At 35.6% G+C, this 57,671-nt stretch carries 56 protein-coding genes and 2 tRNA genes (1 of these 58 running past the window's edge); 34 read left to right on the forward strand and 24 right to left on the reverse strand.

The window, feature by feature from the left end; translation table 11 throughout:
* The coding region (locus tag ACB104_RS09050) for a hypothetical protein (protein ID WP_370478084.1) at positions 1–209 on the reverse strand (209 nt) is incomplete at its 3' end.
* A 242-nt stretch (positions 210–451) separates the two neighbouring features.
* Here ACB104_RS09050 and thrS point away from each other — a divergent pair.
* From thrS to rplT, 4 genes are all read left to right on the forward strand, one after another.
* Positions 452–2,386 (forward strand): threonine--tRNA ligase, encoded by a 1,935-nt coding sequence (thrS, locus tag ACB104_RS09055; protein ID WP_370478085.1) that lies wholly within the window; start codon positions 452–454, stop codon positions 2,384–2,386.
* A gap of 47 nt (positions 2,387–2,433) precedes the next feature.
* A complete protein-coding gene (gene infC, locus ACB104_RS09060; RefSeq protein WP_370479076.1) occupies positions 2,434–2,973 on the forward strand; it encodes a translation initiation factor IF-3 in 540 nt (179 codons plus the stop codon).
* A gap of 74 nt (positions 2,974–3,047) precedes the next feature.
* On the forward strand, positions 3,048–3,245 hold the full coding sequence (gene rpmI, locus ACB104_RS09065) for a 50S ribosomal protein L35 (RefSeq protein WP_370478086.1): 198 nt from the start codon (positions 3,048–3,050) through the stop codon (positions 3,243–3,245).
* Between the two features lie 96 nt (positions 3,246–3,341).
* Positions 3,342–3,686: a 50S ribosomal protein L20 gene (rplT, locus tag ACB104_RS09070; RefSeq protein ID WP_109308747.1), complete on the forward strand. Its 345-nt coding sequence runs from the start codon at positions 3,342–3,344 to the stop codon at positions 3,684–3,686.
* Positions 3,687–3,755: 69 nt separating this feature from the next.
* Here rplT and ACB104_RS09075 read toward each other — a convergent pair whose 3' ends face one another.
* Positions 3,756–4,178 (reverse strand): secondary thiamine-phosphate synthase enzyme YjbQ, encoded by a 423-nt coding sequence (locus tag ACB104_RS09075; RefSeq protein ID WP_370478088.1) that lies wholly within the window; start codon positions 4,176–4,178, stop codon positions 3,756–3,758.
* Between the two features lie 97 nt (positions 4,179–4,275).
* Between ACB104_RS09075 and ACB104_RS09080 the strand changes: the two genes are divergently transcribed.
* Positions 4,276–4,719: a hypothetical protein gene (locus ACB104_RS09080; RefSeq protein ID WP_370478090.1), complete on the forward strand. Its 444-nt coding sequence runs from the start codon at positions 4,276–4,278 to the stop codon at positions 4,717–4,719.
* On the opposite strand, the gene ACB104_RS09085 is transcribed toward ACB104_RS09080, so the two are convergent.
* From ACB104_RS09085 to tgt, 6 genes are all read right to left on the reverse strand, one after another.
* Entirely contained in the window at positions 4,716–5,900 is a 1,185-nt protein-coding gene (locus ACB104_RS09085) for an asparagine synthetase B (protein WP_370478092.1), read from the reverse strand. The genes ACB104_RS09080 and ACB104_RS09085 overlap by 4 nt on opposite strands.
* 199 nt (positions 5,901–6,099) lie before the next feature.
* Positions 6,100–7,641 carry a replicative DNA helicase gene (gene dnaB / locus ACB104_RS09090; RefSeq protein ID WP_370478093.1) on the reverse strand — a complete coding sequence of 514 codons (1,542 nt, stop codon included), beginning with the start codon at positions 7,639–7,641 and terminating at the stop codon, positions 6,100–6,102.
* A gap of 168 nt (positions 7,642–7,809) precedes the next feature.
* Positions 7,810–8,763 carry an acetyl-CoA carboxylase carboxyltransferase subunit alpha gene (locus ACB104_RS09095; protein ID WP_370478095.1) on the reverse strand — a complete coding sequence of 318 codons (954 nt, stop codon included), beginning with the start codon at positions 8,761–8,763 and terminating at the stop codon, positions 7,810–7,812.
* A 139-nt stretch (positions 8,764–8,902) separates the two neighbouring features.
* On the reverse strand, positions 8,903–9,799 hold the full coding sequence (locus tag ACB104_RS09100) for a DMT family transporter (RefSeq protein ID WP_370478097.1): 897 nt from the start codon (positions 9,797–9,799) through the stop codon (positions 8,903–8,905).
* Positions 9,786–10,862 carry an LptF/LptG family permease gene (locus tag ACB104_RS09105; RefSeq protein ID WP_370478098.1) on the reverse strand — a complete coding sequence of 359 codons (1,077 nt, stop codon included), beginning with the start codon at positions 10,860–10,862 and terminating at the stop codon, positions 9,786–9,788. The genes ACB104_RS09100 and ACB104_RS09105 overlap by 14 nt, the downstream gene beginning before the upstream one ends.
* Complete coding sequence (gene tgt, locus ACB104_RS09110; protein ID WP_370478100.1) at positions 10,862–11,992, reverse strand: tRNA guanosine(34) transglycosylase Tgt; 1,131 nt, start codon at positions 11,990–11,992, stop codon at positions 10,862–10,864. The genes ACB104_RS09105 and tgt overlap by 1 nt, the downstream gene beginning before the upstream one ends.
* Before the next feature lie 171 nt (positions 11,993–12,163).
* Between tgt and ACB104_RS09115 the strand changes: the two genes are divergently transcribed.
* On the forward strand, positions 12,164–12,751 hold the full coding sequence (locus ACB104_RS09115) for an outer membrane beta-barrel protein (RefSeq protein ID WP_440871015.1): 588 nt from the start codon (positions 12,164–12,166) through the stop codon (positions 12,749–12,751).
* A 63-nt stretch (positions 12,752–12,814) separates the two neighbouring features.
* On the opposite strand, the gene ACB104_RS09120 is transcribed toward ACB104_RS09115, so the two are convergent.
* Entirely contained in the window at positions 12,815–13,762 is a 948-nt protein-coding gene (locus tag ACB104_RS09120) for an FKBP-type peptidyl-prolyl cis-trans isomerase (RefSeq protein ID WP_370478104.1), read from the reverse strand.
* Positions 13,763–13,930: 168 nt separating this feature from the next.
* Here ACB104_RS09120 and ACB104_RS09125 point away from each other — a divergent pair, with 168 nt between their 5' ends.
* Positions 13,931–14,302 (forward strand): RNA-binding S4 domain-containing protein, encoded by a 372-nt coding sequence (locus tag ACB104_RS09125; RefSeq protein ID WP_370478106.1) that lies wholly within the window; start codon positions 13,931–13,933, stop codon positions 14,300–14,302.
* Between the two features lie 29 nt (positions 14,303–14,331).
* Positions 14,332–14,835 carry a phosphoribosyltransferase domain-containing protein gene (locus ACB104_RS09130; protein ID WP_370478107.1) on the forward strand — a complete coding sequence of 168 codons (504 nt, stop codon included), beginning with the start codon at positions 14,332–14,334 and terminating at the stop codon, positions 14,833–14,835.
* On the opposite strand, the gene ACB104_RS09135 is transcribed toward ACB104_RS09130, so the two are convergent.
* A complete protein-coding gene (locus ACB104_RS09135; protein ID WP_370478109.1) occupies positions 14,827–15,348 on the reverse strand; it encodes a shikimate kinase in 522 nt (173 codons plus the stop codon). The two genes, ACB104_RS09130 and ACB104_RS09135, sit on opposite strands and share 9 nt — an antisense overlap.
* Before the next feature lie 141 nt (positions 15,349–15,489).
* Here ACB104_RS09135 and ACB104_RS09140 point away from each other — a divergent pair.
* The 7 genes from ACB104_RS09140 to ACB104_RS09170 all read left to right on the forward strand — a co-directional run bounded on the left by ACB104_RS09140 (position 15,490) and on the right by ACB104_RS09170 (position 20,700).
* Positions 15,490–15,562 (forward strand) — tRNA-Lys (locus tag ACB104_RS09140).
* A gap of 54 nt (positions 15,563–15,616) precedes the next feature.
* Positions 15,617–15,701, forward strand: a tRNA-Leu gene (locus ACB104_RS09145).
* Positions 15,702–15,835: 134 nt separating this feature from the next.
* Positions 15,836–16,735, forward strand: coding sequence for a MerR family transcriptional regulator (locus tag ACB104_RS09150; protein ID WP_370478110.1), 900 nt, complete (start codon positions 15,836–15,838; stop codon positions 16,733–16,735).
* A gap of 43 nt (positions 16,736–16,778) precedes the next feature.
* Positions 16,779–18,251: a bifunctional phytoene desaturase/3,4-desaturase gene (gene crtID, locus ACB104_RS09155; RefSeq protein ID WP_370478112.1), complete on the forward strand. Its 1,473-nt coding sequence runs from the start codon at positions 16,779–16,781 to the stop codon at positions 18,249–18,251.
* A complete protein-coding gene (locus ACB104_RS09160; protein WP_370478114.1) occupies positions 18,248–19,087 on the forward strand; it encodes a phytoene/squalene synthase family protein in 840 nt (279 codons plus the stop codon). Before crtID ends, ACB104_RS09160 begins: the two co-directional genes overlap by 4 nt.
* A 9-nt stretch (positions 19,088–19,096) precedes the next feature.
* Complete coding sequence (locus tag ACB104_RS09165; RefSeq protein ID WP_370478115.1) at positions 19,097–19,546, forward strand: sterol desaturase family protein; 450 nt, start codon at positions 19,097–19,099, stop codon at positions 19,544–19,546.
* Positions 19,547–19,551: 5 nt separating this feature from the next.
* The gene (locus tag ACB104_RS09170; protein ID WP_370478116.1) at positions 19,552–20,700 is read left to right on the forward strand and encodes a lycopene cyclase family protein; all 1,149 of its coding nucleotides are present in this window, start codon (positions 19,552–19,554) and stop codon (positions 20,698–20,700) included.
* Between the two features lie 63 nt (positions 20,701–20,763).
* On the opposite strand, the gene ACB104_RS09175 is transcribed toward ACB104_RS09170, so the two are convergent.
* From ACB104_RS09175 to ACB104_RS09210, 8 genes are all read right to left on the reverse strand, one after another.
* A complete protein-coding gene (locus ACB104_RS09175; RefSeq protein ID WP_370478117.1) occupies positions 20,764–20,952 on the reverse strand; it encodes a hypothetical protein in 189 nt (62 codons plus the stop codon).
* A gap of 27 nt (positions 20,953–20,979) precedes the next feature.
* On the reverse strand, positions 20,980–21,234 hold the full coding sequence (locus tag ACB104_RS09180) for a hypothetical protein (protein WP_370478119.1): 255 nt from the start codon (positions 21,232–21,234) through the stop codon (positions 20,980–20,982).
* 203 nt (positions 21,235–21,437) lie between these two features.
* A complete protein-coding gene (locus ACB104_RS09185; protein ID WP_370478120.1) occupies positions 21,438–21,632 on the reverse strand; it encodes an anti-sigma factor in 195 nt (64 codons plus the stop codon).
* A 75-nt stretch (positions 21,633–21,707) separates the two neighbouring features.
* Entirely contained in the window at positions 21,708–22,379 is a 672-nt protein-coding gene (locus tag ACB104_RS09190; RefSeq protein ID WP_370478122.1) for a Crp/Fnr family transcriptional regulator, read from the reverse strand.
* Positions 22,380–22,504: 125 nt separating this feature from the next.
* Positions 22,505–22,930: a DUF5606 family protein gene (locus ACB104_RS09195; RefSeq protein ID WP_370478124.1), complete on the reverse strand. Its 426-nt coding sequence runs from the start codon at positions 22,928–22,930 to the stop codon at positions 22,505–22,507.
* A 56-nt stretch (positions 22,931–22,986) separates the two neighbouring features.
* Entirely contained in the window at positions 22,987–23,577 is a 591-nt protein-coding gene (def, locus tag ACB104_RS09200; protein ID WP_370478125.1) for a peptide deformylase, read from the reverse strand.
* Between the two features lie 86 nt (positions 23,578–23,663).
* Positions 23,664–24,074, reverse strand: coding sequence for a Holliday junction resolvase RuvX (gene ruvX, locus ACB104_RS09205; RefSeq protein WP_370478126.1), 411 nt, complete (start codon positions 24,072–24,074; stop codon positions 23,664–23,666).
* 120 nt (positions 24,075–24,194) lie between these two features.
* Entirely contained in the window at positions 24,195–24,497 is a 303-nt protein-coding gene (locus tag ACB104_RS09210) for a hypothetical protein (RefSeq protein WP_370478128.1), read from the reverse strand.
* A 328-nt stretch (positions 24,498–24,825) separates the two neighbouring features.
* Between ACB104_RS09210 and ACB104_RS09215 the strand changes: the two genes are divergently transcribed.
* Both ACB104_RS09215 and ACB104_RS09220 read left to right on the forward strand, forming a co-directional pair.
* Positions 24,826–25,641 carry a 2,3,4,5-tetrahydropyridine-2,6-dicarboxylate N-succinyltransferase gene (locus ACB104_RS09215; RefSeq protein ID WP_370478129.1) on the forward strand — a complete coding sequence of 272 codons (816 nt, stop codon included), beginning with the start codon at positions 24,826–24,828 and terminating at the stop codon, positions 25,639–25,641.
* 92 nt (positions 25,642–25,733) lie between these two features.
* Entirely contained in the window at positions 25,734–26,789 is a 1,056-nt protein-coding gene (locus ACB104_RS09220) for a glycosyltransferase family 9 protein (RefSeq protein ID WP_370478131.1), read from the forward strand.
* Here the strand turns inward: ACB104_RS09220 and ACB104_RS09225 are convergent.
* Complete coding sequence (locus ACB104_RS09225; protein WP_370478133.1) at positions 26,779–27,609, reverse strand: glycosyltransferase family 2 protein; 831 nt, start codon at positions 27,607–27,609, stop codon at positions 26,779–26,781. The two genes, ACB104_RS09220 and ACB104_RS09225, sit on opposite strands and share 11 nt — an antisense overlap.
* A 42-nt stretch (positions 27,610–27,651) precedes the next feature.
* On the opposite strand from ACB104_RS09225, the gene ACB104_RS09230 reads away from it, so the two are divergent.
* Positions 27,652–28,413 (forward strand): glycosyltransferase family 2 protein, encoded by a 762-nt coding sequence (locus tag ACB104_RS09230; RefSeq protein ID WP_370478134.1) that lies wholly within the window; start codon positions 27,652–27,654, stop codon positions 28,411–28,413.
* Here ACB104_RS09230 and ACB104_RS09235 read toward each other — a convergent pair.
* Positions 28,410–29,423 carry a glycosyltransferase family 4 protein gene (locus ACB104_RS09235; RefSeq protein WP_370478136.1) on the reverse strand — a complete coding sequence of 338 codons (1,014 nt, stop codon included), beginning with the start codon at positions 29,421–29,423 and terminating at the stop codon, positions 28,410–28,412. The two genes, ACB104_RS09230 and ACB104_RS09235, sit on opposite strands and share 4 nt — an antisense overlap.
* 13 nt (positions 29,424–29,436) lie before the next feature.
* On the reverse strand, positions 29,437–30,348 hold the full coding sequence (locus ACB104_RS09240; RefSeq protein WP_370479078.1) for a Kdo domain containing protein: 912 nt from the start codon (positions 30,346–30,348) through the stop codon (positions 29,437–29,439).
* Positions 30,349–30,356: 8 nt separating this feature from the next.
* On the opposite strand from ACB104_RS09240, the gene ACB104_RS09245 reads away from it, so the two are divergent.
* From ACB104_RS09245 to ACB104_RS09270, 6 genes are all read left to right on the forward strand, one after another.
* Complete coding sequence (locus tag ACB104_RS09245; RefSeq protein ID WP_370478137.1) at positions 30,357–31,283, forward strand: glycosyltransferase family 2 protein; 927 nt, start codon at positions 30,357–30,359, stop codon at positions 31,281–31,283.
* Positions 31,273–32,397, forward strand: a complete 1,125-nt coding sequence (locus tag ACB104_RS09250) for a glycosyltransferase family 4 protein (protein WP_370478139.1) — start codon at positions 31,273–31,275, stop codon at positions 32,395–32,397. Before ACB104_RS09245 ends, ACB104_RS09250 begins: the two co-directional genes overlap by 11 nt.
* Entirely contained in the window at positions 32,390–32,959 is a 570-nt protein-coding gene (locus tag ACB104_RS09255) for an L-threonylcarbamoyladenylate synthase (RefSeq protein ID WP_370478140.1), read from the forward strand. The genes ACB104_RS09250 and ACB104_RS09255 overlap by 8 nt, the downstream gene beginning before the upstream one ends.
* Positions 32,960–33,024: 65 nt before the next feature.
* Positions 33,025–34,443, forward strand: a complete 1,419-nt coding sequence (locus ACB104_RS09260; RefSeq protein ID WP_370478142.1) for a CCA tRNA nucleotidyltransferase — start codon at positions 33,025–33,027, stop codon at positions 34,441–34,443.
* Between the two features lie 36 nt (positions 34,444–34,479).
* Positions 34,480–35,496, forward strand: a complete 1,017-nt coding sequence (locus ACB104_RS09265; protein WP_370479080.1) for a COX15/CtaA family protein — start codon at positions 34,480–34,482, stop codon at positions 35,494–35,496.
* Positions 35,497–35,535: 39 nt separating this feature from the next.
* Positions 35,536–36,048 carry an IS1096 element passenger TnpR family protein gene (locus ACB104_RS09270; RefSeq protein ID WP_370478144.1) on the forward strand — a complete coding sequence of 171 codons (513 nt, stop codon included), beginning with the start codon at positions 35,536–35,538 and terminating at the stop codon, positions 36,046–36,048.
* A gap of 8 nt (positions 36,049–36,056) precedes the next feature.
* On the opposite strand, the gene ACB104_RS09275 is transcribed toward ACB104_RS09270, so the two are convergent.
* Complete coding sequence (locus ACB104_RS09275; RefSeq protein ID WP_370478145.1) at positions 36,057–37,118, reverse strand: hypothetical protein; 1,062 nt, start codon at positions 37,116–37,118, stop codon at positions 36,057–36,059.
* A gap of 123 nt (positions 37,119–37,241) precedes the next feature.
* On the opposite strand from ACB104_RS09275, the gene ACB104_RS09280 reads away from it, so the two are divergent.
* From ACB104_RS09280 to uvrB, 6 genes are all read left to right on the forward strand, one after another.
* Positions 37,242–38,138, forward strand: coding sequence for an ABC transporter ATP-binding protein (locus ACB104_RS09280; protein ID WP_370478147.1), 897 nt, complete (start codon positions 37,242–37,244; stop codon positions 38,136–38,138).
* Positions 38,139–38,158: 20 nt separating this feature from the next.
* Positions 38,159–38,983, forward strand: a complete 825-nt coding sequence (locus tag ACB104_RS09285; protein ID WP_370478148.1) for an ABC transporter permease — start codon at positions 38,159–38,161, stop codon at positions 38,981–38,983.
* A 29-nt stretch (positions 38,984–39,012) separates the two neighbouring features.
* A complete protein-coding gene (locus tag ACB104_RS09290; protein WP_370478150.1) occupies positions 39,013–41,772 on the forward strand; it encodes a T9SS type B sorting domain-containing protein in 2,760 nt (919 codons plus the stop codon).
* A gap of 60 nt (positions 41,773–41,832) precedes the next feature.
* Positions 41,833–44,565, forward strand: a complete 2,733-nt coding sequence (locus ACB104_RS09295) for a T9SS type B sorting domain-containing protein (RefSeq protein ID WP_370478152.1) — start codon at positions 41,833–41,835, stop codon at positions 44,563–44,565.
* A 149-nt stretch (positions 44,566–44,714) separates the two neighbouring features.
* Complete coding sequence (locus tag ACB104_RS09300; protein WP_370478153.1) at positions 44,715–49,616, forward strand: T9SS type B sorting domain-containing protein; 4,902 nt, start codon at positions 44,715–44,717, stop codon at positions 49,614–49,616.
* A 27-nt stretch (positions 49,617–49,643) separates the two neighbouring features.
* Complete coding sequence (gene uvrB / locus ACB104_RS09305; protein ID WP_370478155.1) at positions 49,644–51,647, forward strand: excinuclease ABC subunit UvrB; 2,004 nt, start codon at positions 49,644–49,646, stop codon at positions 51,645–51,647.
* Between the two features lie 85 nt (positions 51,648–51,732).
* Here the strand turns inward: uvrB and ACB104_RS09310 are convergent, their stop codons facing one another.
* A complete protein-coding gene (locus tag ACB104_RS09310) occupies positions 51,733–52,152 on the reverse strand; it encodes a TerB family tellurite resistance protein (RefSeq protein WP_370478157.1) in 420 nt (139 codons plus the stop codon).
* A gap of 369 nt (positions 52,153–52,521) precedes the next feature.
* On the opposite strand from ACB104_RS09310, the gene ACB104_RS09315 reads away from it, so the two are divergent.
* Positions 52,522–52,776 carry a DUF1456 family protein gene (locus ACB104_RS09315; RefSeq protein ID WP_370478158.1) on the forward strand — a complete coding sequence of 85 codons (255 nt, stop codon included), beginning with the start codon at positions 52,522–52,524 and terminating at the stop codon, positions 52,774–52,776.
* A gap of 36 nt (positions 52,777–52,812) precedes the next feature.
* On the opposite strand, the gene sucC is transcribed toward ACB104_RS09315, so the two are convergent.
* Positions 52,813–54,003: an ADP-forming succinate--CoA ligase subunit beta gene (gene sucC, locus ACB104_RS09320; protein ID WP_370478160.1), complete on the reverse strand. Its 1,191-nt coding sequence runs from the start codon at positions 54,001–54,003 to the stop codon at positions 52,813–52,815.
* 200 nt (positions 54,004–54,203) lie between these two features.
* Here sucC and lysA point away from each other — a divergent pair, with 200 nt between their 5' ends.
* From lysA to ACB104_RS09335, 3 genes are all read left to right on the forward strand, one after another.
* A complete protein-coding gene (gene lysA, locus ACB104_RS09325; protein ID WP_370478162.1) occupies positions 54,204–55,436 on the forward strand; it encodes a diaminopimelate decarboxylase in 1,233 nt (410 codons plus the stop codon).
* A 324-nt stretch (positions 55,437–55,760) separates the two neighbouring features.
* Positions 55,761–56,642 carry an ester cyclase gene (locus tag ACB104_RS09330; protein WP_370478164.1) on the forward strand — a complete coding sequence of 294 codons (882 nt, stop codon included), beginning with the start codon at positions 55,761–55,763 and terminating at the stop codon, positions 56,640–56,642.
* 275 nt (positions 56,643–56,917) lie between these two features.
* On the forward strand, positions 56,918–57,671 hold the 5' portion of the coding sequence (locus tag ACB104_RS09335; protein ID WP_370478165.1) for a DUF418 domain-containing protein. It continues 542 nt past the right edge of the window; only the first 754 of its 1,296 coding nucleotides appear in the window; the start codon lies at positions 56,918–56,920; the stop codon falls past the right edge of the window.

The following is a 57,671-nucleotide window of genomic DNA, read 5'->3' on the forward strand; positions in this document are numbered from 1 at the left end:
ATACCTGAAAAAACACCCGGACAATGAACTTGGCGCCCAACGGACTTGCCGTTTTTTGCGGGTGCAAACATAACACCCTTTTTCAATACCGCAATGGATTTTTTAATCTTTTTTTTAAATGTTTTTTTTAACCGGCGCAATAGATTGGTTGCCAGTGGTTTTTGCTTAAAAAACACTAAAACCAACCCGAACACTATTCTATTTTTCATTGCAGGGGGAATCTGTAAGATACAAAAAACCGACGAATATTCAAGCCTTAACATTTAAAATATTTAACCTAGCCCAAATTGCGTTAGGGATCGAAGTGGATAGCCCACAGCGAGGTACGAGCGAGGACTTGTAACGGAAAGCCCGCCCCGTGCGGGAACGCCAAAAAGAAAATTATACCTATTTATATATTGTATGTGTTTGTTTATACTATTATCTTTGCAGCCGAATTTCAATTTATAAAATGATACATATTACTTTACCGGATGGGAGTGTTAAAACGTTTGACAACGGCGTTACACCAATGGATGTTGCAAAAAGCATTAGCGAGGGGTTTGCCAGAAATGTAATTTCGGCAAATTATAATGGTACAACTGTGGAAACCGTAACTCCTTTGAACACCGACGGTAAATTGATATTATATACATGGCAGGACGATGCAGGCAAAACGGCTTTTTGGCACAGTTCTGCTCACGTTTTGGCACAGGCAATTGAAGAGTTGTATCCTGGTGCGAAACTTACTATTGGCCCAGCTATTGAAAATGGTTTTTATTATGATGTAGATTTTGGGGAACATTCTGTTTCTGAAAAGGATTTTAAGACGATTGAAAACAAAATGCTGGAAATTGCAAGAGGAAAGCATGACTTTAAAATGCGCTCAGCAAGTAAAGCTGAAGCTTTGTCCCTCTATAAAGACAATCCTTTTAAAACCGAATTGATTGAAAATTTAGAGGATGGCAGCATTACATTTTGCGACCATGCAACTTTTACAGACTTATGTCGAGGGGGGCACATTCCCAATACAGGCATAATAAAGGCAGTTAAAATACTTAGTGTAGCTGGAGCTTATTGGCGTGGTGATGAAAATAAATCTCAACTTACTCGTGTTTACGGCATATCGTTCCCAAAGCAAAAAGAACTTACTGAATATTTAGAATTACTGGAGGAGGCGAAAAAACGCGACCACAGAAAACTAGGTAAAGAATTGGAGCTTTTTACGTTTTCTCAAAAAGTAGGTCAAGGTTTACCTCTTTGGTTGCCTAAAGGCGCAGCCTTAAGGGAGCGTTTGGAAAACTTTTTAAAAGCAGCCCAGAAGAAAGCAGGATATGAAATGGTGGTCACACCGCATATTGGGCAAAAAGAACTTTATGTTACATCTGGTCATTATGCCAAATACGGTGAAGATAGTTTCCAACCAATTCATACGCCTAAAGAGGACGAAGAGTTTTTGCTGAAGCCAATGAACTGCCCACACCATTGCGAAATATATAAAAACAGCCAATGGAGCTATAAAGATTTACCAAAGCGTTTTGCTGAATTTGGCACCGTTTACAGATATGAACAAAGTGGAGAATTACACGGCTTAACCAGAGTTAGAGGTTTTACCCAGGATGATGCCCATTTATTTTGCACACCAGAACAGTTGGACAAAGAGTTTAAAGATGTTATTGATTTGGTTCTATACGTTTTTGGCTCGCTTGGTTTTGAAAACTTTACCGCACAAGTTTCCTTAAGGGATCCCGAGAATCCCGACAAATATATTGGCGACGTGAGCAATTGGGAAAAAGCCGAGCAAGCCATTATTAATGCTGCCAACGACAAAGGTTTGGATTATGTTATTGAAACTGGTGAAGCGGCATTTTATGGCCCTAAATTGGATTTTATGGTTAAAGACGCTTTGGGCAGACGTTGGCAATTGGGAACAATTCAAGTAGATTATAATTTACCCGAACGCTTTGACCTTACCTATAAAGGAAGTGATAATGAGTTACATAGACCTGTAATGATTCACCGTGCCCCTTTTGGAAGCATGGAGCGTTTTGTTGCATTGCTGTTGGAACATACTGGAGGCAACTTCCCGTTATGGTTAATGCCGACCCAAGCTATTATCCTGTCAATTAGCGAGAAATATGAAAAATACTCACAAAAAGTTTTAAATTTGCTAGAAAATGACGAAATTCGCGCCCTTGTTGACCACAGAAATGAGACTATAGGGAAGAAAATTCGGGAAGCCGAAATGCAAAAATATCCTTATATGATTATTATTGGTGAGCAGGAAGAGCAAGAAGACAAAATCACTGTGCGTAAACATGGTGGAGCAGATTTAGGCATGATTTCAATTGAAGAATTCAGCCAAAGAATTAACGATGACATTAGAAAAACATTGAAATCGTTTTAGAAAATAAATAATAATTAAGTTTAACTTAAAACAATAACGCCATAGCAATTAGAAGAAGACAAGACCCTAGAAGGGTTTCACAAGAGGATAAGCACAAGATTAACTCTAAAATTACGGCACAAAAACTGCGTCTTGTAGGAGACAATGTTGAAGTTGGTATTTATACCAAAGGAGACGCTATGAGAATAGCCAACGAGTTGGAATTAGATTTAGTAGAGATTTCTCCAAATGCAGATCCTCCTGTTTGTAAAGTTATGGATTATAAAAAGTTTCTTTATGAGCAAAAGAAACGCGAGAAAGCTTTAAAGGCAAAAGCCAGTAAAGTAACTATCAAAGAAATTCGTTTTGGACCTCAAACAGATGACCATGATTACGAATTTAAAAAGAAACATGCAGAAAAGTTCTTAAAAGAAGGTGCCAAGTTAAAAGCCTTTGTATTCTTTAAAGGGCGTTCCATCATTTTCAAAGAACAAGGGCAAATCTTGTTGTTAAGATTGGCACAAGATCTTGAAGAATTTGGAAAAGTTGAGCAGATGCCTCAATTAGAAGGTAAACGAATGACCATGTTTATTGCTCCGAAAAAATAAAATTATAAGATGCTGAAAGTAAGTTCAGCATAACAACAATAATTAAGCGATAATTAATAAACTAGGAGAAGAAAATGCCTAAAATGAAAACGAAATCTAGTGCCAAAAAACGTTTCAAGTTAACTGGTACTGGTAAGATTAAAAGAAAGCACGCTTTTAAAAGCCACATCTTGACAAAGAAGTCTAAAAAGCGAAAACTTTCTTTGACTCATGACACCTTAGTGGATAAGTCAGATGAGGACAATGTTAAAACCATGTTACGTTTAAAGTAACAACGTTTTAACCGGTTAAAACAATTTATAAACCCTGGAGTTAGGCTCAATTAAAGCGTCAATTTTGGCCGCCTACTACAAAAAACAATTAAAATTATGCCAAGATCAGTAAATTCTGTAGCGAAAAGAGCCAGAAGAAAAAAGGTTCTTAAACAAGCAAAAGGTTACTTTGGACGTCGTAAAAACGTTTGGACTGTAGCCAAAAATGCGGTTGACAAAGCGATGCAATACTCGTACAGAGACCGCAGAAACAAAAAGAGAACATTCCGTGCCTTATGGATTACGCGTATTAACGCAGGAGCCAGAGAACATGGGTTATCTTATTCTCAATTCATGGGAAAACTAAAAGCTAATGACATTGAACTAAACCGTAAGGTTTTAGCAGATTTAGCGATGAACAACCCTGAGGCCTTTAAAGCCGTAATAGAGAAAGTAAAATAAGGCGTATCGCCTATTGTATAACATATTATTCGCTTAATAAAGAATCCGATTCGAAAGAGTCGGATTTTTTTATACCCCAAAACAAGTAACAATCAATTTTCTTGAACCTCCATAATCTCTATGCTCACATAAATAAATGCCTTGCCAAATACCTAAATTAAGCTCACCATTTGTGATTGGGATTTGCACCGAAGCACCAAGCAATGAGCTTTTAATGTGAGCGGGCATATCGTCCGAGCCTTCATAGGTGTGTTTGTAATAGGGAGCATTTTCGGGAACCATTTTATTAAAATGGCTTTCAAAATCGGTTCTAACTGTATAATCGGCATTTTCATTTATTGTTAAACTGGCTGAAGTATGCTTGATAAAAACCTGCATTTGCCCTACTTTAATTTGATTAAATTCAGGAATAGCCCCAATAATCTCATCTGTAATGAGATGAAATCCTCTTGAAAAGGACTTTAACTTAATTTCTTTTTGAAAAAATAACATTCTAATTTTTATTCAAAAATAATCAAAGTTATTTTTTAACTCCATTACGCAACCATTTTCAATCTGCATCATCTAGTACATAAATGCAAATACTACTATGAAACATCGTTTAATTAAAATAATTCTTTGTTTTTTCTTGCTAACCAATTGTTCCATAGATAATGGCACAAGCAGTACTAGTGGAACAATAACCATAGTTTTTTGGCATTTAACAAATATAAGCGGTGGTCTGGCAGGTGTTGATGACCAATTTGATTTAGATACTGTTATTTGGTCATTTAATGAAGTGAACGGTACTCTAACCATTGAAAACGGCAACACAGACAACACTAAACAAGATGGTTTATCTTCCGGAACCTATTCCTTTTCAGTTTCCTATTTTAACGAAAACTATTTTCTTTACATTGATGGAGCTGAATTTGGTGCTTATTCATTTTCTGATACAGAATTAGTAATTGACCAAAATATAACCACAAGCGGCTCTGCAGCTGATGGGTTTATCTATACGTTCAAAAAAGTAACAGAACAAGAAGAAATTTAAGTTTTTTGCTTTTTCTTTCTCGCCGCAGGAAACAGAACATTATTCAAAATTAATCGATATCCTGGAGAGGTGGGATGTAAATCAAGTTCTGTTTTAGAATCCCCTACACGATGTTGATAGTCCTCTGGATCGTGCCCACCATAGAATGTGAAGAAGCCTTTTCCTTTAATACTGTGAATGTATTTTGCCTCACCATTTGCTTTTGTCTCACCCATTATCAAAACATTTGATTTTATTTCATCTCTGGTAAATGATGTTGTTTGCCCCATAAACCCCTTAACCAACGCCGTATGGTTTTGGCACAACATAGTTGGAACAGGATCCCATTTTGCTGAAAATTCCATAAGTGAAAAATAATCTGCTGTCCTGGGAATCATTCTTTTTCTAGTCGTATCAATAGAAGAAAACTCATAAACCATGGGGCTACGTTCCAAAATAAAATTGGTAAAAGCGAAGGTTTTATTGTAATTAATCTTGTTTTGATAGGCAGGATCGCTGCCATCGCCATCAAACATAGGCTCACAAATATCTACATTTTCCGCTGAGAGGGCAATATCAAAGCTGTCGGTTGCACTACACATGGCAAACATAAAACCACCTCCAATCACATAATCACGAATTTTAATTGCAACAGCCAATTTTTCTTCAGAAACCTTACTGTAACCAAGTTTTTGCGCCAATTCTTCTGCTTCCTTCTTCTCTTGGATATACCAAGAAGCTGCCCTATATTGCGCATAAAATTTACCAAACTGTCCCGTAAAATCCTCATGGTGCAAATGCAACCAATCAAAAACCAAAAGTCCGTCGTTTAACACTTCTTCGTCGTAAATAGTTTCATAAGGTATTTCGGCGTATTGCAAAACCATTGTTACCGCATCATCCCACGGTAATTTTCCACTAGGCGTGTATACAGCTATCTTTGGTGCTTTTTCCAAAACAACGGCCTCCATATTTTGACTTGGACTGCTTATTTCTTGAAGGATATATTCTGCTTTATCATTTGAGATCACTTCAAAAGAGACACCTCTAATTTGGCATTCACGTTGAATAGCTTCAGTATCTGGGAGCAAGAATGAGCCTCCTCGGTAATTTAGAAGCCATTTTACCTTGAGTTGTTTACTTAGTGTCCAATAGGTTATTCCGTAAGCTTTCAGGTGGTTCTTTTGGCTCTCTGCATCCATTGGCAACAGAATGTAGGACGCAAAGGATCTAAATCCTAACAAAGCAAATAGAAATATGATCAGTATTCTTTTCAATTGAGGCTAATTTAAAGAGTTTCTTGTCTGTTCTTTTATTAAAGAGGGACAAAGAAAACTTAATTCAGCGAAAGATACTCAAAAAATAATTTAACAGAATATGGTTTAACAGGAGTTTAATTTTTTAAAAAGGTACGTCATTATCATCTTCGTCATTAAATGAGCTTCCAAAAGCTTGGTCTGGACTAGCCTTAAAATCATCTGATTTGAACGTATCATCGTTTGCAGCAGCATTCATTTTAGAATGGAATTCAAAAGGTGAATCAAAATCATCCAAATTATCAAACTTACCTAAATGCCCAATAAATTTCAAACGAATATTATCCAACCCTCCGTTACGGTGCTTAGCAACGATAAACTCAGCTTGACCCTCAGTTGGTGAGCGTTCTTCGTCATCCCACTCATCAATTTTATAGTATTCTGGTCTGTAAATAAAGCTCACAATATCGGCATCTTGTTCAATAGCACCAGATTCACGCAAATCAGATAACAATGGACGTTTACTACCACCGCGAGTTTCTACCGCACGCGATAACTGGGAAAGCGCAATTACAGGAACATTAAGCTCCTTGGCCAATGCTTTTAAGTTTCTTGAAATCATAGAAATTTCTTGCTCACGATTTCCTCCATGGCTACTGCCACCGGTCATCAATTGCAAGTAATCAATCATAATTAACTTAATACCATGTTGCGACGACAAACGACGCGCTTTTGCTCTTAAATCGAAAATGGAAAGTGACGGCGTATCATCTATAAACAAAGGTGCCCGTTCAAGACCTTTAACTTTTACATTAAGCTGTTCCCATTCATGCTTTTCAAGTTTTCCTGTCCTTAATTTTTCAGAAGACAACCCTGTTTCACTTGAAATCAAACGGGTAATTAATTGTACCGAAGCCATCTCCAAAGAAAAGAAAGCTACCGGTATATTTTGATCTACGGCTATATTTCGTGCCATTGAAAGCGTCAAAGCAGTTTTACCCATACCGGGACGTGCCGCAACAATAATTAAATCGGATGGTTGCCAACCTGAAGTTAATTTATCCAGTTTGTTAAATCCTGTTGGAATACCACTAAGTCCTTCTTTATTTGAGATTTCCTCAATTTTCTTTTTGGCCTGAATTACTAAATCCTGTGCAGTTTCGCTAGACTTTTTTATGTTTCCTTGGGTAACTTCATAGAGCTTTGCCTCTGCTTTGTCTAACAAATCGAAAACATCCTTGGTTTCGTCGTACGAGTCTTCAATTATTTCATTTGAAATTTTAATCAAACTTCGTTGAATAAATTTTTGAAGAATGATGCGGGCATGAAATTCTATATGCGCTGAAGAAGATACTTTTTGTGTAAGCGAAATAAGGTAAAAATCGCCTCCAACAAGTTCTAATTTGGCATTCTTTTTCAACTGCGCCGAAACGGTTAACAAATCTACGGGCTCACTATTTTCAAATAATTGGAAAATTGCCTCAAATATATGCTGATGTGCTTCTTTATAGAAAGCATCTGGGCTTAAAATGTCAATTACTTCATCAACACCTTTCTTATCAATCATCATAGCTCCCAACACAACCTCTTCTAAATCAAGAGCTTGTGGCGGAATCTTTCCTTTTTCTAGACTAATTAGGGTACTTTTATCGACTTTATATCCTTGGAGCTGGTTGGGTTGTTTCATAACTACGAAAGTAAATAAAAAGAAACGTTTTTGGAGATTTCTCGTGGTTTTGATTGTTCACAAACAGTTAACAAATTAACTGTTAATAACTTAAAAATATTGTGAATAGGCATAAAAAAACCGAAGCCTAAAACTTCGGATTTATCAATTGCTATGATTTTCAAAAAATTAGTCTTTAAAAACGCCCATATTCGCATATTTTTCCATGCGTTGGCCTACTAAATCTTTTGGTGATAAGTTTTTAAGTTCCTCATAATTTTTCACAATGGCATCGCTCACTAACTTAAAAGTCTTTTCCCTATCCCTGTGTGCCCCACCAAGCGGCTCTCTTATAATTCCGTCAACCAATTTAAGCTTTTTCATATCAGCTGCGGTTAATTTTAAAGCTTCCGCTGCCTGTTCCTTATATTCCCAACTACGCCATAAAATTGATGAGCAAGACTCTGGGGAAATTACAGAATACCAAGTGTTTTCCAGCATTAAAACCCGATCACCAACACCAATTCCTAAAGCACCACCGGAAGCACCTTCACCTATAACTATAGTAATAATCGGCACTTTCAACTTTGTCATTTCCAGAATATTTCTAGCAATAGCTTCTCCTTGGCCCCTTTCTTCGGCCTCTAAACCTGGATATGCACCTGGAGTGTCAAGGAGGGTTACGATTGGAATCCCGAACTTTTCAGCTGACTTCATCAATCGAAGCGCTTTTCTATACCCTTCAGGATTTGCCATACCGAAATTTCTATATTGTCTGGTCTTAGTGTTATAGCCTTTTTGCTGCCCTATAAACATAAAACTTTGGTCGCCTATTTTACCTAAACCTCCAATCATGGCTTTATCGTCTTTAAAACTTCTGTCGCCGTGCAATTCCAAAAAAGTGCCTCCACAAATGGCCCGAATATGGTCCATTGTATAAGGCCTATCTGGGTGTCTTGATAACTGAACACGCTGCCATGCCGTTAAATTCTTGTAGATATCCTTTTGTGCCGTTGCTAATTTTTTTTCTATCTGTTTGCAAGTTTCTGTAACATCAACTTCACTTTCTTCTCCAATAATTTTACACTTTTGAAGCTGCTCTTCAAGTTCTTTTATGGGAAGTTCAAATTCTAAATATTCCATAAGAATTTTGTTTTGGCTTTTAAAATTAGTTAGTTCACAAAATTACATATTTTATTTTGTTTTGAAATTAGAAACAATCCTAAATAAAGAATTTATTGCAACACAGTTTCTGAAATAGAAACAATAAATATCATATCCTTTATAAACGATTGGCTTTAAACCTTGCTCTGTTTTTCAAGTATGCATTTAACAATACTACACTTAAAATTATAGCTGCTCCATAATAGAATGTTGTGCTCATTCTTTCTTTTTCTGGGAACAATAAAACAGCCAAAATTATACCGTAAAGTGGCTCTAAATTATAGGTTAGAACAACCGTGTAGGGACTAATAACCTTCATAACGTAAACCGATGCAATAAATGCATAAGCCGTACAAACCGAAGCTAAAATGAATAAATATGTGAAATCTGACCAAGAAAGATTAAAATAATTGCTTGAGAACCCATCACCAAAACACAAAATGTAAAGCGAAATGAACCCAACACCACTCAAAAATTCGTAGAATGAAATTACAGTTGCCGAATGTCTTTTTGAAAAGCTTCCGTTTAAAACGGCAAACAACGATGAAAAAAATGCAGATGAAACCCCTAAAATGATACCGGTTAAATACTGAATTTCACCTTGGGTTATTATAAAAACACCCATTATAATAAGAATGCCAAATAGGATTTCGTACCAGACAATGCGCCGTTTATAAATCATGGGTTCAATTATTGAAGCAAAAAAAGCACCTGTTGAAAACATGGCAAGCGTTATGGAAACATTAGATTCATCTATAGCTCCAAAAAAAGTAATCCAATGCAACGCTATAATGACGCCGGCAATTGCAAACCTTAAAATTGATTTTGGGCTAATCTTCAATTTAACTTTGATGACCTTTATGAAAATAAACATCAATATGGCCGCAATAACCATTCTGTACCAGACCAAAGACACCGCTTTAATGGTTATCAATTCGCCCAAAATTGCCGTAAAGCCAGCTATAAAAACTAAAAAATGAAGGTGTAGATAATTTTTAAACTTAACGCTTGGCATTATACAAGAGATAAGCCGCTAAAATACCAAAAATGAAGTTAGGAAACCACACCGCAACTATAGGGGAAAAATCAGATTGCTCTGCCATAACACCAAAAATCTTGTCGAAAAAAACGAAAACCATGGCGATACAAATTCCAACGGCCAGATTTACCCCCATCCCACCTCTTCTTTTTATTGAAGAAACAGCAACTGCAATAATTGTTAGAATGAAAACCGAAACAGGCAAACTCCATTTTCTGTACAAAACCAACTTAAACCGACCAACATTTGAAGAACCACGGGCTTCTTCCTTGGCAATAAATTGCTTTAAATCTCCGTACATTTTGGTTTCTGCTGCGTAAATAACCGGGATTAAATCATCTACATCAAATTCAAATAGGGTGTCTTTTTGTCGAATAATTTCCAGTTCATCTTCATTGGCGCCAACATTCCTTTTTACGTAGTTTGTTAGCCTGTACAAAGTATCTTCCTCAATATATTTTATGCTGCTTGCTGATATTTTATACTCGAGTTTGTTTCCATCAAAATGCTCTAAGGTGAAGTTGCTACCAGTATTATTTTTTACATCGAACCTGCTGACGTAAATAATTTCATTGTCGTTAATTTGCCTGAACACATCTGTATTTTCAATGGCACTCCTTCCGCTCTTAAAGTACTTGTATGTAAAATCATTGAAACCCTCACTGGCCTTCGGCGCCAAATACAGGCCCAAAACAATAGCCAAAACACCCACTATTGAAGCCCCTATCAAATATGGTCTTAAAAACCGAGTAAAAGATACACCTGAGCTTAAGAATGCAATAACCTCAGTATTGTTGGCTAATTTTGAAGTGAACCAAATAACTGATAAAAACAAAAACAATGGAAACAATAAATGTGCAAAGTATATTGTGAAATCCAAAAAATAGAGGAGCACTTCATTAATTGGCACTTCATTTTCAAGGATTTTACCAATTTTTTCCGCAAGATGTACTGTAATCCCAATAGGAACAAAAAGCAGTAACATCATAAAAAATGTAAACAAATAGCGCTTTAGTATATACCAATCTAAAATTTTCACTATAACCTATTGCTCATTTGTTTTACCATTTTTTCTTTCCACGGTCTGAAATCTCCAGCTAATATATGTTTTCTTGCCTCGCGAACCAACCACAAATAAAATCCTAAATTGTGTATGGTGGCTATTTGTGCACCTAAGCGTTCATTTACCGTAAATAAATGACGTAAATATGCTTTGGAATAATCAGTATCAACAAAAGTAATGCCCATTTCATCTACCGGTGAAAAATCTTTTGCCCACTTTAAATTTTTAATATTCATAGTACCATTTGCCGTAAACAACATGCCGTTTCTGGCATTTCTAGTTGGCATAACGCAATCAAACATATCTACTCCTAACGCAATATTTTCTAAAATATTGATTGGTGTACCCACACCCATTAAATATCTGGGCTTATCTTCGGGTAAAATAGAACATACCACATCGGTCATGGCGTACATTTCTTCTGCAGGTTCCCCAACTGACAAACCACCTATAGCATTGCCAACTGCTCCAGAATTTGCAATATATTCAGCCGATTGAATGCGTAAATCTTTGTAGGTACTGCCCTGAACAATTGGGAAAAAAGCCTGATTGTAATCGTATTTCAATGGTGTTTTTTCTAAGTGATTGATGCACCTATCCAACCACCGGTGCGTCATGTGCATGGAACGCTTGGCATAATTATAATCGCAAGGGTAAGGTGTACACTCATCGAAAGCCATGATGATATCCGCTCCTATGGAACGCTGAATTTCCATTACATTTTCTGGAGTGAATACATGGTAGCTTCCATCTATATGCGATTTAAATTTAACACCTTCTTCCTTAATTTTTCTGTTTGCCGAAAGTGAATATACTTGATAGCCGCCAGAATCTGTTAAAATATTTCTATCCCAATTCATGAATTTATGCAGCCCCCCAGCCTTTTCAATAATATCGGTTTGTGGACGTAAATACAAGTGATAAGTATTCCCTAAAATGATATCAGGATTTATATCGTTTTTTAGTTCTCGCTGATGGACTCCCTTAACCGAAGCTACAGTACCAACCGGCATAAAAATGGGCGTTTCAATAGCCCCATGGTCTGTGATTATTGTTCCCGCTCTGGCTTTACTTTGGGCGTCTTTTGCGTGTAATTCAAATTTCATATCTCATACAACTTGGAGGGCAAAGATAAATAACTGAAAAATGATAGCTACTGTAATGAAAAGAAAATAATAAACGTTTGGCAACGTTTTTGATATTATAATCCAAATCTTAAAATGAACATTATGAGAAATTCAAAAAACTTAAATGGCAATGGAAAATCTAAAGTTGCCTTGGTTAAAAATTTATTCTTTTTTTTGGTGCTGGTTGCCTTAATTCCAGCCACGATTTCCGCACAAACAGCTCAGGGCATTGGCTTTAAAGGTGGTTTAAATTACAATGCCAATGGCGATTATTTTGAATCTATAAGCGCAAATTCCAAAAACCCAGACCGTAACGTTGGTTATCATTTGGGGCTTTTCGGAAAAATTGGAAAAGATCTCTATTTGAGGCCAGAATTGGTTTATACAAGCACTAAAAGCGATTATGACAACGACACTTTTAAAATGCAAAAATTAGATGCTCCCGTACTTGTTGGCGCTAAGATTTTGGGACCATTAAGTTTTTTTGGAGGACCTGCCTTTCAATACATATTAGATACAGAGTTTGATGGTATTGCCATTCATAATGTAAAAAATGATTTTACAGTAGGCTTAAATTTTGGTATTGGATTGAACTTCAACAAATTGGGCATTGACTTGAGGTATGAGCGGGGCTTTAATGACAATGAAGCCACTTTCATAAACAGTAATTTAAACGTCAATGACAGATTGGATACTCGGCCAGATCAATTAATTTTGAGCCTGTCGATTATCCTATAATTTAGACAGAAACAAAAAACCTCGCAGATGCGAGGTTTTTTGTTTTGTTAAACTGTTCTTTTCTTATTTTGAAGAAGTTTCCTCAGGATCTAAATAATTGGGAATACCATTTTTACCAATATCGTTGGTTGGGTCGCCGTCACCATTTATATCCTCATCTATAGTTGGCACACCATCTCCATCATCGTCATCGTCTAAATAATTTGGCAGGCCATCTCCATCTGTATCGTCATCAGCGGTGGTAAAATCATCTGAAAGTAATTCTCCATTTTTATTTAAATCTTCTAAATATGAAGGAACACCATCTTCATCATGGTCGTTTACACTTGATTGAAGTACTTCAAACTTAAAAATTAATGGAGAATATGCCGGTATACCCGTTCTGGAATTATAGAAATATGACAAGCCTGACGGCAAAAACATGACGCCTAAACCAGAATTGTAATAATTGATTGTACCATCGTTGTTAATTGCATAGCTCTCAGCAGTGTTAAAATTTGGGATAACTTTTCTCCAACCAGAGATAACATTCGTTAAATCCAACGGACTATTATCCGGAATAAATTTAAAATCGAAAACTGAGCCATCTCTCAAAGATCCTTCATACAAAATCTGAACTGTATCTGCAAAAGTTGGAGAATTAGAACCACCTCCTATATTTATTTCTAATACAAAGTACTCATAATCTGTATCCGCATAAACTGTCTTTTTCGAATCACCAACAGCATCCATCAACAACGTGTGCCCATCAGGAACAACTTCACCATCCCCAAGTTTTGTAATTACTATATCTTGAATACCAGCATCTAAACCAATATTTGCCAAATCCTCAGAATTATAGTAATGGCTCCCTAAGTATATAGCTAAAGAATCCATATCTGCATCTTGCTGTTCATCACGATCCCTTATCTCAATTTCAACAACATCAAAACCACCATCATCATTCTTTTTGCAGCTTATAAAGCCAAGAGTCAAACCGATAAAAAGGAGACAAAATTTATTTATTTTCATTTTTAAGCAATTAATTTTCAAACCGTAGATTTTGCTGAAATGTGTTTCAAAATTCCAAAACACCTTTTCATTTTAGGAATCTTTATTATTCCTTATTTTTGAGGTCGCAAGATACAATTTAAAAACAATCTTGCGCAAAAACATTAACGTAGTTTTATTAATAATTGTATGCGAATAGACAAGTATTTATGGTGCACTAGATATTACAAAACCAGAAATATTGCCACAATGGCTTGTAAAAAAGGGCAGGTTAAAGTAAATGGTGATGTTGTAAAGCCCAGCCGTGAGGTTTACCCGAAAGATGTTATTGAATTACGAAAAGACCAAATTAATTATAAACTAACAATAAATGATATTCCCGAAAGCAGAGTTGGGGCCAAACTTGTTGATATTTATAGAACAGATAAAACACCAAAAGAACAATTTGAAGCTAGAGAACTTTTAAAATATTCAAAGGATTATTACCGAAAGAAAGGTACTGGCAGGCCTACCAAAAAAGATAGACGCGATATTGATGATTATACTGAGGAAAATTGGTAAATTTAGAACTTAATTTTTAGACAAAACATATGACCGTAAGTAACAACGTTATTCTAAATCATACAGAAATTAATAATAAAATTAGACGGATTGCTTTTCAAATATACGAGACCAACGTAAATGAAAAAGAAGTAATACTTGCTGGCATTGACAAAAACGGCTTCGTATTTGCACAAAAATTGAAAACAGTGCTTCAAAAAATATCAGATATAAACCCAATACTTTGTAAGGTGAGCATCGACAAAAAGAATCCTTGGCATGATGTAAAAACTTCAATACCGGAAGAAGACTACAAAAATCAATCTGTGGTATTAGTTGATGATGTATTGAGTTCTGGAACTACGTTGATTTATGGAGTGAAGCATTTCTTAAACGTGCCTTTAAAGCAATTCAAAACAGCTGTTTTGGTGAATAGAAATCACAAAAAATATCCGGTAAAAGCCGATTTTAAAGGCATTTCTTTATCGACTTCCTTACACGAACATGTAGATGTAATACTAGAAGGAAAAGATTATAAAGCCATTTTAAAATAGCTTTAAGATAATGTCTTCCACAACTTCATCTTTTGATTTGTTATCAATATTTATGTGTATTTGAGCCCTGTTATAAAACTGTATGCGCTCAAATAAATGTTTCCCAATGAACTCGGTCATTTCTTCTTCAGTCTCAATATGGGCAATTAGAGGACGAGTTGCCTTCTTTAACATCAACTTATCAACCAACGTTTTTAAAGATGCTTTAAGGTATATGCTTTTAACATGCTCGGTATCCAATATCAAATTCATATTACCACTGTAGCAAGGTGTGCCTCCACCAACTGCCAATATGATATTTGCATTGGAATTTAGCAACTTCTTTAAATATAAAGCCTCTTGTTTTCTAAAATAGACTTCACCTTTTCTCTTAAAAACTTCACTCACCGTTCCATTTTCCTTTTCTTCAATAAAATGGTCTAAATCAACAAAACGATAATCCAATTTGTTGGCCAACATTTCCCCTATGGTAGACTTGCCAGAAGCCATGTACCCGATTAGTATAATGATCATTTAATTGTTAGGAATTGATTATTAAAAACATACCCATTTACTGGGGCAAAAAAACGAAAATTTATTCAAAAAAAGCCTTGTTTAATTAAAAATAGGTTTTATATTTGCACCCGCTAACGAGAGTACGGTAGCACAATTAATGACCTGGTAGCTCAGTTGGTAGAGCATCTCCCTTTTAAGGAGAGGGTCCTGGGTTCGAGCCCCAGCCCGGTCACAAAAAAGTTAAGCAAAATTGCTTAACTTTTTTTATTTTAGAGCATAATTTAAAGCGCACGTGGCGGAATTGGTAGACGCGCTGGCTTGAGGGGCCAGTATCCGTTTAGGATGTGGAAGTTCGAATCTTCTCGTGCGCACTTTACCTCAATCATTTCTACTTCTTTTTGTGAGAAAACTTTCTGAATAAAGAACCTCAAAAATCTTTATTCTCTAAATTCTATTGATTTTCCGAGAATTATATTTACTTTTGTTTAACTTAAAGTCAATATTGATGAACAATATTAAGGTTAATTTTAGTATTAAAGATTTAGAAAATCTTACCGGCATTAAAGCCCATACCATTCGCATTTGGGAAAAGCGTTACAATCTTCTTGAGCCCAACAGAACAGACACAAACATTAGAAGCTACAATTTAAATAGCTTTCAGAAGCTATTGAACATATCATATCTAAACAATAACGGGCTGAAAATTTCTAAAATTGCTGATTTAAAAGAAGATGAAATTCCCATTAAGGTTAGAGAAATTGCCTCTAGAGCCAAAGTTGAAGACCACGCCATTAACGCACTGAAAATGGCCATGATAAATTTCGACCAAGTTTTGTTCTACAGTACATACAATAATCTTTTAGAGAATAAAACATTTAGTGAAATTTTCTATTCGGTTTTTCTTCCTTTGCTTAATGAAATTGGCCTCTTATGGCAAACGGGTACAATTACACCGGCCCATGAGCACTTTCTGTCTGTTCATATCAAACAAAAAATTCTTCTAAATATAGAGCGACTTCAAATTTTAGAGCCTAGGCCAGCCTCCAAGACATTCGTTTTGTTTTTACCCGAAAATGAAATACACGATATAGGCCTATTGTTCATTAATTACCAGTTGCGTAGTAGGGGCTATCATACTATTTTCTTGGGAGAAAGTGTACCTATGCAAAGTTTAACCGATTTACATGACTTTTTTAACGACATCACCTTCATATCCTACTTTACGGTTTATCCTGAAACAAATGACGTCCAAGATTATATTGATGAGTTTAGTGAATTACTACTCAAAAAGGACAATACCAACTTTTTTGTTTTAGGCAAAAAGCTTGCTGATATTAACTTTACCGATGTCCCAAAAAACGTCCAAATGTTTAATTCCATTGAAAATCTGGTAAAAACGATTTGATTGTTTTATTTTGTTTGACTTTTTATTATATTTGTTAAACATTATGAAAACAACAGTCAATATAATCGGATCAGGTTTTTCTTCTTTGGCAGCTTCGTGCTATTTGGCCCAAGCAGGTTTCAACGTTACCATTTTTGAAAAAAACAAAACCATAGGAGGGCGTGCAAGACAACTAAAAAAAGAAGGTTTTACTTTTGACATAGGACCCACATGGTATTGGATGCCTGATGTATTTGAACGTTTTTTTTCTGACTTTGGAAAAAAACCTTCTGATTATTACACCCTTGAAAAGCTTAATCCGGCTTATAGTGTTTACTTCGGGAAAAATGATTACATAATCATTGAAGACACCTTAGATAAGATTGAAAGAGCCTTTGAAAGGGAAGAGCAGGGTAGTTCTAAAAAACTGAGAAAATTCATCAATGAAGCCAAAAGTAATTACAATATTGCCATAAAAGACTTGGTCTACAACCCTGGTGTTTCACCTTTGGAGCTGATAACACCGACCACAATAAAGAAAATAAATCAATTTTTTAGTACCATCAAACAGGATGTTCGCAAGGCATTCAAAAACGAAAGGTTGATTCAAATACTAGAATTCCCAGTATTATTTCTTGGTGCAAAACCAAGCGACACGCCTTCCTTTTACAGCTTTATGAACTATGCCGATTTCGGTTTGGGAACCTTCCACCCCGTGAAAGGTATGTACCAAGTCATATTAGCTCTGGAAAAATTGGCCAAAGAACTTGGAGTAACTATTAAAACAGAAGCCGATATTGAAAAAATTATTGTTGAAAATGGTGAAGCAAAAGGGTTAGTTTCAAATGGTAAAATGTTTTTAGCCGATATCATCGTCAGCGGTGCCGATTACCACCATACAGAAAGTCTTCTTGAGAAACCCTACAGGCAGTATTCAGAAAGTTATTGGACAAAAAAAACCTTTGCACCTAGCTCATTGCTATTTTATGTTGGTTTTGATAATAAACTGATAAATGTAAATCACCACACCTTATTTTTCGATGTGGATTTTGATGTACATGCTGAAGCCATCTACGACGACCCTAAATGGCCTAAAAACCCCTTATTTTATGGTAGTTTCCCAAGTATTACGGATAATAGTTCAGCACCAAATGGCAAGGAAGCTGGAATTTTTCTTATCCCACTTGCTCCTGGCTTAGAGGACACCAATGAATTGAGGGAAAAGTATTTTGAAAAAATTATAACACGTTTTGAAGACCTAACATCTCAAAATGTAAGAGACCATATCATTTTTAAAGAAAGCTTTTGCATCAACGACTTTATTAAAGATTACAACTCTTACCGCGGTAATGCTTACGGAATGGCCAACACGCTAATGCAAACGGCCTTTTTACGTCCGAAGTTGAAAAGCAAAAAAGTTGAAAATTTATTTTTCACTGGGCAATTAACGGTACCTGGCCCAGGCGTACCACCATCTTTAATTTCAGGAAAATTAGTAGCCGATTTAGTAATTAAACATCATCCCATTTTAGTATGAAGGCATTATTCGACACAGTATCATACAACAGCAGCAAGTTGGTGACCAAAACATACAGCACGTCCTTTACATTGGCCACAAAAATGCTTTATAAATCCATCAGAAATGACATTTACAACATTTATGGCTTTGTGCGTTTCGCCGATGAAATTGTGGACTCATTTCACGATTACGACAAAGAATTCCTTTTCAACAGGTTTTCAGATGATTTAGAGTTAGCCCTAAAAAATAAAATAAGCCTCAACCCCATTTTGAATGCTTTTCAGTATACTTTTCACCAATACAACATCGATAAATCTTTGGTTGATGCATTTATGGCCAGCATGCGATTGGATTTACATAAAACAAAATACCTAAATGAAAAAGAGTTTAAGGCGTATATATACGGTTCAGCTGATGTTGTGGGGCTTATGTGCTTAAAAGTGTTTGTAAAAGGAGATATAAAAAAATATTATGAACTCAAAGAAACGGCCATGGCTTTGGGTTCCGCTTTTCAAAAAGTGAATTTCCTTCGCGATTTAAAAGCTGATTTTGAAGGATTGGACCGAACATATTTTCCCAATACTGATTTGAAAAACTTAGATGAATCTTCAAAACAAGACATTATAAATGATATTGAAGCTGATTTTGAAAAAGGTTTGAGCGGTATAAAAAAACTACCCATTGAAGCCAAGTTTGGAGTTTTTATGGCATACAGATATTATAGGCAGCTATTGAAAAAACTCAAAAAAACACCGGCTCTAAAGATTAAAGATTCCAGAATACGTGTTTCAAACCCAAAAAAAGTAGAGCTTTTAATGCGCAGTTATGTAAAATATCAATTAAATTTAATGTAAATTATTAGCATGCATACTTTATTCTGGATATTTATATTTTTAGGCACCTATTGCTTTATGGAGTTTATGGCTTGGTTTACACATAAATACATCATGCATGGTTTTCTGTGGAATTTGCATAAAGACCACCACCATAAAGATCACAATAGTTGGTTTGAGCGAAACGATGCCTTTTTTATCTTTTATGCTGTGGTAAGCATTGGCTTTTTTCTACTTTGGAAATACACCTCTTTTTGGGCAGGTCTTCCTATTGGGTTGGGCATTTTCGCCTATGGTGTTTCTTATTTTATTGTGCACGATATTTTTATCCACCAACGTTTTAAAATGTTCAGAAATGCGAATAATTGGTACGCTAAGGGTGTACGGCGTGCCCATAAAATTCACCACAAACACTTAGGCAAAGAAGACGGCGAGTGCTTTGGAATGCTTTTCGTTCCCTTTAAATATTTTAAACATTAATTTTAATGGCTCCTAACCCCCATTTCGATTATATCATTATTGGAAATGGATTGGCAGGTTTGCAATTGGCTCTTAAAATGAGTGAAGACCAGTTTTTCAATGACAAACAAATTGCCTTAATTGACCTATCCGAAAAAAAAGAAAATGATAAAACATGGAGCTTTTGGGAAACAGAGCCCTCTCAATGGAATCACTTGGTTTACAAATCTTGGGAAAAAGCTGCTGTAATCACCTCCAAAAAAGAGTTTTCTTTAGAACTTTATCCGTATAACTACAAAACTGTTCGTGCGATTGATTTTTATTCCCACGCAAAAACCCGATTAAAAAAATACGAAAACTTTCATTTTTTTATTGACATAGTTGAACATTTAGAAGAAGAAAAAACGTTTGTTGTGTTAAAAACACAAAATAACACCTATTCTGCCTCACATGTTTTTGATAGTCGTATTCCTGAAGAGTTTTCTTTTAAATCAAATGCCCACATTTCAATAAGCCAGCATTTCAAGGGTTGGATCATACAAACAAAAAATGATTTTTTTGATGACACGGCATTCACCATGATGGATTATAGGTTGAAAGATAAAAACCAAACCACATTTACTTATTTCTTGCCATTTTCAAAAACTGAAGCTTTAGTGGAATTTACCTATTTTACTGAACAAATTGTACCAGATGAAACTTATGATTCATTCATAAAAACTTACATTAGTGAGTATTTAAAAATTGAAAACTATTCCGTTATTGAAACTGAAGTTGGCAATATTCCCATGACGAGTTTTCCTTTTGAAAAGTCAAACTCAAAAAACATTACAAAAATTGGCACCGCAGGAGGATGGGTAAAAGGTTCTACAGGGTATTCATTTAAACACACCGAAAAGAAAGTGGCCAAAATTGTTGAAAATTTGAAACATAACAGGCTACCTTCTAAAGACTTATTTAAAAAGCGTTTTAAATTTTACGACAAAGTTTTTCTAAAAGTTTTAAGGGACGAAAACCATAAAGGCGAATGGCTATTTCAACAGTTTTATCAAAAGAATTTTATTCAAAGTATATTTCGATTTTTGGATGAAGAATCCACTTTTATGGAAGAACTTAAAATTATGCAGTCCCTTTTCTCGTGGAGTTTTATAAAGGCATTTTTTAAAACACTCTAAATGTATTAAGGCAAAACCTCCAAATAGAAAATCCCGCCTAAATAAGCTAATAAAAATCAGCGTTTACCTTGTTACAGTTCCGGACAAGCTTGGCACGGGACCAGTCCCCATATCAATGGCACTGTGGTCTGTTGCGCTTGCATGGACCATATGGGCTAAAGGTTTTAATGTAAATGGCGCGGGACTATTGTCTGGGTCTGGCTCTACCGAAATAACTACGGTTGCTCCTCTTAAATCGGTTGGAAAAGACAAGCCGCTTGGTGCGTTTTGCAAATAATCCTATCCCGGAAAAGGAGGACCATCACCCATATTTCCTTTAAACGGAGTGGTTGTAGCCTTATCGTCAAAATCGGCAACATTAGTGAATGTACCTGAGCTAACAGGAACACCATCAATTATGGCCCAACCTTCGTATTTCCATCCTGCCATTAAAACTGGTGAATCTAAGCCAACAGCAGGCGAGCCACTTGAAAGGTCTAAAAACCAAACGCCGCTAAATTCGTTGTTATTATCCCCATCTGTAGGTGTTGCCAAAATATAATTTCCAGAGGATGTGGCAAAATCGCAACAATTCCATTTGAGTTTATATTGGCTGAATTTCCTGAAAAATCACCAGCCAAAATTTTAGTGTTTGCCGGTGCAGGGTCAGTGTCGTTTGCAGGCTCTATGGATAAAACAAAAGTAGTGGTATTTGCAAGCTGGCTAGCATCAACGTTAAACGACTTCGGAAAGGTAACCTACGAAAACGTTCCTATTGAAACCGGTATCCCATTTACAATTATCCAACCCTCATAAACGTAATCGGCACCCAATTCCTCAAGTCCATTGAGGTTTAAAGTTATACGCGCTGTGGTTTGTCCTTCATCCTCATTACTGCAGGACGAAACCAATATCCCTATGGCGAATATTGAAGCTAAAAATTTCTTGATCATAGTATTTTGCTTTTAAAGTTTTAAGTACTTCAAAATTATACCATGATATTTTTAAAAAATGTTAGCTGCCTAACATTAAGCACTGTTTTTATGTATTCTTATTTCCTTTCTTTTAAATTTTATGATGTTTTCCGCCTTAAGTTCGTTTAAAAGAACGTTCAGTGTCGATCGTGAAGTACCAATTAAACTGGCAATATCTTTTTGGGTGTATGGGTGGTGAATAACTTTATCTCCAGTTTTTTGACAATCATAGCCATAATCTGTACACAACTCATCAAGAAATTCCAAAAGGCGTGTTTTGGCATCCTTGAACAGTAGCAACTGCAAGCGTCTTTCAAGTTTCCTTAGCCTAAAACCAATGACCTTGTAAATTTTAAAGCTAAATGTTTTGTTGTTTTGCATCAAATCGTGCATAGTTTCAACACCCACCGGACAGATACTGGTATTGTTATCTATAGATTGTGCAAACTCTTCTCGTTTTGTTTCACCCAAAATAGCAGTTTCACCAAAAAGTTCACCACGTATTAGTATGGCTTTTACTACCTCATCGCCAGCCTCGCTGTAATAACCTATTTTTACCTTTCCCTTTTCTATAAGATATACTTTGTTGGCAGCATCTTCTTGAAAGTAGATATAGTCTTTCTTTTTATAAGCATCAAAATCGTGATTAGATTTGTAGGCTTTGAATTTATGCGGACAAAGGATTTTAAAAAGGTTTACATCATCAAAAAACCAAAGCGATTTCATAATGTTATACAGTTTTAGTTTGAACTATTACTGTCGTTAATTATGGCTTAAACTAACAATAACCCATAAAAAAACCTCCAATAAAAAGGAGGCTTTTGCTATTCTTTTGACTTTATGTAATCTGACTATTCTTCTTCGTCGGCAGGACTCTTTGTTCCTTCGTCCAATGTATTCAGCATATCGTGTTGTTGCAGCAAATTGTACCATTGCAAGACCTTCTTAATATCACTGGCATATACTCTATCCTCATCGTATTCCGGCAACACTTCAAAAAAGTATTCTTCCAACTTATCTTTACTGTCCTTAGGTTTTACACTGGTTGGTTGCCCATTTTCTTTTTCCTTAATTTTTCCTAAAACTTGCCTAAGGGGTACTTCTTCCGTTAAGGTGTAAATAGCAATTTCACTTAAAACACTAACATTGTTTTGAACACTTACAGATATACGCTTGCCATCAATTAGTGATTCAGCAACAAATCCGCCACGTGTTTGTGTTATTAACTTAAATAAACCTGGTTTCCCTGAAATTGAAATTACTCGATCTAAACTCATAAATTATTTTTTTAAAAAGCGGCAAATATCACCTGTTTCATGGTGTTCTGCAAATATTATCGTTTCTTTTTTTGGGCTGGAAAACGCATTCTGTAGTCCACGTTAATTTTTCCTTTTGAGATATTGCTGAGCCTTCCCTTTATCAAACGCTTTTTAAAACTTGAAAGCTTATCCGTAAACAAAATTCCTTCAATATGGTCATATTCATGCTGAACTACCCGAGCTATTAAACCAGTAAACGTTTCTTTTTGCTGATTAAAATTTTCATCAAGATATTCAATAGTAACAATCGGTTTTCTAAAAACATCCTCTCTAACATCCGGAATACTCAAACAGCCTTCGTTAAACGCCCACTCGTACCCTTCTTCTTCAACTATTTTAGCGTTTATAAAAACCCTTTTAAAATCCTTTAAAGCTTCCTGGACTTCTTTGCTTAAATCTTCATCTTCCGAAAAAGGTGCAGTATCAACCAAAAACAACCTGATTGGCAAACCTATTTGCGGTGCAGCCAAACCAACACCAAGGGCATTGTACATGGTTTCGAACATGTTTTCAATAAGTTCATCTAGGTTTGGGTAATCATTGTGAATATCTTCACCGACCTTTTTTAAAACAGGGTCTCCGTAGGCTACTATGGGTAAAATCATTGTTTATTTCTTAGAAATGCAAAAATACAACTCTTATTATTTATGAATCGTATTTAACAAAAATTTATTCTATCGGAATTGAATTGCTATTTAGCGTACAAGTAGCTTTGCAATATTAGGGTTGCACTAATCTCATCAACAAGCGCCTTGTTTTTGCGTTGGTTCTTTTTCAGCCCGCTATCAATCATGGTCTGAAATGCCATTTTTGATGTAAAACGTTCATCAACCCGCTTTGTTGGAATGTTTGGAAATTCCCTTTCCAACTTTAAAATAAAAGATTTTATGTAAGGCTCACTTTCTGAAGCTGTATTGTCCATTTGTTTTGGCTCCCCAATCAAAAACAACTCAACAACTTCCTTTCCTATATATTCCTTTAAAAAGCCTAAAAGTTCATCGGTGTTAACCGTTGTTAAACCTGATGCTATTATTTGCAATTCATCTGTTACAGCTATACCTGTTCTTTTTGTACCAAAATCTAATGCTAAAATGCGGGCCATATCTTGTTTTTGCAAAAGTAAGACTATATATCAAACAAAAAAAAGGTTGTCTTTAAAGACAGCCTTTTTAACAAAAAATTTAACCTTAAATATTAATATATTTGAATTTGAACTTTGATTTTAAGCTTTAACAGCTTTATTCATTTTAGGGAATAAAAGATCAATATTACCCTCTTTTCTTTTTAGGTTTAAATAGATTCTAATATCACTGTTAGCACGAGCAATTTCTTCTTTCATCTCAGCTGGACTTACCAATAAAGAATCACTTTCTTTAACAGGAGCAACTTCTACATTAACCTTCTCAGTATTGTTAACTGAAATTGTATTAGTAGTTTCAGAAGTAACAGCTTTTTCAATAGTTTGAGCACTAGCAAAAGAAACTGTTAGTAAGAAAGCTAATAATATGTAGAAATTTGTTTTCATCTGTTTATCGTTGTTTGATGATTCAAAGATATATCCAGGTGAAGGCTATCACACAAAAAATTAGTTGTAAGCCTAGTATTTTCGATTATAAGAGAAGCTACTTATTTTCATCGATAAATAGTTTAAAAGCATATTTAATCGACGAAAAACATCCTTTTAAGCATTTCATCCCAATCTCCTCTAGACAAAAAGACAAAATGCATCATTCTACCCCTAAAAAACAACCTTCAAAAATCGATATTCGTGATTTAATTCGTGGATATTATTATGGCTATTTCATTCCCTTTTTAAATGATACCTATTATATTTGCGAAAAAATTAAATATCAATGACAGAATTACAGGAAATTATAGAGAGAGCTTGGGATAACAGAGACCTGCTAAAAGAAGAAACCACAACCACGGCCATTAGAAAATTAATAGATTTATTGGATAAGGGCGAATTGAGGGTTGCCGAACCTACTAAAGACGGTTGGCAGGTTAACGAATGGATAAAAAAAGGTGTTGTATTATACTTTCCAATCCAAAAAATGGAAACCATTGAAGCCGGCCCTTTAGAATTCCATGATAAAATTCCATTAAAAAGAGGATATGCTGAAAAAGGTATTCGTGTGGTGCCACATGCGGTTGCCAGACACGGTGCATACATTTCACCAGGTACCATTTTAATGCCAAGTTATGTGAATATTGGTGCATATGTAGATGAAGGGACCATGGTTGATACTTGGGCCACAGTTGGAAGCTGTGCACAGGTAGGCAAAAATGTACACCTTTCTGGAGGTGTTGGCATTGGTGGAGTTTTAGAGCCATTGCAAGCTGCTCCTGTAATTATTGAAGACAATTGCTTTATTGGAAGCCGTTGTATCGTAGTTGAAGGTGTTCGAGTTGAGACTGAAGCTGTTTTGGGTGCCGGTGTTGTATTGACTATGAGTACTAAAATAATAGATGTAACTGGTGATAAACCTGTGGAGTATAGAGGTATAGTTCCTGCGCGTTCAGTGGTTATTCCTGGTAGTTACACCAAAAAATTCGGGGCTGGAGATTATCAAGTGCCTTGCGCCTTAATTATTGGTAAACGTAAAGAAAGTACCAATAAAAAAACATCACTTAACGATGCGCTTCGTGAGCATGATGTGGCTGTGTAACGCTATCTTTTAGATTTCAAAAAATTAAATTCCAAGCTCCAAATAATTTACTTTGGAATTTGGAATTTTTTTATTGTAGTTTTAAGAACCTTATGAAGATATTAGTTATACAACAAAAAATGATTGGGGATGTACTTACAAGCAGTATCCTGTTTGAGTCACTTCGCAAAAAATTCCCCAAAGCTCAATTAGATTATCTAATTAATGAGCACACGTTTCCCGTTGTAAAAAACAATCCATTTATTGACAATTTTATCTTTTTCACCAAAGAAGCCGAAGCTAGCAAAAAACAGCTTTTGAAGTTAGCCAAATCGATAAAAAAGCAAAAATATGATGTTGTTATCGATGTATATTCGAAACTTTCTAGCAATATTTTAACTTATTTTTCCAAAGCAAAAATCAGAATTTCATATCATAAATCCTATTCAGCATCCTTTTACACCCATAATATAAAAAGAAAAACAGTTACAGATAATTTAAATGGATTGGCCATAGAGAACAGGTTACAATTACTGAAACCTCTTGGAATTGAAGCTTTAAATTTAAAACCTAAGATTTACCTATCTGACGATGAAATTAAGGAAAGCAAACAATTTTTAATTCATAATGGCTTAAACTTTAAGAAACCTATTTTAATGATTAGTGTTCTAGGAAGTGGTGACAACAAAACGTATCCGCTTCCATATATGGCTAGAGTCATTGACACCATTTATAGCCTAACCAACGGGCAGATTTTATTCAATTATATACCAAAGCAGAAAAATCAAGCAACAGAAATATTCAACCTTTGTAACGAAAAAACCAAACCGGCCATTTTCTTAGATGTTTTCGGTAAAAATTTAAGAGAGTTTATTGCCATTACACATCATTGTAATGCTGTGATTGGAAATGAAGGCGGAGCTATAAACATGGCCAAAGCACTTAACGTGCATACTTTTGCTATTTTCTCACCATGGATAGATAAAGCCACTTGGAATCTATATGAAGATAAAAACAACACTGGCGTACATTTAAAAGATTATAAACCTGAAATTTACACCAAACCCGAAAAGACGTATAAAAAAGAAACTCGAAAACTCTATAATCTTTTTAAACCAGAACTATTTCAAGATAAATTAATTGAATTTTTAAAGAACTTTAATTTTTAGTCACTTTTTCAATTCCAAAAGGTGTAAAAACCGATTTGTTCCTTTTGGTCCTTTTCCTTATTTCATTATTCAGTGTCCGGGCCTCCTCATTTTTATAAGGACGTTTGTGATGTAAATGCAAACAAATGGCACTGTATCTAATTTGAATGAACTTGGCGCCATAGTTCATGAGTCGTTCTCCCAATTCCCTATCCTCACCTCCATATTGCATGCGCTCATCAAAACCATTAACCGCAATAATATCCGACTTCCATCCAGAGACATTCATGCCGTCAAAAGTTGCTTTGGTGGGGGTAAATGTGTTCAAAAACCAAGCTTTCAAACCATAAGCCGTTAATTTTTTGGTCTTGAATGTTTTTTTCAATCCTAGCCCAAGAAGCCAATCTAATTTAAAACATTGCTGGTTTTCAATATCTTCCTTTGAAATAATTTCTGAAATACGCTTTGGAAGTTTAAAATATCCACCTGAGAGAAAGCAATTTTGCATGTTTAACTTTAAATGTGTTTCAACAAAATCATTCCTTGGAATACAATCTCCGTCTGTAAAAATCAAATACTCAGATTTTGCTTGTTGAATTGCTTTGTTTAAAATTCTTGTCTTTCTAAAGCCATCATCCTTTTGCCAAACATGTTCAATTTTTAATGATGAAGTGGCAATAAACTTATCGATAACCATTTTAGTGGTTTCTGCGGAGCCATCATCTGCAATTAAAATTGCAAAATTTGTTTCTGTTTGAACACTATAGCCCCAAAGAACTTTTTCTAACCATTTCGGTTGATTATAGGTGCTTATAATTACAGATGCTTTATATGTATCCATTGTAACAAAAATAGCTATTTTTGCCTAACCCTTAAATGCAATATGATTAAACTATCTGGCGTCATAATTACCTATAATGAAGAACGAAACATTGAAAAATGTTTAAAATCTCTAACCTCTGTAGTTGACGAAATTGTGGTAGTAGATTCATTTTCAACCGATAACACCAAAGCCATTTGTGAAAAATTCAATATTAAGTTTGTGGAACAAGAATTCTTGGGTTACATCGAACAGAAGAACTTTGCCTTAAAACAAGCATCTCACGACTATATTGTTTCCCTTGATGGAGATGAAGCCCTATCTCGAGAACTACAGGAATCCATTATCAAATTAAAAAGCAACTGGACAGTTGATGGTTATTACTGTAATAGGTTCAACAATTTTTGTGGGCAATGGATTAAACATTCGCATTGGTATCCTGACAGAAAGTTAAGGGTTTTTAATAGGCAAAAAGCCAAATGGAAGGGAATTAACCCTCACGACCGCGTGGTCATGAATTCTTTCAATATAAAAACTAACCGCTTAAAAGGAGATATCCTGCATTGGTCATATCAAACGTATTCTGAGTACAATTTAAAAATTGAACATTTCTCTTCAATTTCGGCAAAGTCCTATCATGATTTGGGCAGAAAAGCACCTATTTGGCGAATACTTTTAAACCCAACGTGGGCATTCTTTAGATCCTATTTTTTAAAATTGGGGTTTCTTGATGGTTTAAATGGCTTAATAATTTGTATACAAACGGCCAATATTACATTTTTAAAGTACATAAAACTTCGGGAATTATATCGTAACAAAACCTAGCTTAAAAACAACCCATCAATAGTTTTGGCACAGTTTTCCCATGTGTAGGGCATTACTGTTTCCCTAATATTTGCTTTTAAAGAAAATGCTTTTTCAAACAGCGGGATAACATCTTCGTAGCCAGCATCAACATCAAATAAGAATCCATTTACTCCATGGTTAATCAAATCTGTACAATAACCTGTTTTTGATGCCACGGGCACACAATTAGACATCATAGCCTCCAAAACAGGCACTGGCCCACCTTCCAACAAAGATGGAGAAACAAAAACATCTATTTTACTGTACATCTCTGGATAAGACTCATAAGGAACTTCCTTATGATAGATAAAATTTGGCAGGCTTAGTATATCTTTAAATCCATCATAATTATGCCAATTTTGTCCAATTAAATGAAAGGTTCTATCAGGCATATTTTTTACAATATCATAAATAAGTTTTGGGTTTTTACGGGCATGGTAACTGGAAGCGAATCCGACATCGCCTTTTCCTCTTTCATGACTGTAAAAGAATTTTGACGATGTACCAATATGTAAAACTTTCAACAGTTCTGGTTTTACGCCTATGTTGATCAAATAGGTTTTAATTTCAGAGTTTAAACAAATAATATAATTAGCTTTATTAAGACACCAAACCACATGAGTTCTCGAGTATTTTTTATCCCAATTTGGGTGGGTGAACATAACAATGTTCTTTTTATTTAAAATACTAGGCTTGCTTCTTATACATCTGCAAAAGTAATTTTGATAGATGAAAAAATAACCATCGGCATCGGGTAAATTACGCAACTTATTGTGATAATGTGTTTTTGCGTTTAATGAAGAATATCGGGAAAGACGACGAACCTTTGCTCCAAAAATCCATTTTTTATCCAATTCGCGAGCCACAAAAACTACATCGTTGACTTTTTTGGAAGCTGAAGCCGAGAATTTCGATACCAAAATGGCCCAAAGGTATTTCCATTTATGGACCAACAAAAAATAAACTTGCTCTCCTAAATTGCCTTTCATTCTATAATAATTTTCACTGAATTGGCGACTGACTGGATCGCGATTTATATTTTTTCTTCCAGAAAAAAATACGTTTTTTCAACCGTATTTTTCTATAAAATTGGTCTTGAAAATTAACAGTGCTATTCCACATTAGCTTAAAAATGGCATGTTCGTCCTCACCTGAACATTTGGCGTACTCATTGCTCATAATTTTAATCATTGATTTATGGATAGTCAATTTTGCAAAATTCTTAATTCGGGTTTCAAAATCCATTTTACCAAATTCCATTCGGTTTAAATCTACCAAATAAAAATCATAACCTTTTTTCAACCTTTTAATAAGTGTGTTTCCTGGAGAATGATCCAAAAAATTAATACCATTTTCGTGCAACTTATAAGTAAATCTGGTAAACGCCCTTAAAATAGCCTCGTGGTCTTCAATTTCAAAATCTGTGGTCAATTCTCTGTATGTTAAATCACATACTACCAACTTACTAACATAGTAACTTTTTTTAAATAAAAATGGGGTTGAATTAATTTGATAGGCAACTGGAAACGGTGTTTCAATCTCAGCTTGCAACAGCTTATTGGCATATTCAAAAGACCGTTGTGCCTTAGATTTCCTGAAAAATCTATATACAAATTGATTGATTATGTTAGGTACCTTAAACGACTTTATGGTATGCTTTTCGCCATCAATGGCAACAATTTTAATAATATTGCGCTCGGCAGCGCCCAAAATTTCTTCGTGCAAATCAAAGTTTTTAATCGCTTTTCTTATTGCATCGCCTTTTGGTTTATATTTTGGTGCTATTACTAACTTATTTCCCACGTTTTTGCTTTCATTGGCACAAATATATCCAATAAAAAAGTAAACCAAACGAATAGCTTCAGTTTCATTTGTTTTATCAACTACCAACCTGTATTTTTGGCTGATAACCATCAAGCGGCATGAAAGACATTTCAGCGATAATAATAAACTACAACTCTTCTACCTTCACGGTAAATTGTATTAAATCCATATTGGAAAAGACATCAAACTCCATTTCATTTGAATTGATTATTGTTGATAACGCTTCAGAACTTGAAGATTACATAAAGCTAAAAGGAGCCATTAACCAATTAAACCTACCAAATTTAAAATTTGTTAGAAGCAGATATAACACAGGTTTTGGTGGTGGAAACATGTTTGGTGTTCAGTTTGCCAATGCCAAGTATTATGCTTTTATTAATAACGACACGATTTTACAAAACGATTGTTTAAACATTGTTTTTAATTTTCTTGAAAACAATGCTGAAGCGGCCATTTGTTGTCCGCAACAATACAACGAGCTGAACGAAGTACAAAAATCATTCGACCATTTTTTGAGTTTGAAAAGAGAACTGTTTGGCCGTAAAATACTTGAAAAAACAAACCCAACAAAATACCCAAAACGTCAAAAAGTTTATTCACAGCCTTTGAAAGTGCAAAGTGTGCCCGGATCGTTTTTGGTTGTAAAAACCGAACAATTTCATAAAGTCGGAGGTTTTGATACTAATATTTTTCTTTATTACGAAGAAACCGATTTATGTTACCGTATTGCAAAAAACTCCAAAATGGGTGATTGCTATTTGGTACCCGAAGGAAAGTACACTCATTTTAAAGGGCAAAGCACCGAAAAAAGTTTTGCCATTAAAAAGGAACTGAAAATTTCGCTGTTATATGTTTTAAGGAAAAACTCCGGCTATTTGGCCTACCAAGTTTTAAGATGGTGGCTAACCGTTAAATTCTTTTTCAAAACATTAATTAAACCAAAAAGTTTTCCACTTTTTTTGCTCTTTCTAAAAGGTGCCCCAATTAGTGCGTCTTTAAAACAAAAACAAATTATTGCAAACTAGAGGAATGAATATTTTACATCTATCGGCCGTATCAAACTGGGGAGGTGGCGAAAATCACATAGAAAACCTTTGCACCGAACTAGCTTCTAGTAATCCTGAAATAAACAATATTATATTTTGCGTAAAGAATGGACCATTTCACGAAAGACTAAAACAAACAGAAATCGAGCACATTGCTGCTCCTTTGGGCATAAAGGTGGATTTAAGGTTTTCTTTCAAGTTGGGAAAAGTATGCAAATCCAAAAAGATAGATTTAATACATATTCATGATACCACAGCTATTCAACTTGCTATTATTGCCGATAAAATCTATAATTTACCACCATTTATTTTCAGCAAAAAAACATCGTTCGAAATCAAGCAACGAAAAAAAACATTGTACAAATACAATTACCCAAAAATCAAGAAAATCCTTTGCGTGTCCGAGGAAACTAAACGGGTTTCAGAAAAAGCTGTTGTTGACCACAGCAAACTCATTACCATTTATCATGGTACCAATTTAAAAACCAAAAGCGACAAAACGCCTTTTTTGCTGCGCGATAAATTATCCATCGGAAAAGATAAAATCATTATAGGCAACGTGGCCAACCACATTAGGGCAAAACATTTGGACACTTGGGTTAATGTAGCCAATCGAATTATCAACTACGAAAAGAAAACCAATTTCTTTTTTGTTCAAATTGGCACCTTTACCGAACGCACCCAACCGCTTTTAGACCGTATAAAAGAACTCGATTTATCTGCCCACATGGTATTTTTAGGATATACACCAAACGGTTCAAATTTTATTCCACAGTTTGATATATCTCTAATGACCTCGCAAAGCGAAGGTGTTCCGCAATTTATTTATGAATCGATGTGCCATAAAATACCCGTCGTGAGCACTGATGTGGGAGGTATTCCCGAAATAATTGAACACGAAACTAACGGTCTTCTTGCACCAATGCATGATGATAAAAAACTAGCTGAACTGGTTTTAAAACTTTCGGATAATACAGAAATGAAAAAAAAGTTTGTTAACGATGCCTACAATAAGTTGATAGCCAATTTTACGACAAGTAAAATGGCACAACGCACCGTTGAAGTCTATAAAGAAATACTGCAAAATGTCTAGTCAAAATATTGAAATACAAAAAGCCCTCGAAACATTAAAAAATGGCGGCCTGATACTATACCCTACCGATACGGTTTGGGGCATTGGCTGCGATGCCAACAACCCAGAAGCCATAAAAAAAGTGTATCAATTAAAACAGCGTGAAGACAGTAAAGCCCTAATTTGTTTGGTTGCAGATAATAGAATGCTAAAAAAATATGTAAAGCAAGTTCCTTTGGCAGCCCAAAACATTATTGATATTACAAACAAACCAACCACCATAATATACGACGAAGCCCAAAATCTTGCAGAAAATCTAATAGCAGAAGACGGCTCTATAGCTATGAGAATTCCAAATGATGATTTTTGCTACTGGCTATCAAGAAAATTTAATGGTGCCATTGTTTCAACCTCTGCAAATATTAGTGGGCAACCAACCCCAAAATCGTTCAAAGAAATAGCACCAGAGGTTTTAAAAGGTGTAGACTATGTTGTAAATTTGCATCGCGAAAAAATTTGCGATAAACCGTCGTCAATCATTAAGTTGGGAAACAATGGTGTTGTAAAAATAATTAGAGCGTAAAAATTCGAATTTCGAATTCTAAAACCTCAAACTATTTTGGACTTGGATTTGAATTTTATCTATTTATGAACTACGAGGAAGCTTTAAACCACCCTATTTTTAAGGTAATCTCCAAATCTGCTTCAGAACTCGATTTGGAAAGTTACACCATTGGTGGTTTTGTTCGCGATTATTTTCTAAACCGCGAAAGCGCAAAAGATATTGATATCGTAGCTATTGGTGATGGTATTGAACTAGCCAAGCAAGTGGCCAATAATCTTCCCAATAAGCCAAAAGTACAGGTGTTTAAAACTTATGGGACAGCAATGCTTCGTTACGAAGACATTGAGGTAGAATTTGTCGGAGCCCGCAAAGAATCGTACACAGAAGACAGTAGAAACCCAGCAGTTGAAAATGGCACATTGCAAGACGACCAAAATCGACGAGATTTCACCATAAATGCCTTAGCATTAAATTTAAGTGAAGACAATTTTGGTGATTTGTTAGATCCTTTTAATGGCATAAAGGATTTAGAAAATAAAATCATTAAAACACCGTTAAACCCTGATATTACCTACAGCGACGACCCTTTAAGGATGTTGCGCGCCATTAGATTTGCATCCCAATTAAATTTCAAAATTGAGGAAAAATCTTTAAAAGCTATTGCCAGTAATGCTGATAGAATAAAGATTATAACCAATGAGCGGGTTGTTACCGAATTGAACAAAATCTTGGAAAGCGATAAACCCTCAAAGGGGTTTCTATTGTTGGAAAAAACAGGTCTTTTAAAATATATTCTACCAGAATTGACCGCGCTTAAAGGTATTGATGAAATTGAGGGGCAACGCCATAAAGACAACTTTTATCACACGCTGGAAGTGGTTGATAATATTTCTGAAAACACAAACGATTTGTGGCTTCGCTGGGCAGCTTTATTGCATGATATTGGTAAAGCCCCAACAAAAAAATTCAGCAAAAAAGTGGGATGGACATTTCATGGGCACGAGTTTGAAGGTTCTAAGATGGTTTACCGTTTGTTCAAACGACTAAAAATGCCATTGAATGACAAAATGAAATTTGTACAAAAAATTGTATTGATGAGTTCTAGGCCAATCATACTGGCTCAAGACATCGTGACCGATTCTGCCGTTCGCCGTTTGGTTTTTGATGCTGGCGATTATGTTGATGATTTAATGACACTTTGCGAGGCAGACATCACAACAAAAAACTCTAAAAAGTATAAAAAATACCATAACAATTTTAAAATTGTTCGTGAAAAAATTATTGAAGTTGAAGAACGCGACCATATTAGAAATTTTCAACCACCAATTACTGGGGAAGAAATCATGGAAACTTTTAACCTTCAACCCTCAAAAGAAATTGGCATCATCAAAGAAGCAATTAAAGAAGCCATCCTTGAAGGCGAAATACCCAATGAATATGAAGCAGCGCATAAGTTAATGTTGGAAAAAGGGGAACAATTGGGACTAAAAGCAATTAACTAAAATTTGCATTCCTGTCTATATTAGGAATGAATGAACATGAAAAAAGACAACAAAAAAGTAATTTATTGGTTACTTACAGGGTGCCTACTCATTTTTATAATGGTTGTTGTTGGTGGTATAACCAGATTGACGCATTCTGGTTTATCTATTTCTAATTATAAGCTTATTTCGGGTACAATTCCGCCAATGAACGAAACCGAATGGCAGGAAGCTTTTGATTTATACAAACGATACCCCGAATACCAGAAACTCAACAATCATTTTAATTTAGAGGATTTTAAAGACATTTATTTTTGGGAATGGCTACACCGCCTTATCGGTAGGCTAATCGGCATCGTGTTTTTTATTCCATTTTTATACTTTCTATTTACCAAGCAGCTTACCAAACCAACCATTCAAAAAGCCATTTTTCTACTTTGCATGGGAGCTTTTCAAGGATTTTTAGGTTGGTATATGGTAAAAAGTGGTTTGGTAGATAATCCTGATGTTAGCCACTACAGATTAGCAGCACACTTAACCACAGCATTCATAACCTTTGCATACACCTTTTGGGTAGCGTTGGACTTAATGTTTCCCGATAAAAAACAAATCAATAAAAACTTTAGAAATCTAGTGCGTTGGGGGCTTACCATTTTATTAGTTCAAATAATTTATGGGGCATTTGTGGCAGGTTTAGATGCTGGATTTATTCACAACCATTGGCCTATGATGAGTGAGGGTAAGTTTATGCATGAAACCGTGTATATTGAACAAAATCCATTATACAAAAACTTTATTGAGGGAAAAAGTGGCGTGCAATTCGTCCACAGAATTTTAGCCTTTGTTGTAGTCGGTTTTATTTTGGTAATTTATTTTAAATCAAAAAAAATAACACTTACTGTATTTCAAAAAAAGAGTATACAAGTTCTACTTATAATAGTTGGCATTCAATTCCTGCTCGGTGTTTTTACTATTTTACTGCAAGTACCTGTTTGGCTGGGTGTTGCTCATCAAGTTGGTGCTTTTTTTCTGCTTAGTGCAATGACTTTTACTTTGCATCGTTTTACGAAATAACATAAAATAAACTACCTTTGTAGCACAATTTTTTCACCAATGATTTACAGATTTAGAGTTATTTTAGATAATGATACGGATGAGGATATCTTCCGCGACTTAGAAATTCGTGAGACTGATACCTTGGAAGATTTGCACAACATCATTACTCAATCTTTTGGTTTTGATGGCACAGAAATGGCTTCATTTTATATTAGCAATGACCACTGGGAACAAGGTGAAGAAATTTCATTGTTCGATTTAAGTGATGAAGATTCTACGCGACTAATGAACGAAACGTCGTTAGATAGTGTGATTCATGAAGCACAAACAAAGCTTATTTATGTTTACGACTTTTTTAGCATGTGGACGTTTTTTGTTGAATTAGCAGAAATTGTTGAAGAAACTGAAGGAAACTACTACCCCAACCTCATGTTTGTGCAAGGGCAAGTACCGGATTCCGCACCACAAAAACTTTTTGAGGCCGATGAAGATGATGACTTTGATGAGTTTGAAGACGGATTGGACATTGATGATTATGACAGCTTGGATTTTGAGGAAAACTGGAATTAACGTTACTTTTACTTCAATCTATCCAAACTCACATTTTCATAATTGCGCATTAAAAACTCTAAGGAACGTTTTAATATTTCCCCCATATTTTTACATTTTTTGAATTTCACTTCTTGAGTATATTCAAATATGGTCATTTTTAATTGCTTTATGTTTTCTGGTTTAGAAATAACACCATCCTGCATACTATCTAGCAACAGGTCTATTCGATCATGAAAACTCTTTAACCGTTTTACCAAAATGGAGCGCTCTTCCGTTTTGTACTGGTTTATTGATAACTTCTGCATACTTTCAGAAACCAATTCTACCATTTTTAAGTTTTCCTTAAAAAATTGGGGACGGTAAATATTGAATTTCCCTTCGTACGACTGTTGGTCGAAATCTATGGCTCTTATTTTGTAAACCACATGGTCAAAATCATGGGTTGGAACAATAACGTAATTATACGAACGCATATCCCCTAAAAGCCTAATCATACAGCGTTCATTAAACTTCACAAACTCCTTGGCTATTTGCGACTTTTCAGATTTGTCACATTTAGGCAAAAAGTTCTTGATAAATTCATCACCCGGAATACCTGCAATGTGTTCCTCAATCAAGGTGTCTTTATAGACCAAAAAATTCAGGTTATAGGGTGAGAGCATATGTTCCAGCTCCAATCCGTAAACACGTGATGCATCCGCGGTCTTTACATAAAAATAAGTGTAGTTATCGTTCAATATATTTCTGACCTTAATCCTGAAGGGTTTAGAATTTCCAAAAGTGCAGTAATCTATAGCATCAATATTTAAAAATGGCAGAATGCTGTCATTACCATCAGAATGCAAAATCGCATAGACCTTTTTTAAAGACAATTCTATCTCTTCGCGTTCAAAATCATTGTAATACACTCTAATCCAAAGGGTATCATTATCATCCTTGTCATAAACAACAATTGAACCCTGAAACCGCAACAAATCATCATAAAAAATAGGAATCTTAACGGTTCTATTATATTCCGAAAGATAATCGTGCAGTTTTGGCGTTACAGGGAACGAAGGCTTCTTCTTTGAAATTTTTAAATCTTGCATATTTTTAAACTTATTCAAATTTAACTCTTTTATTGATAAGCCTGTAACAAAAATATAAGTGCATCGTCATACTTTTGTAACCAACCAGTGCCACTTTCTTCAGTTGCATTAAAATGATACAATTTGGAACCAATACTAACAATCAACAACCTTACTAAAAAATTTGGCTATTTAACTGCCGTTAAAGATTTATCCTTCACCATTAACAAAGGCAATGTTTATGGTATTTTAGGTCCAAATGGCAGCGGAAAATCCACAACTTTGGGTATTGTTTTGAATGTGATTAACAAAACCAGCGGTAGTTTTCATTGGTTTGACGGAAACACATCAACCCATGATGCCTTAAAAAAAGTTGGAGCTATAATAGAACGTCCCAATTTTTATCCATACATGACCGCAGTACAAAACTTAAAATTGGTCTGTAAAATTAAAGGTGTTGACTATGCTAAAATTGACGAAAAGCTTGAGATTGTTAATCTTTTAGAGCGAAAAAACAGTAAGTTTAGCACCTATTCCTTGGGAATGAAGCAACGCTTGGCCATTGCCTCTGCCCTTTTAAACGACCCGGAAATTTTAATACTTGATGAACCCACAAATGGACTAGATCCACAAGGTATTCATCAAATTCGTGAGATTATAAAGCAAATTGCCGCTCAGGGAACCACGATTTTATTGGCATCACATTTACTGGACGAGGTTGAAAAAGTTTGCACTCATGTTGTTGTACTGCGAAAGGGTGAAAAACTATATTCGGGAAGAGTGGATGAAATGATTTCAAGTCATGGCTTTTTTGAACTTAAGGCCAACAAACAACAAGAGTTAATAAAACTTTTAGAAAGTAATAAGGTTTTTGGCAAAATAAAAGTTCATGACAATCTTGTAACGGCATTTTTAAATGAGCCCATGAGCTCCGAGGACTTCAACAAATACCTTTTCGAGCAAGGCATCGTGCTCACGCATTTAGTACAGCGAAAAGAAAGCTTGGAAGAACAGTTTTTACAGTTAACCGATAATAAATAAAACCACCAATACACATCGAAATGTTTCGACTTTTAAATTTAGAACTACAAAAGCTTTTGCTGAACAGGGTAAGTAAGGTACTCATTTTCATATCGTTCATTTTACCGTTTTTTATCATTCTGCTCTCTTCACTAAAAATTAATGTATTTGGCTTTTTTACCCTAGAATTAGGTGAATTGGGTGTATTTAACTTTCCAATTATTTGGCATTTAACAACCTTCTTTGCAGCGCAGTTCAAATTCTTTTTTGCCATTGTTGTGGTGAGCATGATTGGTAATGAATACAGTAACAAAACCTTAAAACAAAACCTGATTGATGGTTTAAGCAAAAAAGAATTTATTCTTTCTAAATTTTACACCATTGTATTCTTTTCTTTGGTTTCAACAATTTTGATTGGCTTAATTTCACTTTGCATTGGCTTATACTACTCAAGCTATAACGAACCTTCAATCATTTTAATGGAAACAAGCTTTTTATTGGGTTACTTTGCAAAACTTGTTGGTTTCTTCAGCTTGTGTCTCTTTTTTGGCATGTTAGTTAAACGTTCGGCATTTGCATTGGCATTTTTGTTTATCCTATTTATTCTGGAATGGATAATCTTTGGATTAATAACTTGGAAGTTTGATTTAAAGTTGGCGGAAAAAATTCAAAACTTTTTCCCCTTAAAGTCCATGCATAAATTGATAGATCAGCCATTTCAACGTATTGCAATGTCAAAATTCCCAGATAATTCAGAATTAGCGTATGACTATGCATTGCATTGGTATGAAATCGCCATCGTTTTGGGTTGGACAGCCCTATTTATCTTTTTATCGTATACATTATTAAAAAAGCGGGATTTATAATATCTTTGATAGCATTGCTATGAAAGAAGATGAAAAAAAGTACCCTAATTTTAACTTTATTGGTCTTATTTGCCTCTAAATCCTTTGGTCAAGCAGAAGCTTCCAATTGGTATTTTGGGGAAAATGCTGGTATCAGCTTTAACATTTATAATGGGCAAATATCTTCGTTGTCTGATGGTAGGCTTTACACTCGTGAAGGTTGCGCCTCAATTTCCAATTCGGAGGGTGAGTTATTGTTCTACACAGATGGAACCACCGTTTATAACTCCAGTCATCAAATAATGCAGAACGGACAAAATCTATTGGGTGACGAATCCAGCACCCAATCAGCCATAGTCGTTCCAAAACCTGATAGCCCAGACATATACTATATTTTCACAGTTGGCTCCAACCAAACCAATACAGGCCTTAACTATTCTGTTGTTGATATGTCAGCTAACGGAGGAGCTGGTGAGGTAATCACCAAAAACTCAAACCTTTTGCCAAATTGTGCAGAAAAGATTTCGGCAGTAGTAAAAGACTGTGAAACCAGATCAATATGGGTGGTAACACTTTCCACGCCAAATGGCTTATTTATAAATCCATTTGAGATAAACACATTTTATGCTTATGAGGTTAATGCTACGGGGGTTAATCCTGTTCCAGTAAAATCAACTTTGCCCATCAGCATTTTCGATTCAAGAGGCTACTTAAAGCTATCCCCAAGTGGTTTAAAAATAGCATGTGCCAATGCACAGTCTGGTTTGTATTTGTTTGATTTTGATTCAGAAACAGGAATTGTAAGCAACCCTCTGCCCTTAGGCATCAATAATCCAAATGATAAGCCATACGGTGTTGAGTTTTCTCCAGACAGCAACTTGCTATACGTTACTTCCTCTAATGATTATTTTAATAGAGAAGACCCAAGGCAAAATGAAGACCCTTTAAACCACAATTCAATTTTATTGCAGTATGACTTAAACGCGGTGGATATTTCCAATAGTCAAATCATATTGGACTCCAGAAATCTTTATCGGGGTGCTCTTCAACTTGGTCCTAACGGAAAAATATATCATGCCTTGAGTGCAACATACGGTACCGGAATTAACAAATTAGGAGCAATTAATAACCCAAATAATGTTGGGCTATCTGCCAACTACCAACATAATGTTATAGACCTTGGAACAAATCGTTCCTCTCAAGGTTTGCCTCCATTTATCGCCTCTTTTTTCGACCAAAAAATTGATATTATCAGAAATGGAAATGAGTCGAACTTTTTGGCACTTTGTGTAGGTGAATCTTATACGCTCGTGGCGGATGATATTTTAGGAGCAAATTACAGTTGGACAAAGGACGGCATTCCGCTTCCCGAAAATGACCTCGATCTTGAGGTGACCGAATCAGGTATTTACAGAGTAGTTATAGAACCACCCGGCAATGATGTTCTTGTAAATAATTGTGGATTTCCAAAAGGAGAAGCTAGGGTTGAAGTTTTTAAGTATCCTGAGGCTTTCGAGGTTTCCTTGTCTCAATGCGATTTAGATTTGAGTTCATTTGGTGTAACGGTGTATAATTTAACTGAGGCTTTTGATATTATATCCAACAGCCCCGAAGAAACTACAGTTTCTTACCATAAGTCCGCTAATGATGCCATTAATGGAGTTAACCCCATTTTGGATATGGAGTCTTATGAGAACTCCTTTCCAAATGAAATTTTACACACCCGGGTAGTCCATAATTTAAGTGGGTGTTACAGTACAGGTACATTGACTTTGGAAATTAGCAACACACAAGTTCCAATATATAGAGCAACTCCCATTTGCGACGAAGTTGGCTCGCCAGATGGTATAAATTTGTTTGAGCTTGAACCCTATGTTGCCGAAATTGCCGGGAATCTCAACATTCCATTAGACCAAATCTATGTGGCATTTTATCAAACTTGGAATGATGCCCTGTTGGAAATCAATGAAATCACAGAATATGAAAACAAAATACCTTACAAAGAAATTCTATACTATAGGGTAGACACCAGTAATAATGATTGCTTTGGAATAAATGAAGTTGAATTAACTGTTGAACGATTACCAGACATTGTAAAGAAAGACACCTCTTTCTACTGCCTGAATGAGTATCCCAGCAAAACCCCTATTAATGCAGGGTTAATTAATGGCTCACCAGGTGATTACACTTATTTATGGTCTACAGGTGAGACCAGCTATGAAATTGGCATTAATGAAATTGGCAATTATAGTGTAACGGTTACAACACGGGCTGGATGCTCAGATGTTCGAACTATAACTATTGAACCATCAAACACTGCGACTATTGAAAACATTGATATCACAGACGCCTCAACAAATAATATGGTTGGCATTACGGTTTCGGGTGAAGGTACTTACGAATTTGCCCTAGTAAACTCACAAAGCGAGATGATAAGACCTTACCAAGAAAGTAACATTTTTGAGAATGTTTTTCCAGGATTATATTCAGTATACGTTAGAGATATTAAATATGATTGTGGCTTTATTGAAGAACCCATTTCAGTTATTGGTTTTCCTAAGTTTTTCACCCCAAACAACGACGGAATAAATGACACTTGGCAAGTTTACGGTGTTTCTGAACTTTTTCAGCCTAACACTAAAATTTTTATTTACAACCGCTATGGCAAACTTATAAAAGAACTTAATCCTCTTGGTGAGGGCTGGAACGGGTCAATCCGAGGCAATAGGCTGCCGAACGACGATTATTGGTTTTCGGTAGAACTTCAAGATGGAAGAATATTTAAAAATCATTTTACGTTGAAACATTAACACAACATAGGTCATAATTAAATATTCTGCAAAAAATTTATTTCATTTTGAACATTAGCAATGAAATCTATAATATCAATTCTCCTATGTTTTTCAAGCCTTTATCTATCGGCTCAGGGCGAAGCTGCCAATTGGTATTTTGGCTATGGGGCAGGTATTAAATTCAACCTTTTTAATGGTACCGTTAGGAGCGTAGACAATGGGCAATTATTTACCAACGAAGGCTGTACATCTATATCGGATAATTCGGGAAACCTTTTATTCTACACCGATGGTTCTTACGTATGGAACAGAAACCATCAATATATGACGGATGGTACAGGATTGTTGGGAGATAGGTCAAGCACGCAATCTGCTATCATTGTACCCAAACCAGGAGACAATGATATCTATTACGTTTTCACAGTAGGATCCAACCGAAGTAATACTGGCCTGCACTACTCCGTGGTTGATATGTCTCAAGAAAACGGATTGGGAGCAGTAACCATAAGAAACACAAGACTACTGTCCCTGTGTTCCGAAAAAATAACGGCTGTTATAAAAGACTGCATTTCCAAATCAATGTGGGTAGTAACTTTTGCTTCAGAAGACGGCAACAGTGCCAGCTATAATACTTTTCATGCCTTTGAAGTAAGCAATAATGGGGTTGACCCAACATCTGTAAAATCAAGTTTCCCTATTAATATTTTAGACCCCCGTGGATACCTAAAACTATCTCCCGATGGAACTAAAATGGCATGCGCCAACTTAAGTGCGGATAATGAAAATTCCACCTCCAACGACCAACTATTTTTATATGATTTTGATACAGCTACTGGAAAGGTTTCTAATTCAGTTGAGTTACAAATTTATGGGCAAAACCATAACCCCTATGGTATAGAGTTTTCACCAAATAGCCAATTACTTTATGTACATTCGTATAATAATTTTCGAGCCGATAACGATGATGGGGAAGATAACGACAATCCAATAAGCCATACTTCCTCATTGGTACAATTCAATCTGGCACGAGCTAATATACAAGGGTCTTTGGCAGTTATTGATGAAAGGCAATTATACCGTGGTGGCCTCCAACTAGGACCAGATGGTAAAATTTACAGAGCGCTTTCTGATACCTATGATACCGGGTTGCCTTTTTTGGGTGTAATAAATGAGCCTAACGAAGTTGGTTTTGCTTGTAATTATCAACATACCGCGGTAGACCTTTCGCCAAACCACTCCGCCCAAGGACTCCCACCTTTTATACAATCTATTTTTAATGTTCAAATTGACATCATCAAAAATGGAGAAAGCGATATTAATTTAACCCTTTGTGAGGGGGAATCATTTAGATTGACCTCGGAAGACATATCGGGAGCCACTTATATTTGGACTCGAGACAATATTCCTCTTTCAAATTCAAAATACGATTTATGGGTAACTGAAATTGGCCATTACAGGGTAACTATCATCCCAAATAATGGCGATTGCACTATAGAAGGACAAGCTTTTGTTCTTTTTAATCCCAGTCCTGAAGCAAATAATCAGGAAATTTTTCAGTGTGACGAAGATGGGCAAAGTGATGGTAGTACTCTATTTAATTTAAACCAAGCAAAAAACCAAATAACTGGTTCAAGCCCTAACCGAACGGTGAAGTTTTATACCGATTTAACCAGAACAAATGAAATAAATGCTGATTCTTACACCAACATTAGTAACCCTCAAACCATTTATGCGAAAGTCATTAATGACGTTACCGGATGCTCAAGCTTGGCTGAGTTAACGCTTTACATCAGCAACACAGATTCACATGACTATCAATATCCAGCAGTTTGTGATGATGATGGTACAGAGGATGGATTTTATAACTTCAATTTAAGAGAGGCTGATAGTGCAATTCTTAACGGTTTACCCACCAGCCTATTTGTTTCATATTACAAAAGCTATAACGACGCACTTTTGGAAATTAATACTTTGGGGGCTTATTTTACAAATACAACACCTTACAACCAAACCATTTATGCCCGTGTGGAAAGTGGTAACAATTGCTTTGGGATTAGTAAGGTCATGCTGACCGTAAATAAATTGCCCGAAATAAATAATTCGGAAATAGCCTATTATTGCATGAATAGAGCGCCAACAGAAGTTCCAATAAATGCTGGTGTTTTAAGTGGTTCTACTGACAGGTATACTTATCTATGGAATACCGGTGAAACCAGTTACTCAATTCAAATTAATGGGCTCGGCAATTTTAATGTTACAGCAACCGATTCCAATGGGTGTTCAAAAACTAAAACGATTAATGTCATGCCTTCCAATCCAGCCAACATTGAAGACATTAAAGTAATGGATGGTATTATTAACAACATTATAACTGTTATTGTCTCGGGTGAAGGCTCTTATCAATACAGTTTAGTAAACAATGATGATTTAGTTGTAATTCATTTTCAAGACAACCATATTTTTGAAAATGTTCCACCAGGTTTGTACAAAATATACGTTAGAGATATTAAGAATGATTGTGGCACGGTGGACGAATTGGTTTCAGTTATTGGCTTCCCCAAATTTTTTACGCCAAACAATGATGGCATTAATGACACTTGGCAAGTTCAAGGGGTAAACAGTATGTTTCAACCAAACACCAAAATTTTAATATTCAATAGATTAGGCAAACTGGTAAAAGAATTAGACCCCTTGGGAGAGGGTTGGAATGGCCTATTTAATGGGCATATACTACCTAGTGATGATTATTGGTTTTCAGTTAAACTGCAAGATGGTAGAATATTTAAAAATAACTTTACGTTAAAACATTAAAACTGAAAGAATAAAACCAATAAAATAATACGTTTTGTCGATTTATTTTGCATTTCACCCAAAAAACACCTACTTTTCACCACAAATTCACCCTAATTAAAGGAATGTTTTTTTGTCCAAATAAAACCAAACAGAATCACCTACTTTATATGAGATTTATTTACCTCATCTTGTTCTTATTAATCCTTGGAAACAAGAAGCTATTTTCACAACAAATCACTGTTGATGATTCTGTGGGTCTGCAATCTTTAATACAAGATAATCTAGTAGACGGTTGTGTTGATATTTCAAACATCAGCTCTTCGGTAAATGGATCGGCCACGGGCTTGGCCAGTTATGCCTATTTTGAACGTGGGAATTCGAATTTCCCTTTTACCAATGGAATAATGCTTTCAACTGGGGCGGCTGCTTCTGGCGGAAATTCACTTATAGCCCCTACCTTAAGTGAAGGTGTAACAACTTGGGGCACAGATCCAGATTTAGAAACCGCTTTGGGGGTTACCAATACCGTTAACGCCACTTCCATAGAGTTCGATTTTGTTTCCATATCAAATCAATTTCAATTTAATTACCTATTGGCTTCGGAAGAATATTTTGGTATTAATCCGTGCCAATTTTCTGATGGATTTGTTTTTTTAATCAGGGAAGCTAGCAGCACAGGCCCTTACCAAAATATTGCATTGGTGCCAGGCACGTCAACCCCGGTAAATACCAACACCATACATGACGAAATTTATGGGGTTTGCCCAGCACAGAACAACCAATATTTTGATGGCTACGACATAGGCGACACAAATTATAACGGAAGAACCACAGTTTTAACAGCTTCAGGAACCATACAACCCAATGTTACTTATCATATCAAACTAATAATCGCCGACCAAACCGATAGCACCTTTGATTCTGCCGTTTTTATTGAAGGAGACAGTTTTAGGGTTTTAGACTTGGGGGAAGATATTTCTACTTGTGCCAGTTCAACAGCTTTAAATGCCGACCTTCAAAACCCATTGGCTTCCTACGCTTGGTATTTAGACGGCAGTCTAATTGCTGGAGCTTTGGGACCAACTTTTACTGCTGTTCAAAATGGAACCTACAGAGTTGAAGTTTCTGTACCAATAAATGGATCTTCTTGTGTTGAGGATGACGAAATTGTGGTGGTTTTAAACACAGAAGAACCTATTGAGCCCGTTTCAGATTATGAACTATGTGACGACGCGAGCAGCAATGGAACTGAAATATTCGACCTGTCAACCAAAGATGCGGAACTTATTCCTAACATCCCTTTTACAAATTATGACTTTAGCTACCACTATTCTGAAGCCGAAGCTAGAGCAAACATCAATCCAATAACAAGCCCAATTTCAAATACGGTTAGCCCGCAGGAGATTTTTATCCGTATTCAGGATTTAGATAGTCCATGTTTTTCATACACCAGTTTCAATTTGATTGTAAATAGTTTACCTAATATAGTTGACCCGACGCCATTTGAGGTCTGCGACGGTGATGATAATCCAGATGGCTATGCCATTATTGATTTATCACAAAAAAACGATGAAATTACTGGTGGACAAACCAACTATTTTGTTACATATCATTACAACGCTCTGGATGCGAGTACAGGAAATAATCCCATCCCTACGCCTTACATTAACAATAATACACCAACAGATAATCTTTTTGTTAGGGTTGTCGATACCTCAACAGGCTGTGTAAACAGCACAACCTTGCAAGTTAATGTTACTGTTAGTCCAATAGTCAATAGAGACACACAATATCTGGACGCCTGCGATTCAGATTTAGACGGTACAGCTAACTTCGATTTAACCGAGGTCATTGCTCCTATATTGAACGGTTTGACTGGTGTTTCAACAAGCTTCCATACAACATTTGACGATGCGCAAATGAATATCAATACCATTGCAGATGAGACAAACTATCAATATGCAAATGCCATAGTTGAACCCGGTTCGGCCACAATTTATTTGAGAATAGAAGACGATACGACAGGTTGTGCAACCATAGTTCCTTTTGAAGTCCATACAAACCTTTTGCTCACAGGGACCGATACAGGTGACTTTGCGCTTTGCGACACCAATGATGACACCAATGACACCTTAGAGTTCAACCTATTTACCGTAGAAACTTTTATTGCCAACGATTTACCAAACCCTATAATGGTAACCTTTTATGAAACAGAAACTGATCGTGATAATGGCACTAACCTCATTGACAAAACAACACCATATGCAGCGGTAAGTCCGCAAGTGCTTTATATAACCATTGATGATGGAAATTGTACTGAAAGTACTGAAATTACACTTTTAATCAATCCTATTTTGCTCTTCAACAATGTAACCTTACCCTATTGTGATGATGACGATGATGGCATTGCGAGCATAGATTTGCATTCACTCGATGATACCATAACAGGAGGTGACCCCAATTTTATAGTAAGTTACTTTGATAATCAAGCAGACGCTGATAACAACAATGAAGCCAATCAACTACCTCCTTTTTATAATAACACATCCTCGGTAGAAACATTATATGCTCGGATTGAAAGCATAAATTCTGGATGTTCAACCGTAAATCCGTTTCAAATTGAGGTACACACAGCACCATCAACTACACAACCTACTGATGTTGTAATTTGTGATAACGACCAAGACGGATTTTCACCAATTAACCTAAATGCTAAAATTCCTGAAGTCGTTCCTAGCACTACCGGATTGGATATAGATTTTTTCACCTCTTTTGAGGATGCCAATGCCAAAACCAATGAAATTCCGGATGCGGAAAGAGACGGCTATAATTCTAACACGCAAACCATATTCATCCGCATAGAAGATATTGCTAGTGGCACAGGTTGCTATGCCATTGAATCTTTTGAGGCTATAGTTAATACATTACCTGTTTTCCCTGTAATTAGCAATTTTCAATTATGTGAGGATGACAACGATAGAACTGCAGATTTTTTATTGGCCGATAAAGATGCTGAAATATTGAACGGGCAAACAGGTAAAGAAGTTTTTTATTTTGAAGATGCCGTGTTAACAATCCCAATTGACAAAAACAATCTATATCAAAACATTAGCAGTCCTCAAACCATTTATGTCCGTGTGGAAAATATTACTGACCCCAGTTGTTTTGGAACTTCATCCTTTATTATACAGGTATCACCAGACCCTGTTTACAACCCAATTGTGGATTATTTGATTTGTGATGACGATAGTAATGACGGTAAACATCAATTTGATTTAAGTGCAAAAGCCGATGAAATCAGATTAGGTTCGCCAGATGTATTGAATATTTCATTTCACGTTACACGCGCTTTCGCAGAAGCAAATACTAATCCATTACCTGCAACCTATACCAATGTTGCAAATCCACAAAGTATTTATGTTCGGATAGAAAGTGACGATTCGTTATGTTATGTAATTGAAGAATTAGGAATTAATATTATTGCCGCCCCCGACGTTTTAGTTGGGGCTCCCTCACTAACAGAATGCTCACCTAATTATAGTGGGCAGGCCACTTTCAATTTAACATTTTACAATATAGATACCCAAACCACAGATTTTGAAATACTGGACCGGGTTAAAAGCAACCTGACAATTGATTATTTTGAAAACGAAACAGATATCAACACTAATGACGGATTGGACAACTCTAATGCCATCGTAAATCCAACCAATTTCTTGACTAATGGACAAACCGTTTATATTAAAATTGCCAACACGCTAACGGGGTGTTTTATTGTTGTTCCTTTGCAACTTAATGTAAATGCCCCACCAGCAACCAATACGATTGGTACTATTGAAATTTGTGATAATGAAACACAAACCTTCGACCTATCATTGGTTAACAATTTTGTGGTTGATGACCCCACAGCGGTAAACCTATCCTATCACGAAAATCAAAGCGATGCCGAAAACAATGTTTCACCATTGGGCAACACATATATTTATTCAACAAGTAACCATATAATTTATGTGAGAGTCGCAAACCCCCAAACAGGCTGCTTTATTGCACAGCCTTTCAACTTGCAGATAAATGAAACCCCCATTGCCAACACACCACCAGATTTAGTTGAATGTGATGATGATTATGATAATCTTTTAGTTTTTAATCTAGGTCAAAATAACAGTGCCATTTTAGGCTCTCAAAACGCTTCAGATTATAGTATTACGTTTTATTTAAATATAACTAATGCAGAAAACGACACGAATCGATTAAACAGATTCTATCGAGCTACCGATGGAGAAACCATTTATGCCCGCCTTGAAAATAAAAACACTGGTTGCTACAGTACAACACAATTCAACACCAGAATCAATCCGTTGCCAATCGTCCCAGTTAACGACATTATCCCATTATGCAACGACCAACCAGTTACTGTAAGTGCTGACACAGGCTTTGCCGGCGACATCTATTTATGGTCTACGGGTGCAACAACTTCAGAAATCATTATTGATCCAGATGGTATTGGCGATTATAGTGTTACAGTGACAAGGCCAAACATAATTGGATCGGATTGCACCCATACGCACAATTTTAGTGTTGTGGAATCTGATAGCGCAACCATTAATTTCACCCAAACAGTTGACTTTGCAGACCCAAACAGTATAACCGTTGATGTCAGCGGTATTGGAGATTATGTATATATTTTGGATGATGGAGAACCACAAACTTCCAATATTTTTGAAAACGTGTCTTTTGGCCCGCATTTGGTAACGGTCAGGGACTTAAATGGTTGTCTTGATGCCACACGGGAGGTTATGGTTATAGATATACCTAAATTTTTCACGCCAAACAATGATGGTGCCTATGACACTTGGCATATTGTAGGCGTTAACCAATTGCCCGGAACACTTGTCTATATTTATAACAAGTATGGTAAACTTCTCAAAAATTTAGCTCATACTTCTTCAGGTTGGGATGGCACTTTTAATGGGCAAAATATGCCTTCGGATGATTATTGGTTTGTTGCAGAAGTGCTTCAAAATGGCGAAACTTTTGAAATAAAAGGCCACTTTGCACTAAAACGATAGACCATTTATTTTGCGTAATTTTGCAAAATGAAGTTTAAAATTGTCTCAGATTTTAGTCCCACTGGAGATCAGCCTAAAGCCATTGAGCAACTCGTTGATGGCATCCATTCCTATGAAAAATATCAAACCTTACTTGGTGTAACAGGTTCTGGTAAAACCTTTACCGTTGCTAATGTTATCCAAGAAGTTCAGCGGCCAACCCTAGTTTTAGCACACAACAAAACTTTGGCTGCCCAATTATATTCTGAGTTCAAACAGTTTTTCCCTAATAACGCCGTTGAATATTTTGTTTCCTATTACGATTACTATCAACCTGAAGCTTACATTCCTGTTTCAGGAGTTTATATTGAAAAGGATTTATCCATCAATGAAGAAATAGAAAAAATGCGATTGAGCACAACATCTTCCCTACTTTCGGGAAGGCGGGATGTTTTGGTGGTAGCTTCGGTTTCTTGTTTATATGGTATTGGTAACCCTGTTGAATTTCAAAAAAATGTGATTACTTTGGAACGTGACCAGGTTATTTCAAGAACAAAACTTCTTCATCAATTGGTTCAGAGTTTATATTCAAGAACTGAAGGTGAATTCAATCATGGTAATTTTAGAATTAAAGGCGACACGGTAGATATATTCCCGAGTTATGCAGATGATGCCTTCCGCATTCATTTCTTTGGTGATGAAATTGAAGATATTGAGTCCTTCAACATTCAAACCAATCAGGTTGTCGAAAAATATGATCGATTGAATATTTATCCGGCAAATATGTTTGTGACTTCACCTGAAATCCTACAAGCCGCTATAAAGGACATTCAAGATGATTTGGTAAAGCAACATGATTATTTTAAGGAAATTGGCAAACATCTTGAAGCCAAACGCTTAAAAGAGCGCACCGAGTTTGATTTGGAAATGATTCGCGAATTGGGATACTGTTCGGGAATAGAAAACTACTCCAGGTATTTGGATGGCAGAAAACCTGGCTCAAGACCTTTTTGCCTTTTAGATTATTTCCCTGATGATTATTTAATGGTAGTTGACGAAAGCCATGTAACCATTTCTCAAGTACATGCCATGTACGGTGGAGATAGAAGTCGAAAGGAAAACTTGGTGGAATATGGTTTTAGATTGCCAGCAGCCATGGACAACCGCCCATTAAAATTTGAAGAATTTGAAGCGCTTCAAAATCTAGTTATTTACGTAAGTGCAACACCAGCGGATTACGAATTGCAAAAAACCGATGGTGTTTATGTGGAGCAGGTTATACGACCAACAGGACTTTTAGATCCAGAAATTGAAGTTCGTCCAAGCTTAAACCAGATTGATGACTTAATTGAGGAAATTCAACTTCGCGTAGAAAAGGACGAACGCACTTTAGTTACCACATTAACCAAAAGAATGGCCGAGGAATTGACCAAATATTTAGAAAGGATACAAGTTCGTTGTCGTTACATTCATAGTGACGTTGATACTTTAGAGCGCGTTGAAATCATGCAAGATTTACGTAAAGGTTTGTTTGATGTGTTGGTAGGTGTAAACTTATTGAGGGAAGGTTTAGACCTGCCTGAAGTTTCTCTTGTTGCCATTTTGGATGCGGACAAGGAAGGGTTTTTACGTTCAGCCCGATCATTAACACAAACTGTTGGACGCGCTGCCAGAAACTTAAACGGAAAAGCCATTATGTATGCCGATAAAATAACGAACAGCATGCAAAAAACCATAGACGAGACCAATTACAGACGCGAAAAACAAATAGAGTACAATTCTGCGAATAATATCAAGCCAAAATCATTAAATAAAAGTTTGGATAACGCATTGGCCAAAAACTCTGTAAGCACATACAGTTATCAATTGGAAGCGGCGAAAGCGGCAGAGCCTGAAAGTGAATATTTAAGCAAATCTGAACTTGAGAAAAAAATACGGGATAAACGCAAACTCATGGAAGAAGCGGCCAAAGCACTAGATTTTCTCGTTGCCGCAAAACTGAGGGATGAAATAAAAACCTTTCAGAATAAACTAGAAAAGCTAAAAGTTTAAACTTTTAGCTTTCTTTTTTACAACTTTTGAATTGTAATCAACACTTATAATTATGTCTCTTCGGATACGCCCTAAGAGAAAAAGATTAGTTATACTGTGTTTTGAAAATATCTATCAAAACATCAGGTGGAACTATTTTGTTTGGAAAACTTTCCATTAAGTACAATACTTTGGCAATAGACTCATGGCTAAGCCCCATACGTAAGCCAAAATTATATAATTTCGTTACTCCAGCTCTATTATTTTCGTCTCCTTCACCGTACTGTTGTTCAATATTCATCAACAATACCAGTCTATGAAACTGAACAATGCGCTCACTATGAGATTTTAAATGAGTGTACGAAATAGGATTCTCTAATAAGTATTCAAAATCTTCTCGTGATATATCTAGCTGTTTTGCCACTCCCAGCAAAAAGTTATATTCTATTCTCCGTATATCTTTGTCATATTTTGCAAAGGCAATCATTTCAGACAAAAGACTTAATTTTTCTACTCTATTAATCATTGTGTCAAGGGATGAATTAATTACATTCTAAAGTTACGCATAAAAGTTAATTAATAATCGTAGATATAGCGTAGCTTATCGAAAAACACCAAGTAGTTAATCGTTGATTTTATTTATTTCATCAAGAGTTGATTTTTATTTGGCTATAAAATTTGTATTTCGTCATTTTCCTATTCAAACCTACCAAAAGATAATCATATTTTAAATAATTGTAAATCAATTGATTATAAAATAAAATATCCTTTTAAAACAAAAATTTCAAAAACCAATTTTTAAGGTATCTTTACACAAGCATTAAAACGTCAATTCTAAAGATTCTTTTGAGCAAAATCGACGAAATGCATTGGTAATAAATCGAGACTTAAAAATATGACCAATAACGACATTTTAAAAAAACTTAGGGTTGCCCTTAAACTTAGAGATGATGAAATTGTTAAAATTTTAGAATTGGTAGATTTTCGAATTTCAAAAAGTGAACTTGGTGCTTTTTTTAGGAGAGAAGATCATCCCAAATATATGGAGTGCGGTGACCAAATTTTAAGGAATTTTTTAAATGGTTTGGTTATTCATTTAAGAGGCCCCATGCCGGACCAAAAAGAAAACAAAAAAGGAGCAACTAAATAAATAGCAGCTCCTTTTTTGTTTTTATAAGTTTGAGTACTAGGCCAAAACTTCCTGTACTTTATCTGCGGCTTCTTGAAACTCGGTTGCACTTAGCACAGCCAAACCTGAATTATCAATCAATTCTTTGGCGATATCGGCATTTGTGCCTTGCAAGCGCACAATGATTGGCACGTTAATATTACCCATATTCTTATAGGCATCAATAACACCTTGGGCTACCCTATCACAACGTACAATACCACCAAAAATATTAATTAAAATAGCTTTAACCGCCGGGTCTTTTAATATTATCTTAAAAGCGGCTTCAACTCGGGCAGCATCAGCAGTACCACCTACATCCAAAAAATTGGCTGGTTCACCACCCGCTTGTTTAATCAAATCCATTGTAGCCATGGCCAAACCTGCACCGTTAACCATACAACCCACATTACCATCTAAATCAACATAATTTAAACCTTTTTCACCAGCCTCTACTTCAATGGCGCTTTCTTCCCGAATATCTCTTAAATCAACATAATCTTTATGTCTGTAAAGGGCATTGTCATCAATGGTAACCTTGGCATCAACCGCAAGTATTTTATTATCGCTCGTTTTAAGAACCGGATTAATTTCAAATAATGAAGAATCTGACTTTATATAAGCCGTATATAAAGCACTAACAAATTTTGTCATTTCCTTAAACGCAGCTCCTGACAACCCTAAATTAAACGCAATACGACGGGCTTGAAAAGGCATTAAACCAACAGACGGGTCAATTTCCTCGGTAAAGATTAAATGGGGTGTTTCTTCAGCAACCGTTTCAATATCCATTCCACCTTCTGTAGAATACATAATCATATTTCGCCCAGTTCCCCTGTTCAACAAAACAGACATGTAAAATTCACTGGTTTCACTTTCTCCTGGATAATACACATCTTCGGCAACCAAAACTTGATGAACCCTTTTTCCAGCAGCAGAAGTTTGAGGCGTAACCAGATCCATTCCGATAATTTGGCCAGCAAGCTCTTCAACTTCCTTTAAGTTTTTGGCAAGTTTTACACCACCACCTTTTCCGCGACCACCAGCATGAACCTGTGCTTTTATAACGTACCAGCTTGTACCAGTTTCATTAGTCAATTGTTTGGCAGCAGCAACTGCATCTTTTGCATTTTGGGCAACTATTCCACGCTGAATGCGCACGCCAAAACTACTTAATATCTCTTTGCCTTGATACTCGTGTAAATTCATAATATGCTTGATAAGTTTAAGAAGCACAAATGTAAATAATAGCGTTAACTTACCCTAATATTTAATTGCTAAAACTTTTAACTAAGTTATGGGTTAATAAGATTGTTAAATAATTAACATTTTGTTTAATTTGTATAAATTTTTAATGAATTATTTTTTATACCCATTTATGAAATATCTTTGCCAAAAATTTTGAAGTTATGACAGAAAATCAATTGCTTAAAATTGTACAAGAGTTTGGCAGCCCAATTTATGTTTATGATGCACACAAAATTGAGGCACAGTATAAAAGACTGACCAATGCGTTTAAAAACGTAAAGAAGTTGAAACTCAACTATGCAGTTAAAGCATTGTCTAATATATCAATATTAAAACTTTTTAAAAAGTTAGGTTCTGGCATTGATACGGTATCCATTCAGGAAGTGCGATTGGGATTGGCCGCTGGCTTTCAACCTGAAGAAATCATTTTTACACCTAACGGAGTTTCTTTAAGCGAAATTGAAGAAGCCGCTCAACTTGGTGTTAAAATCAATATAGACAACCTCTCTATTTTGGAGCAGTTTGGTACAAAACACCCTAACATTCCAGTTTGTATCCGCATAAACCCACATGTTATGGCTGGTGGAAACGCCAATATATCTGTTGGTCATATCGACTCAAAATTCGGCATTTCAATACACCAAATACCCCACATTCTGCGCATTGTGGAAAACACCAAAATGAATGTTAACGGCATACACATGCATACTGGAAGCGATATTTTGGACGTCGAAGTATTTTTGTATGCTAGCGAAATTTTGTTTGATACGGCTAAACAGTTTAAAAATTTGGATTTTATAGATTTTGGTTCTGGCTTTAAAGTCCCTTACAAACAAGGTGATATTGAAACCAATATTGAGGAATTAGGCAAAAAATTATCTGCAAGGTTCAACGAGTTTTGCAAAGATTATGGCAAAGATTTAACCTTGGCGTTCGAACCTGGTAAATTTTTGGTGAGTGAATCAGGTTACTTTTTAACGCATGTTAATGCCGTAAAACAAACCACCTCTACGGTTTTTGCACAAGTTGATTCTGGTTTCAACCATTTAATTCGCCCAATGTTTTATGGTTCGCACCACGATATTATTAACATTTCCAATCCTAAGGGTCGGGAACGTTTTTACACTGTTGTAGGGTATATTTGTGAGACAGACACCTTTGCAAATAATCGTCGCATAAATGAAATTAATGAAGGCGATGTACTTTGTTTTAAAAATGCAGGAGCTTACTGCTTTTCTATGGCGAGCAACTATAACTCTAGGTTTAGACCTGCAGAAGTATTGTGGTACAATGACAAAGCCCATTTAATCAGAAAGCGCGAAACGTTTGAAGATATTCTACACAACCAAGTAGAAGTTGACTTTACCGATAAGAAAGAAAAACAATTGGTTTAATAAATCCGGTTTAATATTAGTGGACAAAAATGCTTAACAAATGTTAAGCATTTTTTATTATTGGCCTAATGTTATGAATATATTTTAATAAAGTTGCTAATATTCATTATTTTCTTTAATATTATCAGCCATTCCCTAAGTCTTTTTATAATTTGTTTACTAATGAAAAGACATTTTGCATTTTCAATTTTAATTACCAAAAATCCAAGCTTTTCTTTAAAAGCTCAAACATTATTAAAATTTACGTCCGTTTACACCTCTCCAACTTTCGGATTGGAAACATCAATATTGTCTTCTTAATTATTAACCTTTAAACCAACCAAAATGAAAAATTCAGTACAACTTTTACTCGTCATTATCTCTTTAAGTTTAATGTCCTGCGGCAACGGAAAAATTGAAAAAGACATTAAAATGTACACCAGCACATGGGATGAAATCATTAACAATGCCAAAATCGACCTAATAAACAGCAACAATTTTACGGAAGACATTACATTGGTGGCCAGTCCAGAAAACATCGTGGGTATTGATGGCTTTAAAGCCTATTATCAAAACTTCATTACGGGATTTTCGGAAGTAAATTTTACCGTCGTTGATGTACTAGGGCAAAATGACAAAATTGTAAAACATTGGACATTTAAAGGGAAGCACACTGGCGACTTCTTTGGGATTCCAGCCACAGGAAATTCGGTTGACGTTGAAGGCGTAACCATTGCAAAAATCAAAGATGGCAAAATCGCGCAAGAACAGGATTTTATGGACAATTTAGCTTTTATGTCACAACTCGGTATTGACCCTTTACTAAATCCAAATAACGTCATTACCATCAGAAAGCTATATAATGACTTTGCTTCAGGTGATATTCCAGCGGTAGGAGCTGCCATGGATGAAAACATGATATGGAATGAAGCGGAAAATTTCCCTTTTGCAAATGGGAATCCTTACAAAGGTTTTGAAGCCGTTTTAGAAGGTGTATTTTCCAGAATCATGGAAGACTGGGAATATTGGAACCTAACAGATATGTCCTTCCATGAAATGACAAATGATAAAATTTTAGTCACTGGAAGATACAATGCCAAATACAAAAAGAATGCTGCAACCATGAACTTACAAATGGCTCATTTATGGACTCTTAAAGATGGAAAAATAATCAATTTTCAACAATTTGCGGACACCAAAGGTATTGCCGACACAATGGCCAAATAATTTTAATACCAACCAACCAAAATGAAATTAAAACTCACTCTAATCAATGCCATAACTTTAACTGTTATTGGCATCTCTGCCTTTGGGCTTTACTGGCATTCACAAGATTTTTACCCAATTTTAAATTGCAAAAAGCATTTTATGACTTAGAAAGGAACAAATCTGAAAAACCAAATAGAAAACCTTTTTGTTTTGGACTCTTCAGCAATGCTTTTAATTCCCATCGCTCATATTATGTAATGCAGTTTATTTATTTTCAATTATAATTTTAAAGTATGGACCTAAAGAATGCCACCCTTGCTCCCACTAAACTCTCAGACCGCATCCAATCCCTCGATATAATGAGAGGGATAGTAGTTTTTGGTATTTTAATAATGAATATTAATGGTATGGGGCTTGCCCGTGCTTACGACAATCCTTCGGTTTCTGGAGGCGTAACAGGGTGGGATCTTATTACTTGGATAACGGCCAATATGTTTTTTGAAGGTACCATGCGCGCCTTATTTTCGTTGCTTTTTGGCGTTGGTATGTTTATATTCTTAGACCGACTTGAAAAAAAGGGTGCAGGCATAGAAGCTACCAATATCTACTTTAGAAGATTATTATGGCTATTAATTTTCGGATTGATTCATGGTTATATCTTACTTTGGGAAGGTGAAATCTTATATAATTATGCCTTAATGGGCTTTGTTATATTTTCATTTAGGTTAATGAATCCAAAAAAGTTAATATTCATTACATTATTATTGTTGATTGGAGGGTTTTTATGGGGCTATTTTGAGCACCAAAATGATTTAAGATTAGTTGAACAGGCAACCATAGCAGAAGAATATAAGGCTTTAGACAAACCGCTGAGCAAAGAACTGGATGAAGCTCTTGAAAAGTGGGAAACCATACAAGAAGAGAAATCTTCCGAGTCTATAGCTGATTACAATGAAAATATGCGTAAAAACTATTTTTCGGTAATGGGGTTTTTAGCTCCTATCATTACGCATGAAAATGAGCACTTTCCTTATAGGCATGATTGGT

Origin of the sequence: Tamlana flava, assembly GCF_041287255.1 — a bacterium.
GTDB lineage: Bacteria > Bacteroidota > Bacteroidia > Flavobacteriales > Flavobacteriaceae > Tamlana > Tamlana flava.

Excerpts from the sequence above, each read along its gene's own strand:
- thrS (WP_370478085.1), top strand. The coding sequence starts at position 452 with ATGATACATATTACTTTACCGGATGGGAGTGTTAAAACGTTTGACAAC.
- rpmI (WP_370478086.1), top strand. The coding sequence starts at position 3,048 with ATGCCTAAAATGAAAACGAAATCTAGTGCCAAAAAACGTTTCAAGTTA.
- rplT (WP_109308747.1), top strand. The coding sequence starts at position 3,342 with ATGCCAAGATCAGTAAATTCTGTAGCGAAAAGAGCCAGAAGAAAAAAG.
- ACB104_RS09075 (WP_370478088.1), bottom strand. The coding sequence starts at position 4,178 with ATGTTATTTTTTCAAAAAGAAATTAAGTTAAAGTCCTTTTCAAGAGGA.
- ACB104_RS09080 (WP_370478090.1), top strand. The coding sequence starts at position 4,276 with ATGAAACATCGTTTAATTAAAATAATTCTTTGTTTTTTCTTGCTAACC.
- ACB104_RS09085 (WP_370478092.1), bottom strand. The coding sequence starts at position 5,900 with ATGGATGCAGAGAGCCAAAAGAACCACCTGAAAGCTTACGGAATAACC.
- dnaB (WP_370478093.1), bottom strand. The coding sequence starts at position 7,641 with ATGAAACAACCCAACCAGCTCCAAGGATATAAAGTCGATAAAAGTACC.
- ACB104_RS09095 (WP_370478095.1), bottom strand. The coding sequence starts at position 8,763 with ATGGAATATTTAGAATTTGAACTTCCCATAAAAGAACTTGAAGAGCAG.
- ACB104_RS09100 (WP_370478097.1), bottom strand. The coding sequence starts at position 9,799 with ATGCCAAGCGTTAAGTTTAAAAATTATCTACACCTTCATTTTTTAGTT.
- tgt (WP_370478100.1), bottom strand. The coding sequence starts at position 11,992 with ATGAAATTTGAATTACACGCAAAAGACGCCCAAAGTAAAGCCAGAGCG.
- ACB104_RS09120 (WP_370478104.1), bottom strand. The coding sequence starts at position 13,762 with ATGAAAATAAATAAATTTTGTCTCCTTTTTATCGGTTTGACTCTTGGC.
- ACB104_RS09125 (WP_370478106.1), top strand. The coding sequence starts at position 13,931 with ATGCGAATAGACAAGTATTTATGGTGCACTAGATATTACAAAACCAGA.
- ACB104_RS09130 (WP_370478107.1), top strand. The coding sequence starts at position 14,332 with ATGACCGTAAGTAACAACGTTATTCTAAATCATACAGAAATTAATAAT.
- ACB104_RS09135 (WP_370478109.1), bottom strand. The coding sequence starts at position 15,348 with ATGATCATTATACTAATCGGGTACATGGCTTCTGGCAAGTCTACCATA.
- ACB104_RS09150 (WP_370478110.1), top strand. The coding sequence starts at position 15,836 with ATGAACAATATTAAGGTTAATTTTAGTATTAAAGATTTAGAAAATCTT.
- crtID (WP_370478112.1), top strand. The coding sequence starts at position 16,779 with ATGAAAACAACAGTCAATATAATCGGATCAGGTTTTTCTTCTTTGGCA.
- ACB104_RS09160 (WP_370478114.1), top strand. The coding sequence starts at position 18,248 with ATGAAGGCATTATTCGACACAGTATCATACAACAGCAGCAAGTTGGTG.
- ACB104_RS09165 (WP_370478115.1), top strand. The coding sequence starts at position 19,097 with ATGCATACTTTATTCTGGATATTTATATTTTTAGGCACCTATTGCTTT.
- ACB104_RS09170 (WP_370478116.1), top strand. The coding sequence starts at position 19,552 with ATGGCTCCTAACCCCCATTTCGATTATATCATTATTGGAAATGGATTG.
- ACB104_RS09185 (WP_370478120.1), bottom strand. The coding sequence starts at position 21,632 with ATGATCAAGAAATTTTTAGCTTCAATATTCGCCATAGGGATATTGGTT.
- ACB104_RS09190 (WP_370478122.1), bottom strand. The coding sequence starts at position 22,379 with ATGAAATCGCTTTGGTTTTTTGATGATGTAAACCTTTTTAAAATCCTT.
- ACB104_RS09195 (WP_370478124.1), bottom strand. The coding sequence starts at position 22,930 with ATGAGTTTAGATCGAGTAATTTCAATTTCAGGGAAACCAGGTTTATTT.
- def (WP_370478125.1), bottom strand. The coding sequence starts at position 23,577 with ATGATTTTACCCATAGTAGCCTACGGAGACCCTGTTTTAAAAAAGGTC.
- ruvX (WP_370478126.1), bottom strand. The coding sequence starts at position 24,074 with ATGGCCCGCATTTTAGCATTAGATTTTGGTACAAAAAGAACAGGTATA.
- ACB104_RS09210 (WP_370478128.1), bottom strand. The coding sequence starts at position 24,497 with ATGAAAACAAATTTCTACATATTATTAGCTTTCTTACTAACAGTTTCT.
- ACB104_RS09215 (WP_370478129.1), top strand. The coding sequence starts at position 24,826 with ATGACAGAATTACAGGAAATTATAGAGAGAGCTTGGGATAACAGAGAC.
- ACB104_RS09220 (WP_370478131.1), top strand. The coding sequence starts at position 25,734 with ATGAAGATATTAGTTATACAACAAAAAATGATTGGGGATGTACTTACA.
- ACB104_RS09225 (WP_370478133.1), bottom strand. The coding sequence starts at position 27,609 with ATGGATACATATAAAGCATCTGTAATTATAAGCACCTATAATCAACCG.
- ACB104_RS09230 (WP_370478134.1), top strand. The coding sequence starts at position 27,652 with ATGATTAAACTATCTGGCGTCATAATTACCTATAATGAAGAACGAAAC.
- ACB104_RS09235 (WP_370478136.1), bottom strand. The coding sequence starts at position 29,423 with ATGAAAGGCAATTTAGGAGAGCAAGTTTATTTTTTGTTGGTCCATAAA.
- ACB104_RS09240 (WP_370479078.1), bottom strand. The coding sequence starts at position 30,348 with ATGGTTATCAGCCAAAAATACAGGTTGGTAGTTGATAAAACAAATGAA.
- ACB104_RS09245 (WP_370478137.1), top strand. The coding sequence starts at position 30,357 with ATGAAAGACATTTCAGCGATAATAATAAACTACAACTCTTCTACCTTC.
- ACB104_RS09255 (WP_370478140.1), top strand. The coding sequence starts at position 32,390 with ATGTCTAGTCAAAATATTGAAATACAAAAAGCCCTCGAAACATTAAAA.
- ACB104_RS09260 (WP_370478142.1), top strand. The coding sequence starts at position 33,025 with ATGAACTACGAGGAAGCTTTAAACCACCCTATTTTTAAGGTAATCTCC.
- ACB104_RS09265 (WP_370479080.1), top strand. The coding sequence starts at position 34,480 with ATGAAAAAAGACAACAAAAAAGTAATTTATTGGTTACTTACAGGGTGC.
- ACB104_RS09270 (WP_370478144.1), top strand. The coding sequence starts at position 35,536 with ATGATTTACAGATTTAGAGTTATTTTAGATAATGATACGGATGAGGAT.
- ACB104_RS09275 (WP_370478145.1), bottom strand. The coding sequence starts at position 37,118 with ATGCAAGATTTAAAAATTTCAAAGAAGAAGCCTTCGTTCCCTGTAACG.
- ACB104_RS09285 (WP_370478148.1), top strand. The coding sequence starts at position 38,159 with ATGTTTCGACTTTTAAATTTAGAACTACAAAAGCTTTTGCTGAACAGG.
- ACB104_RS09290 (WP_370478150.1), top strand. The coding sequence starts at position 39,013 with ATGAAAAAAAGTACCCTAATTTTAACTTTATTGGTCTTATTTGCCTCT.
- ACB104_RS09295 (WP_370478152.1), top strand. The coding sequence starts at position 41,833 with ATGAAATCTATAATATCAATTCTCCTATGTTTTTCAAGCCTTTATCTA.
- ACB104_RS09300 (WP_370478153.1), top strand. The coding sequence starts at position 44,715 with ATGAGATTTATTTACCTCATCTTGTTCTTATTAATCCTTGGAAACAAG.
- uvrB (WP_370478155.1), top strand. The coding sequence starts at position 49,644 with ATGAAGTTTAAAATTGTCTCAGATTTTAGTCCCACTGGAGATCAGCCT.
- ACB104_RS09310 (WP_370478157.1), bottom strand. The coding sequence starts at position 52,152 with ATGATTAATAGAGTAGAAAAATTAAGTCTTTTGTCTGAAATGATTGCC.
- ACB104_RS09315 (WP_370478158.1), top strand. The coding sequence starts at position 52,522 with ATGACCAATAACGACATTTTAAAAAAACTTAGGGTTGCCCTTAAACTT.
- sucC (WP_370478160.1), bottom strand. The coding sequence starts at position 54,003 with ATGAATTTACACGAGTATCAAGGCAAAGAGATATTAAGTAGTTTTGGC.
- lysA (WP_370478162.1), top strand. The coding sequence starts at position 54,204 with ATGACAGAAAATCAATTGCTTAAAATTGTACAAGAGTTTGGCAGCCCA.
- ACB104_RS09330 (WP_370478164.1), top strand. The coding sequence starts at position 55,761 with ATGAAAAATTCAGTACAACTTTTACTCGTCATTATCTCTTTAAGTTTA.